Genomic DNA, 55,234 nt, shown 5'->3' with positions numbered 1-55,234 from the left:
TACCTGTAGCGACGGCAATTAAACGCTTGGTCCGCTTAGCAGCTTGTATTTTCTCATCTGCTTCACCAGGCATTGCGCCAGCGGCGGCCTGATCAATTGCGCCGCTCCATGTCGAAGGACGGTTGGGTGGAAAATCCCTTGTGGATGCCGCGATACAAAAGCTACGAAGCACGGCGGGACGCTCGATCTCAACCATGCTGACAGCACCTTGTGTGACGACGCCATAGCTAGGTGGCTTGGTTGGTGGAAAGCCGAGTGGAGGTAAAAGTTTCATGGATTCGACGCCATGCGTCAGCATAACCGGGCGTTTATCATTCATCAGTGATTCGAGATCGCCGTAAAGGACCAAGCCAGCCAATGGCGTACCGTGTCCGCCATTGGCTGCGTGATCGTCGGTACCCCAGGCGGCATCGTATGCCCATGTACCACGCAGACCTGGAGCAATCAGCGGATGAGCGCTGGCGACACCTGTGTCAAGTGTGCAGACGACAGGAGTATCCTGGGCTGGAGCTGAGACACGCATAGCTAAATCCGCTATCCATTCGTGTTGACCAATTCCAGCCTCTCCACGATCAAGGAAAGGCTCGATAGTTCCTGTCGCGCGTCGAATTTCGGCGATTGCACCGGGTACTTGTGATGCAAATTTCGCTATTGTTGCAGCGGCTGCATGGAAGAAGAGTACAGTCGTGTCAGGGAAAATCAGACGGTCATTGTGGACATCGATGTTTGCTTTGTGGGCTGCGGCTGTTAAGTGATCTGCCAAAGCAATAGGTTGACGAATCCAAAACTCCCACCACACGATTTCCGGTGAGGTTAAGTCCACTTCTCCAGTAAATAATGATCTTGCGTCAATTGTCTGGATTGTTTCAACGATTTCGAATCGTTCAATATCGGGGCGTCGTCTATTGCCGGGGTCGCGCCCATAGTCGCTAATCCTGCTTTCCAGGAAAATTCGTGCCTCATCAGGTACGAAGAGTAATGCACTCTCAGTCCTGTCATCATTCCGCTCTGAACGAAGTACCACCACGCCCTGTGATGGAAATTCCAGTGTTGTTGGAATTTTAGCCGCTTTGGTGCGAGAGTCCTCGCTTGGTGGTACTGTCGTAATCTCAACAATCGTACCGGATCTTAGGTCTTGAATGGCGAGGCGTGTATCGTTCGCTGGCTGTGGAACATCGCCGAGGGCTACGGCGAGTTGGTTAAGAAGATGAGCGGCGTGCGCGGCGTAATCGTCGCGAAGCGGTTTGCGATTCTGATTGCGTGGTGGGAAGGTATAATCTGTAGTCTCACGAAAAGCGTCAATGGAAATATGCGGTCGATCTCTAGTATCAAAATTATTTGGTTCCGCCATATTTTTTTTGCTCGTTTCTCGAATTTTAGATTATCCGTTTATAATATCTGCCGACCGTTTGGATTGACGACGAAATTTATCCTTCAGTGTTTGCCGGTTTTCCAAAGCGGCTCGCAGTGTCTCCGGTGAAACCTTTGCCGAGCCTTCTAGGATAGCATCCTTCACCACGGCATCTGCAGCCCGAACCAATTCGCCTTGACTGAGGCCGTCAATTGCAGGCTCAAGTGCAGACCATGCCTTGGTGTTGAATTTGAACTTGCCAAGGCGGTGTTCAATGATGGATCGCGCAGATGTGGTGTCTGGTAGTGTATATTCGATCACCTCATCGAAGCGTCGCGCCAAAGCTTCGTCCAGAATCTCAACATGATTAGTCGCCGCCAAAACAAGGCTGTCAGTCGAATTTGGCTCTTCCATAAAAGCTAAAACAGAATTCAGCACGCGACGAATCTCGCCAACATCGTTTGGATCGCCGCGGCGCGCACCGATCGCGTCGAATTCATCGAGAAGGTAAACACCGCGCGTTTGCGCAATCTGGTCGAACAGAAGGCGCATTTTGCTTGCGGTTTCGCCGAGGAACCGGCTGAATAAAGCTTCGAGCCGCACCGTGAAGAGCGGTAGGTGTAATTCCCCAGCAAGCGCCGAAGCAGTCATCGTTTTGCCTGTCCCGGGCGGTCCGACAAGCAGCATATGAGTTGCTGGGGTTTGGCCGTGTTCGCGTAGAGTTGCGCGCTCCTCTTGCTGACGAATGATCCGCCCGAGCCGCTTGGCGATGTCATCTGACAGCACCATGCTTGAAAGTGTAACTTTCGGATAAGCGCTTTCAACAAGACCTTGTAATTCGCCTCGCGGTCGAGCCAGCGGGATGGGTGTTTGGCCTCCGGCAGGCTTTCCAATACGGCGTTGATCGCGGGCCTTTTGAACAAGGCGTTTGAGCTTTTCGGCTTCATCGGCCCGGCCTTGGCGAGCTTCCTGCGCCGCAATTTGTAAAGCAATCGACAAAAGTTGATCTTCATCCCCGTCGATATGCGAGTTAAGGAGGGCGAGAATTTGCTTGGTAGACACGTTCGCCTCCTTTCTTTGATTTAGCCACGCTATAGTTAGTTGCGCAGCACAATACACGCAAACTACCATTAATCCATTTAATCATATCTTAATGGGCGAAGAACGCCACCGCTTTCCGCCATCAAATAAAACGCTACATCCCCAACACCGTCTCCACCAGCAGATCGATATCCTGCGGGCGGGACAGGCGGTGGTCGCCGTCTTTCAGCAGCGTGAGCCGCGTATCCGGCTGCGTGATGCTTTCCGCGATGCGCAGCGCATGCTGCCAGGGCACATCGGGATCCTGCATGCCTTGCAGGATGCGCACTGGGCAGGGCAGATCCAAAGGCTTGTCCAGCAGCAGATGCTTGCGGCCCTCCGCGATCAAGTGCCAGTGGAATTCGTAAGGCTGCTCGGAATAGTGCGAGGGCTCACGATACACGCCATCGCGTTCCAGCGCCGCGCGCTGTTCTGGGGTGAGTGTTGCCAGCAGCAGGTCTTCGGTGAAATCCAGCGCCGGCGCGATCAGCACCAGGCCGGCCACGCGCTCGGGCCGTTTGAGCGCCGCAAGCGTCGCCAGCCAGCCGCCCATGCTGGAACCGACCAGGATCTGCGCGCCCTGGTTCGCGCCCTGGGTCACGCGGTCGAGAATGGCGAGCGTATCCTCCAGCCAGCGGCCGATGCTGCCTTGGGCGAAATCCCCGGGCGAAGCGCCATGGGCGAAATAATCGAAGCGGGTGAAGCCGCGCCCGGTCGCCAGGGCCGCCTGTTCCAGCGCGATGGCCTTGGTGCCGGTCATATCCGAGCGGAACCCGCCGCAGAAGACGATGCCGGGCAACGGCGTTGGGCCGTTGGCCGGCGTGTGGCAATAGGCGATGGTATAGCCGGCAGGTTGCGGCAGATGCGCTATTTCGGTCATGGCGGCGAAAGTCTTAACAGCCTGGGTATCTTGCAACAATGGGGGGTTTGCTATAGTGGGGGCGGCTTCCCCTGTTTTTCGCTTGAACGTTACTCCGGCTTATATGTCCGACAGCCAAGCCCATATCTTTGAATCCGCCGCCGCGCCCATCCCGGCGCAGGTCGGCCGGCCGCCCGCCGTGCTGCAAGTGCTGCCGGCCCTGGCGACCGGCGGGGTGGAGCGCGGCACGGTGGATATGGCGCGCGCCCTGGTGCAGGCGGGCTGGAAATCCTATGTGGCCTCCGAGGGCGGGGCGATGGTGCGCGAGCTGGAACGGGCCGGCGCGCAGCATTTCACCCTGCCGCTGGCCACCAAGAATCCCTTCAAGATGCGCAGCAATATCGATCGGCTGGAAGCCCTGATCCGGGAATTGCCGGTGGACCTGGTGCATGTCCGCAGCCGCGCCCCGGCCTGGTCGGCCCGCGCCGCCGCCCGGCGCTGCAGCCTGCCCTTCGTCACCACGTTTCATAATGCCTACAAGGCCGATGGCTGGTTCAAGAAACTCTGGGCCAGCCAGATGGCGCGCGGCGACCGGGTGATCGCGATTTCGCAATTCGTGGCCGAACATGCTCATGCCCGTTTCGGCGTGCCCTGGGCGCGGCTGACCGTGATTCCGCGCGGCGTGGACCTTACCAAGTTCGATCCGGCGCGGGTCAGTCCGGAGCGCATAACACTGTTATCGAATGCCTGGCGCCTGGTCGATGGCCTGCCGGTGATCCTGCTGCCGGGCCGGTTGGCGCGCTGGAAGGGCCATACGGTTTTCCTGCGTGCCCTGGCCGAGCTGGCCCGGCTGCGCGGCGCCAAGGATTTCATCGGCGTGGTGGTGGGCAGCCACCAGGGCCGCGAAAATTATCGCGACGAACTCTACAAGCTGGCCGCCAATCTGGGCCTGGAAGGCAGCCTGCGGCTGCCCGGCGATTGCCGCGACATGGCCGCCGCCATGATGCTGGCCGATACCGTGGTGTCTGCCTCCACCGAGCCGGAAGGCTTCGGCCGGGTGGCGGCGGAAGCCCAGGCGATGGGCCGCCCGGTGGTGGCCACCGATCATGGCGGTGCGCGGGAAACCGTGCTGCCGGGCCAGACCGGCTGGCTGGTGCCGCCCAACAACGCCGCTGCCCTGGCCCAGGCGTTGAACGAGGCGATCGGCCTGTCGCCGGAACGGCGCGCGGCCATGGACGCGGCGGCGCGGGCCAATGTGCTGGCGCATTTCACCGTGGATGCGATGACCGACGCCACGCTGAAAGTATACACCGATCTGCTGTTTCCCCCGGACAGCGCCAAGATTGAAAATCCTGGCCAGGGAGCGGCGCCATAATGCCGGCGCATGGCGAGCCTGAACGCCTGCTGGTGATCAAGCATGGGGCTTTGGGCGATTTCGTGCAGGCTTTGGGCCCGATGCAGGCGATCCGCGAGGCGCATCCGCGTGCCCATATCACCCTGCTCACCACCGCACCCTATGCCGAGCTGGGCCGCAGATCCGGCTATGTGGACGATGTGTGGATCGACAGCCGGCCGAAATGGAATCCCTCTTCCTGGCTGGCCCTGCGCGCCAAGCTGAAATCCGGGCGGTTCACCCGGGTTTACGATTTGCAGACCTCCGGCCGGTCCAGCCGCTATTTCCATCTGCTGCCGGCGCCGAAGCCGGAATGGTCGGGTATCGCCTCGGGGCTGGGCGGGAAAATCTCGCACCCCCATGGCAATGTGCGGCGCAATTTCATGCACACGCTGGATCGCCAGGCCGAGCAACTGCGCATGGCCGGAATCAGCCGGGTGCCGCCGCCCGACCTGAGCTGGGCGGATGCCGATATCGGCCGTTTCAAGCTGGAACCGCGCTTCGCCCTGCTGGTGCCGGGCGGCTCGGCGCATCGGCCGGAAAAGCGCTGGCCGGCGGACCGCTATGCCACCCTGGCCCGCGCCCTGGCCGCCGATGGCATCCAGCCGGTGCTGATCGGCGCCAATGCCGAAACCGAATTGCTCGCCAGCATCCAGGCCCAGGCCCCCAAGGCGATGAATCTGGGCGGCCGCACCGGGTTTTTCGACCTGGCCGCGCTGGCCCGCCATGCCCGGGTGGCGGTGGGCAACGATACCGGGCCGATGCATCTGTTCGCGGTGGCCGGTGCGCCCTGCCTGGTGCTGTTCTCGGCCGCCTCCGACCCCGTGCTGTGCGCCCCGCGCGGCGAGCAGGTGCGGGTGATCCGCTCCTCCCATCTGGCCGATGTGAGCGTGGAGGAAGTGCTCTCGGGCCTGGCCCTGCTGCGGGATTTGTAACCGCTTTAAGTGAAGAACAATACACTCGCACCAATTTAAAGCGTATTTTTATTGATATTTGATTCGGAAAGAACGATAATAAATACAAATATTTACTCATAAGAATCGCCCAGAGGACTCCAAATGGGGCAAGAGTCAAGCCAAATAATTGACAAATCAAGCGAACCCTATAATATGACGACATACCCGCTGGCAGCGTGCTGCCGGCTCAAAGGCTGCGAATGTTTCGGCATTCGTGGCCTTTGTCGTTTTTAGGCCCACCATGGGCAGGGTTTGCGTCTATATCGATGGCTTCAATCTTTACTACCGTGCCTTGAAGGGTACGCCGTATCGTTGGCTCAACCCGTTGCATTTGGCGCAGCGGCTTTTGCGCCCGGAAGATACCGTTGAGGGATTGCGGTATTTTTCCGCCCGGGTGAGTTCGCGGGCCGGCGATCAGGATGCGCCGCGCAATCAGCAGGTTTATTTCAGCGCCCTGCGTACCCTGCCCAACCTGGATATTCATCTCGGCCGGTTTCTGACCAAGACCAAGAAACGCCCCCTGGCGGCTGATCCAAGGAGCTTCGTGGAAATCCTTGATACCGAGGAAAAAGGGTCGGACGTGAATTTGGCGGTTCACCTGCTGCATGATGCTTGGCGCGGGCGTTTCGATGTGGCTCTGGTCTTGTCGCAGGATACTGACCTGATCGAGCCGATCCGCCTGGTGTGCAAGGAACTGACGAAGCCTGTTGGCCTGATCTGGCTGGATGGCAGGCAGGCCAATCGTGATATGGCTGCAGCGGCGGGTTTTGTGCGCCATATCTCTCAAGCCGACCTGGCGGCAGCGCAATTTCCGGCCCGTTTGCAGGGAGTCCAAGGCAAATTGATAGAAAAGCCGCAAGGCTGGTAGGCCATGATGCTGCGTATAGATCGTGAAAGCTTTGCCGAAGACGCCGAGGAATGGGTGGAGTATGTATCGCGCAGCGGCGACGTGGTGCTGATATTGCGGGACGGGTCTCCCTGTGCGGCGCTGCTACAACCGGAAGCGCCCGTCATTGGCCGGAGCGGTCTTTCTGATCGGCAATAGCCGCCGTTTCCCCGCCCGCTGCCTTGACAGGGGCCGGTCTAGGGCTAGTCTCTGCCCCCTGTTTGCCGCCGCCTGTCCCCTATCCGATTTGAAATCCAAAAGGTTATGCCGATGTCTGCCGCCGCCCCCGCCGAGATTCGCCTGACGCTGCCCGATGGCAGCCAGCGCACTTGCCCGGCTGGCAGCACCGGCGCCGATGTGGCGGCCGCGATCGGCCCCGGCCTGGCCAAGGCCGCGCTGGCGATCCGGCTGGATGGCAAGCTGCGCGATCTCTCGACCAAGCTGACCGGCGATGCGCGGTTCGAGATCGTCACGCTGAAGGACAAGAACGAAGCCGAGCTGCTGGAGCTGATCCGCCATGATGGCGCCCATGTGATGGCGCAGGCGGTGCAGGAGCTGTTCCCCGGCACGCAGATCACCTTCGGCCCCGCCACCGACGACGGCTTCTATTACGATTTCGTGCGCGACCAGCCGTTCACGCCGGAAGATTTCGCCGCCATCGAACAGCGCATGGCCGAGATCGTGAAGCGCGACCTGCCGATCAAGCGCGAGGAATGGCCGGCCGACAAGGCGGTGGATTACTTCAAATCCATCGGCGAGACCTACAAGGCCGAATGGGTGGCGGAAATCGCCAAGCGCGGCGAGGCGATTTCGGTCTATCGCCAGGGCGATGGCTGGCTGGATCTCTGCATGGGTCCGCATATGCCGTCCACCGGCAAGCTGCCGGTGGCCTTCAAGATCATGAAAGTATCGGGCGCCTATTGGCGCGGCGATGCCAAGAACCGCCAATTGCAGCGCGTTTACGCCACCGCCTGGCGCGACCCGAAGGAACTGGCGGCGCATCTGCAGCGGCTGGAAGAAGCCGAAAAGCGCGATCACCGTCGGCTGGGCCGCGAGATGGGCCTGTTCCATCAGCAGGAAGAAGCCGCCGGCATGGTGTTCTGGCATCCGCTGGGCTGGACGCTGTATCGCAGCCTCGAACGCTTCATGCGCGAGCGCCTGGAAGCTGCGCGCTATGTGGAAGTGAAAACCCCGCAATTGGTGGACCGCAAGCTGTGGGAGGCGTCTGGCCATTGGGAGAAATTCCGCCAGAACATGTATATCGCGGAAAACGAAGAGGGCATCCGCGATTACGCCGCCGATGACAGCGAACGCATCTTCGCGCTGAAGCCGATGAACTGCCCCTGCCATGTGCAGATTTTCAACCAGGGCCTCAAGAGCTACCGCGACCTGCCGCTGCGTATGGCGGAATTCGGCTCCTGCCACCGCTTCGAGCCGGGCGGCGCGCTGCATGGCATCATGCGGGTGCGCAATTTCACCCAGGACGATGCGCATATCTTCTGCACCGAAGATCAGATCATTTCGGAAAGCCAGGCCTTCTGCTCGCTGCTGCAAAGCATCTACAAGGATCTGGGTTTCACCGATGTGCGGGTGAAATTCTCCGACCGCCCGGCCACCCGCGCCGGGTCTGACGAGATCTGGGACAAGGCGGAAGGCGCGTTGAAGGAAGCCTGCGATGCCGTGGGCCTGGAATACACCCTCAATCCCGGCGAAGGCGCCTTCTACGGCCCGAAACTGGAATTCGTGCTGCGCGACACGATCGGCCGCGATTGGCAATGCGGCACCCTGCAGGTGGATTTCGTGCTGCCCGAGCGGCTGGGCGCGGAATATGTGGGAGCCGATGGCGCCCGCCACCGCCCTGTGATGCTGCACCGCGCCATCCTGGGCAGTTTCGAGCGCTTTATCGGCATCCTGCTGGAACATTATGCCGGCAAGCTGCCGCTCTGGCTGGCGCCGTTGCAGGTGGTGGTGGCGCCCATCGTGTCGGATGCCGATGGCTATGCCCAATCGGTGGCCGACCAGCTGGAAGCCGCCGGCCTGCGCGTGACCACCGATCTGCGCAACGAAAAGATCAACTACAAGATCCGCGAACACAGCCTGGCCAAGGTGCCGGTTCTGGCCATCGTGGGCAAAAAAGAGGCTGAACAAGGTAGCATCACTTTGCGCCGCCTGGGTGTGGAAGCCCAGGAGACGCTTGCGCTGGCCGATGCACTCGCTAGATTGGCCGCTGAGGCAAAAATGCCCAGCCGGGCCTGACCTCGCCATTGCATTTTATATCGTCAACATCGACTTATATCGTCAACATCGACAGGAGTCCGCCATAGCCCGCCCACCTTTCCAGCCCGCACCGCCGCCCAAGACCGACGGCCCCCGGGTGAATTTCGAGATCGACGTTCCCAATGTCCGTCTGATCGACGCCGCCGGCGAGAACCGTGGCGTTGTTTCCATCCGCGAAGCCCTGCGCCTGGCCGAAGAAGCCGGCCTCGATCTGTGCGAGATATCGCCCAACGCGGATCCCCCGGTCGCCAAAATCCTCGATTACGGCAAGTATAAATACGAAGCCCAGAAGAAGGCCGCCGAAGCGCGCAAGAAGCAGAAGGTCATCGAGATCAAGGAGATCAAGATGCGCCCCGGCATCGACACGCATGATTATGACGTGAAGATGAAGGCGATGCTGCGCTTCCTCGAAGAAGGCGACAAGGTGAAGGTTACCCTGCGCTTCCGTGGCCGCGAGATGGCGCACCAGGAACTCGGCATGAAGGTGCTGGACCGCGTGCGCGACGATCTGGTGGAAAAGGCCAAGGTGGAGCAGACGCCGAAGATGGAAGGCCGCCAGATGACGATGGTTATCTCGCCGAAATAAATTTCGGCGGGCTGGTCATCTCGCCGAAATACGTTTTCGGCGGGCGGTGATCTCGCCAGCATAAACAAACAACGACATGGCCGGCCCGGTTTATAGCGCGCCGGCCATGTTTTTAAGAAACAGGGAGACAGCGGATGACCGACAGTGTGAAGGCGATGGTGGCCAAGGCCTGGGGCGGACCGGACAGCCTGGTGCTGGAAGATCTGGCCCTGCCGGCGCTGGGCGAGCGCGATGTGCGTATCCGCGTGCATGCCGCCGGGCTGAATTTTCCCGATACATTGATCATCGCCGGCAAATATCAGGTGAAGCCGGCCTTCCCCTTCGCGCCCGGCATGGAATGCGGCGGCGTAGTGGAAGCCGTGGGTGCGAAGGTGCGCGACTTCAAGCCCGGCGACCGCGTGCTGGCCACGCTGGTGAATGGCGCCTTCGCCCAGGCGGTGGTGACCAATGCGGCCAATGTGTTCAAGATTCCCGACAGCATGAGCTTCGAGATCGCGGCCGGCTTTCCGATCACCTATGGCACCACGATCCATGCCTTGCAGGATCGTGGCCGGCTGAAGCCCGGCGAAGTGCTGCTGGTGCATGGCGCCGCCGGCGGCGTGGGCCTTAATGCCGTGGAACTCGGCGTGGCGATGGGCGCCACCGTGATCGGCACCGTGGGGTCCGACGACAAGGCCGCCATCGTGAAGCAATACGGCGCCAAGCATGTGATCAATTACAGCACCGAAAGCATCAAGGACCGGGTGAAGGAACTCACCGGCGGCAATGGCGCCGATGTGATTTACGATCCGGTGGGCGGCGATGCCTTCGATCAATCCTTGCGCTGCATCAATTGGGATGGCCGCCTGCTGGTGGTCGGTTTCGCCTCTGGCCGCATTCCCGAAGCGCCGGCCAATATGGCGCTGATCAAGGGCTGCTCCATCGTGGGTGTGTTCTGGGGCGCTTTCGCCGCGCGCGAACCGCAGAAGAACCGCGCCAATTTCGCTGCATTGTTCAGCCTGTTCGAGCAGGGCAAGCTGAAGCCGCATGTGTCGGCCATGTTCCCGCTGGCTCAGGTGCCGCAGGCCATGCAGGCTTTGCTCAGCCGCAAGACCACTGGCAAGGTGGTCATTCAGGTGGCCTGATTGAGCAGCGATGCGCAGGTCACGGCGCAGGTCATTGGGCAATACGAGGCATTGCCCTATCCGCCGCGCGATCCGGCGGATGAAGCCAAGCGCCTGATCACCGGCAGCCCGAGTTTCCTGCCCGAACTCAATCATTACGTTTTCGGCGGACGGCGGGATTTTTCCAAACCTTTCCGCGCCCTGGTGGCCGGCGGCGGCACCGGCGATGGCACGATCCAGTTGGCCGCGTTGCTGGCGCAGACACCCGGCGCGCATGAGGTGGTGTATCTCGATCTTTCGGCGGCGGCGCGCGGGATAGCGGAAAGCCGCGCCAAGGCGCGCGGCCTGACGAATATCCGTTTCCTCACCGGCTCGCTGCTGGATATCGCAACGCTGGCGCTGGGGCCTTACGATTACATCGAGGCCTGCGGCGTGCTGCATCATCTGGATGATCCCGCCGCCGGTTTGCAGGCGCTCAGCGCGCAACTGGCGGAAGGCGGCGGTTTGGGCCTGATGCTGTATGGCATCCATGGCCGCGTCGGCGTCTATCCCATGCAGGCCGCCTTGCGGCAATTGATCCCGCACGACATTCCGATCCCCGAACAGGTAATGCTGGCGAAAAAGCTGCTGGCGGATCTGCCGGCTAGCAATGCCTTGCTGCGCAATCCCGTGGTGGGCGACCACAAGGCATCCGATGCCGGGCTGTTCGATCTGCTGCTGCATGCCCGTGATCGCGCCTATAGCGTGATGCAGATCGGCTTTCTGCTGGAACGCGCCGGCCTTGCCGCCAGCGCCTGGATCGAGCCCTGCCGCTACGATCCCGACAGCTATATCAAGGATGAAGAACTGCGTGCTCGCGCCGCACAGCTTTCGCCGTTGGAGCGCGCCGCCCTGGCCGAGCGGATTTCATCGACGTTGAAGGTGCATGCCTTCTATGCCGTGCCGAAGGCGCGGCTGAGCGAGGCCGTGGCCCGGCCCGCACCCGACCTGATCCCGTATCTGCATGAATTGCCGCCGGCCGCCTTGGCAACCACGCTGGATAAGCGCGGCGAATTGGCGATCAATTTTCCTGCTGAACGGCTGGTGTTCAAAACCCCGCCCCGTGTGAACGGCGTGGGCGCGCCCGAAATCGTCGCCCGCATGGATGGCCGGCGCAGCCTGGGCCAGATCGCAGCCGAGATGCAGATCGGCTGGGATGATTTCCTGCCCCTGTATTTGCCGGTACATAAGCTGCTCACCGGCATCAACAAGCTGTTCCTGCGCGGGTGAATGCTGCAAAGAATCAAACTTGCCATGGGCGCCATTGACGCCTAATATGGGCCATGCCAAACCGGCCTGTAACCGTCGCTGAGCTGCCGCCTTTCACAGCGCGTGCACAAAAGCTATGGAGTGAAACGGCCAAATTGGCCTTTATCGATTTCATTGCCCGCAATCCGATGAGCGGCGATGAAATCCCTGGCACTGGCGGATTGCGCAAGCTGCGCTGGGGCGTTGATGGCAAGGGCAAGCGTGGCGGTGCCCGGGTGATCTATTACTATTATGATAGTGCTGCGCCGATTTATCTGCTCACCGTTTATGGCAAATCGGAGAAGGCAGACATGACTCCCGATGAGCGGAAGGCGATGAGTGCTTTGGTGACTGTGTTGAAACAACACATACGTAAGAAGCGGAGCAAGCCATGAGCAAGGTTGGGCGCGAGGTGATCTCGGCTTTGAAACAAGCCATCCGCCATGCGGAAGGCAAGAATGCCAAGGTTGTTGAGCATGAAGTGGAAGTGCCGGATGTGAAGGCGATACGGCGGCGGCTGAAAATGTCGCAACAGGCTTTCGCGACAACCTTTCGCATTCCTTTGGCGACACTGAAGAACTGGGAGCAAGGCCGCCGATTGCCCGATGCGCCGACGGCGGCTTATTTGCGTGTAATAGAACGGCGCCCGAAGGCGGCAATCGAAGCCTTGGCTGGCTGAGCTGCCCGGATCAGCGTGGCACTCAGCGGGTTGAGCTTGGATTGCAGGCGCAGCAAGGCTGGTGCTGCGCGATCCGGCAGGGCGGCGGCGTCGCTCATCGCCAGGCGATGCGGCTGCAAGGCATGGGCAGCAAGGCTTGCGGCGGCTTTGCCGGTATAGCCCGGGCGGTCGAGCACGCAGAGCGGCATGGCGGCCGCGAAACCGCGCCAATCCTTCCAATAGCGCAACTGCGCCAGATTGTCTGCGCCGAGCAGCCAGACGAACCGCATGCGCGGATACAGCTTGCGCAAGGCGCGCGCGGTGTCGGCGCTATAGCGCGTACCGATGGCGGATTCAAACGTGCAAGGCATGATGCGCGGATGCGCGGAGATGTCGCGGGCGCTTTGCAGGCGCGCCGATAACGCCGCCATGCCCGTAACGCTCTTGAGCGGATTCTGCGGGCTGACCAGCCACCATACGGCATCCAGCTTTAAGCGATGCAATGCGATCAGGCTGATTTCACGATGTGCCGCATGGGCTGGATTGAACGAACCGCCCAGCAGGCCGATCCGCAGCCGGCCATGAAAGCCGGGCGGCAGCGGAAAAGCCTGCGCGTCATATTTCAAGGGCGTGTCTGGCCGTTGCCGAAGACCAGGTATTTGAAGGTGGTGAGCTGTTCCACCCCAACCGGGCCGCGGGCATGCATCTTGCCGGTGGCGATGCCGATCTCGGCGCCCATGCCGAATTCGCCGCCATCGGCGAATTGCGTGGAGGCGTTATGCAACAGGATGGCGCTGTCCAGGCGGCGCATGAATGCGGCGGCATGGGCCTCGTCATTGGTGACGATGCAATCGGTGTGATGCGAACCATACATGGCGATATGCTGGATGGCGGCTTCCAGCCCATCCACCACGCGCACGGCGATGATGGCATCGAGATATTCGGTCTGCCAATCGGCCTCGCTGGCGGGTTTTGCTTCGGGTAGCAGTTTCTGCACATCGGCATCGCCGCGAATCTCGCAGCCGGCCTCATGCAGGGCGCGCAGCAGGCGCGGCAGATGGCTGTTGATTGCCGCGCGCTCCACCAGCAGGGTTTCGGCCGCACCGCATACGCCGGTGCGGCGCAGCTTGGCATTCAGCACAATGGCTTCCGCCATGGCAGGATCGGAAGAGGCTTCCACATAAACGTGGTTGTTGCCTTCCAGATGCGCAAAAACCGGCACGCGGCTTTCCGCCTGCACACGCGCCACCAGGCTCTTGCCGCCGCGCGGTACGATCACATCCAGCCATTGCGCCGCAGCCAGCATGGCGCCCACCACGGCGCGGTCGGCCGTGGGCACAAGCTGGATCGCGGTGTCCGGCAGGCCGGCTTCGCGCAAACCATCCACCAGGCAGGCATGGATGGCGCGGCTTGATTGCAGGCTTTCCGAACCGCCGCGCAATATGCAGGCATTGCCGGCCTTCAAACACAGTGCGCCGGCATCGGCGGTTACGTTCGGGCGGCTTTCATAGATCACGCCGATGCTGCCCAAGGGCGTGCGCACACGGCGGATGCGCAGGCCATTGGGCCGCGTCCATTCCGCCATGGTCTCGCCCACCGGATCGGGCAGGCCGGCCACCTCTTCCAACCCTTTGGCAATGGCTTCGATGCGCGCATCGTTGAGCAGCAGGCGGTCCAGCAGCGCGCCGGTCACGCCTTTATCCTTGGCGGCCTGCATATCCTGCGCATTGGCGGCGAGAATTGCCGCCTTCTGCCCGCGGATTTCACGCGCGGCAATCAGCAATGCGGCATTCTTCGCCTGGCTGGAGGCCGTGGCGAGCAGGCTCGCGGCCTGGCGCGCCTTGGCGCCCATTTCATTCATCAAGGCCTGTTCGTCCGTCAAAGCCTGTGCGGTGATTTGCAACGGTGCGTTCATTCCTGCATCTCCTCCTGCCGGTGCAGCACGAGATCGTCGCGATGGATCATTTCCTCGCGCCCAGCGTAGCCCAGGATGGCGGTAATTTCATTGGATTTATGGCCGATGATGCGGCGGGCATCCTCATCGGAATAAGCCGACAGGCCCTGAGCGATTTCATCGCCTGCCTCATTCAGCACGCGTACCACATCGCCGCGCTGGAAACTGCCCTGCACCTCGCGCACGCCGGCCGGCAACAGCGAACGGCCGCGCAGCAGGGCGGCGGCGGCGCCGGTATCGATGCGGATGCTGCCATGGGCATTCAGGTGGCCTGCGATCCATTGCTTGCGCGCGGTGGCCGGCGAGGCCTTGGCGGTAAACCATGTCCCCGCCTTGGGTCCGCCTTTAGCAAGCGCATCGATGGGATGCAGTTTCTTGCCATTGGCAATCGCCATGGCGCAGCCGGCATTCACCGCGATCTTGGCGGCCAGCAGCTTGGTGATCATGCCGCCGCGCCCGAAGCCGGAGCGCGACACGCCTGCCATCGCCTCGATCTCGGGCGTAATGCTTTTCACCACGGGAATGAATTTCGCAGCCGCGTCCACGCCGGGATCGGCGGTGTAAAGCCCGTCGATATCAGACAGCAGGATCAGGCAATCGCCGGAAATCATCTGCGCCACGCGGGCGGCCAGGCGATCATTGTCGCCGAAGCGGATTTCCTGGGTGGCCACGGTGTCGTTTTCATTCACCACCGGCACCACGCCGAGTTTCAATAGCGTGTTCACCGTCGCGCGTGCATTCAGATATTGCCGGCGCTCCTCGGTGTCGCCCAGAGTGAGCAGGATCTGCGCGGTCTTTATATCGTGTTTCGCCAAGGCCTCGGCCCAGGCGGAAGACAGCTTGATCTGCCCGGCGGCTGCGGCAGCCTGGCTTTCCTCCAGCCGCAAAGCCTTGCCCGGCAGGCCCAGCACGCGGCGGCCCAGCGCGATGGCGCCGGACGACACCACCAGCACATCCTTGCCCTGCTCGCGCAACGCCGCGATATCTTCCACCAAAGCCTGCAGCCATTGCGCCCGCAGCGTGCCTTTCTCGCCATCCACCAGCAGGCTGGAGCCCACCTTCACCACCACGCGGCGGGATTTCTTCAGGATGTCGGTCATGACGCGGAATCTTCGCCCTGCTGTAAACGCGCCGCCTGAATCTGCTCCAGCAGCGCGCGTTTCACATCCTCGATGCCTTCGCCGCTCACGCCCGATAGCACATGGATCGGCCGCTTGGCGGCGCGTTTCAGCTTTTGCAGCTTGGCCTTCAATTCATCGGGCGGGATCGCATCGGCTTTGTTCAAGCCGATGATCTCGGGCTTGTCTTCCAGGCCGGCGCCATAGGCTTTCAGTTCCTTGCGGATCATGCGCCAGTTCTTCACCGGATCGGCCTCGGTGCCATCCAGCAGATGCAGGATCACCGCGCAGCGTTCCACATGGCCCAAAAAGCGCGTGCCGAGGCCGGCGCCTTCCGAGGCGCCCTCGATCAGGCCGGGCAGATCGGCCAGCACGAATTCGCGCTCATCCACATATACCACGCCAAGCTGCGGTTTCAGCGTGGTGAAGGGGTAATCGGCGATCTTCGGCCGGGCGCGGCTGACGCGGCTCAGGAACGTGCTCTTGCCGGCATTGGGCAGGCCCACCAGCCCGGCATCGGCGATCAGCTTCAGCCGCAGCCAGATCCATTTATTCTCGCCGGGCCAGCCCGGATCGGCGCGGCGCGGCGCGCGGTTGGTGGCGCTTTTGTAATGCTCGTTGCCGAAACCGCCATCGCCGCCCTTGGCCAGCAGCACGCGCTGGCCCAGCTCGGTCATGTCGGCGATTACGGTTTCGTTGTCTTCTTCCAGAATCTCGGTGCCGCGCGGCACTTTCAGCACGATATCGGGGCTATCGGCGCCGGTGCGCGAGCGGCCCATGCCATGGCCGCCGCGCTGGGCGCGGAAATGCTGCTGATAGCGATAGTCGATCAGCGTGTTGAGGCCATCCACGCATTCAACCCACACATTGCCGCCGCGGCCGCCATTGCCGCCATCGGGGCCGCCATATTCGATGAATTTCTCACGGCGGAAGCTCATGGAGCCGGGGCCGCCCTGGCCGCTCTCGATATAGACTTTGGCTTGATCCAGGAATTTCATCGGGTGTCACACGGAGGCTGACAGGCAAACAGAAAACAAAAAGGGGAATGGCCTGCGCCATTCCCCTGAATTCGTCTTGGATGTTCGGGAAGGCGCGCCGAGGTCACGCCTCCGGCGGCAGCACCGAAACGTAATTGCGGCTGCGCTTGCCGTCGTGGAACTTCACCACGCCGTCGGTCAGCGCAAACAGGGTATGGTCGCGGCCGATACCCACATTCTTGCCGGGATGCACGCGGGTGCCGCGCTGGCGCACGATGATGTTGCCAGCCAGCACCTGCTCGCTGCCATACTTCTTCACGCCGAGGCGCTTGCTTTCAGAGTCGCGGCCGTTGCGGGAGGAACCGCCAGCTTTCTTGTGAGCCATAGTCTTCTCCTAATCCTAATGCGCGGCGATCAGGCCGCGATCTCGACGATCTTGATCGCCGTGTAATCCTGGCGATGGCCATTCTTGCGGCGCGAATTCTGCCGGCGGCGCTTCTTGAACACGATCAGCTTTTCGCCACGGGTGCGGCCCACCACTTCGGCCTTCACCTTGGCGCCCGTCAGATAGGGCTTGCCGATCTGGGTGCCCTTGTCGCCGCTTACGGCCAGCACCTTGTCGAATTCCACCACCGAGCCGGCTTCGCCGGGGATCAGCTCGACCTCGAGCACGTCGCCCGCTGCCACTTTGTATTGCTTACCGCCGGTCTTGATCACTGCGAACATCGCTGTATTCCATATGAAAAGGCGGCGCCGACCCAAGATTACCGGGGCAGGCGGCCACCTGAATTCCGAGGAGGCGCACTATAGTCGGGGCGGGGGGCCTGTCAACCCCGGATTCGGGGGTGTTAAGCCTCGTAAGGCTCGGTCCCGCGATTCAGCAGCCCCACATATGCCTCTCATAAGGATAGAGGTTATGAAAGGATAACCGAATAACCTTTCATGGTGAGGGGTGTTGTGAAAGGTTAATGCCTGATGGTTTCATAAGGCAGCGGCTCCCTGTCATAGAAGTTTCGCTCACATGGGGGCTGGAAATCTGCTAATCCCGCCGCCATGGACTGGATTTCGAGGCGCCGCCGGCTGCTGGTGATCTATAATCCCACGGCCGGCCTCAATATGAGCGGCTTTCATATGGGTGGCCGGGGCAAACGGGCCCGGCTGGAGGCTTATCTCGACCTGCTGGAAGAGGCCGGCTGCGCGGTGGAATTCCGCCCCACGGCCAAGCGTGGCGATGCCCAAGCCTTTGCCGCGGAAGGACTTTCCGAGCGTTACGATGCCGTGGTGGCGGCTGGCGGCGATGGCACGATCGGCGAAGTGGCCAATGGCCTGCCAGCCGAAAATGCCGCGCCTTTGGGGATTTTTCCGCTCGGCACCGCCAATGTGCTGGCCGCCGAAATCGGTCTGCCGTTGCAGCCCAGTGCGGTTCTACGAGCAGTCTTGCAGGGGCCTGCAAGGGAAATTTATCCCGGTTATTTGGGAAATAATCTCCAGCCAGAACGGCTTTTCACCATCATGGCCGGGGTCGGTTTCGATGCTCATGTTGTGGCCGATCTGCCGCTGCGGCTGAAACGCCTGCTGGGCAAGGGGGCCTATGTCTGGCAGAGCCTGGCGTTGCTAGCGCGCTGGCAGGGAAACGAATACCGCCTGCGGCTGGATGGCGGCGAGGCTGTATCCTGCGCCTCCGCCGTGATCGCCAAGGGGCATTTCTATGGCGGGCGCTTTGTCTGTTGCCCCGATGCCCGGCTGGACGCGCCGGATTTTCAGATCTGTCTGTTCGGCAAGCCGGGGCGCTGGGGTGCTGCCCGGGCGATGGCCATGCTGCCGCTGGGCCAATTGCAGCGGTTGCCGGAAATCCGGCTGCTGCGCGCCCGGCAGGTGGAAATCGAAGGCCCGGCGGATGACCCGGTGCAGGCTGATGGCGATATCGCCGGGCGGCTGCCTTTGTCTGCCTGGGTGGCGGAAAAACCGCTCAGGCTGATTTATCCGGCTTGATTCCTGTCAGCAGATCTTTCGGCCAGCGGCGATAGCGGGCGCGGGCGCCGCGTTCGATGGCGGCGGCATGCAGGCGTTCCACATTCAATTCATGGCGCAGCATTTCCAGCCAGCGCAATTCCGATTGCTCGGCATTGCCATCCACCGCCACGATATCGCAGGCCAGCGCATAGGCGGTTTCGGTGAGTTCCGGCGGCAAGGCTTCCTTCACCAAACCAAGCGCGGCCTCGATGCCGTCTTCATCATCCAGCAAGGCCACGCAATCGCCGGTGGCGGTGCGCATGGCATCCAGCGTGTAGCCGCGAAAGGCCGGCAGGCTGCGCACCGCGAACGAGATCGCTTCGATCTCGGAATCCTTCAGCTTCTCATCGGCCACGGCGGCAATCACCATGGCGTAGATCAGGGCGGTCTGGGGCGAAATGGTGGACATGCTACAATTTCCTGCAAAGGGCACTTTTGCCGAAAGTATGCGCGGCTGGCTGGGTGGCGGCAAGGGGCGGCGGCATGAAATGGAGTGGCGAGAGGATGGCGGCTGCGCTATATATGAAGCATGAACATGTATGCCGTAAGATTGCCTTCCGATATGCAGCGCCGTCTGGAAGCGCAGAAGCGTCGCACCGGTCAGCCGAAGAGCCGTATCGTGCGTGAAGCCGTGCAGCGCTATCTGGAAGATCTGGAGGATGCCGATTCAGCGGCACGCCGGCTGAAGCATCCGGCGCGGCGTGTTTCAATGGCGGAAGCAAAGAAAGCCTTGGGCCTGGACGGCTGATGGGCCTGAGTAACGGAATGACCTGAGCAACGGAATGACCTGAGTAACGGAACAGTTTGACAGATCGCGTGGCTTGGCACATCGAATGGGACGAGCGGGCGCTGAAAGAAGCCCGCAAATTGGGCCGCCCTGCTGCTCGAGCCATTGTGGATTATTTCGAGAGCCGCATCGCATCAGCCGATAATCCCAGGCAATACGGCAAGGCTCTGGCCGGGCCGCTGCAAGGTTTGTGGCGCTATCGTATCGGCGATTATCGCGCGGTATGTAAAATCGAAGATGAGCGCATCACGATATTGATTCTGCGGGTTGCCCATCGCCGCGAAGTTTACCGCTGACATTCGCTCCCCGCATGCCCTGCAGAAACGCGCGGGTTTCGCTCACGGCTTCCTTGATGCCGATGCGGCGCACATCCACTTGCGCCGGAAAGGCCGAGAGCAGGCGCGAAGGCAATTGCGCATCCAGCACCACGAACACGCCGTAATCATCGGCGCGGCGCAGCAGCCGGCCGAAAGCCTGCTTCAGCTTCAGGCGGGTGAGCAGATCGTCGTAAGCCTGGCCACCGAAGGCGTTGCGGCGCGCCTTGTGCAACAGATCCGGGCGCGGCCAGGGCACGCGGTCGAACACCGCCAGCCGCAGCGCGCTGCCCGGCACATCCACGCCATCGCGCATGGCATCGGTGCCCAGCAGGCAGGAATGCTCCTCGGCGCGGAAGATATCCACCAGGGTGGCGTTATCCAGCGGATCGACATGTTGGGCATAAAGCGCGATGCCCTGGTCGGCCAGCGGCTTGACGATGCGTTTCTGTACCGCGCGCAACCGGAAGATCGCGGTGAACAATCCCAATCCGCCGCCACCGGCAGCCATGAATAATTCACGATAGGCGGCAGCGACCTGGTTCATGTCGTCGCGCCGCACATCGGTGACCACGAAGATGCGCGTGCGACCGGCATAATCGAACGGCGAGGGAAAACTCGCGCGCCGCGCCGGCAGCGGCAGATGGCGCGCACCGGAGCGGATCTCGGCGCTGTGCCAGCTTTGCTCGGGCGCGGCTTCGCTCTGCTTCGCATCGAGATCGCGTAAGGTGGCAGACGTGATCGCCAGACCATGGGCCGGCTTCATCACCGCATCGGCAAACGGCAACATGGGATCGAGATAATGGCGATACAGGCCGAGATCGGCATCATGGCCGGCCTCGCGTTCCAGCGCGAACCAATCGACGAAATCAGCAGGCGTTTCGGTCTGCAAGGCCAGCAGCATGCTGCGCCAGGCTTCCAACGTTTGTTTGCGGCGCGCCAGGCCGCGCAGCGCGCCTTCCAGCCGGCCGCGCTGGGCGGAATCCAGTTCGGCGGTATCGTCGTCCAGCTTGGCGGCCAGCGCCTTGGCAAGCTGGGCCGCGGGCGACAGCATGCGGCTGATCGCATTGGCGAAGGCCAGCGCCGCATCCAGCAGCGCGGTGGGTGCTTCGCGCGTCGGACATTCCAGGCCATAGGGGCTGTCGGGTTGCGGGCTGCGGGCCAGGATCATCAGCCGCGCCTGCGCCAGAAAGGCTTCGCCTTCGCAGGCTTTCTCTTCCCTGGATGCATTGCCTTCCGCCAGCCGGGTCAGCCAGCCTTCGCCGGGCAGCGCGCGGCCGGCTTCCACCAACGCATCCAGCGCGCGGCGCCCGGCTTCGTCATGCATCACCAGATCGCCGATGCGGGCGGCCAGGCCCCGGGCGCGACTACGGCGCGGGCCTTCCGGGCCACGCAGCCAGCGCCGCAATTCCATGCCCTCGCGGCCGGTGAGATGGGCGGCGAAAGCGCCATCGGCGGCATCGAACAGGTGATGGCCTTCGTCGAACACATAGCGCAGCGGACGGTTGCCGTCGTCGTCGTCCTGCGCACCTTGCGCGGCATTGATCATCACCAGGGCATGGTTGGCGATCACCATCTCGGCGCGCCGCGCCCGGCGCAGGCCGCGCTCGATGAAGCATTTGCGATAATGCGGGCAGGCGGCATGGATGCATTCGCCGCGCTGATCGGTGAGGCCCAGCGTGCGGCCACGGCCATGCAGATCGGCGATCCAGGCCGGGAAATCGCCGCCGGCAATATCGCCGTCGCGCGTTGCCTGCACCCAGCGCGCCACCAGGCCCAGCGCGATGCTGTCGGCCGGCCGCGCGGCGGCGTTGCTGGCGGCATAGCCTGCGGCATCTTCCAGATTGAGCAGGCAGATGTAATTTTCGCGGCCCTTGCGCACCACCACCTTGGTGGCCTTGTCGGTTGGATTGGGATACAGCCTGTCGAGTTCGCGATCCAATTGCCGCTGCAGATTCTTGGTATAGGTAGACAGCCACACGCTGCCGCCATTCTTTTCCGCCCATACGCTGGCCGGCGCGATATAGCCCAGGGTCTTGCCGATGCCGGTGCCGGCTTCGCTCAACACCAGTTCGGGCATGCCGATTTCGGCGCGCGGTGCAAAGGCCTGGGCGGTGATGGCGGCATAATCGGCCTGGGCATCGCGGTCTTCGGCTTGCGGCCCAAGCAGGCGCTGCAAACGTTCGCGCGCCTCGGCGGGGCTGACCGATTGCGTGTCGGGCGGCGGCGGCGGCGCGAAATCCGCCCATTCCGGCAATTCGTTCCACACATCCAGGCCGATGCGCGCCGGCATCGCCTCGCCGCCATCCCGTGACGCCATGGCCTCGATGCAATACAGCGCCCAGGGCCAGCCGGCATTCTGCATCACGCCGGCAATGCGCAAGGCGCGGCGTTTCTCGCGGCCATCCAGGCGGCCGAGGTCGTCGAGCAGCCGGCGCGCTGCGCGCGGCAGGCTGGCGGCAAGCGCGAGCGCATCCTGCGGCAGCGGCATCTGCAATGCTTCCAGCAGGCCGCGCGCGGTGGGCAGGCAGAAGCGCGCCGGCCGGCAGAAGGCGAACAGGTCCAGCAGGTCGAAGGCCGGAAACGGATTCAGCCCCAGCCGCGCGGCGGTGGCACGGCCATGCACCAGCATCGGCGGCGTGGCCCGGGCGCGGCGGCCGGCGGCTTCCGCCTCCAGCCGTTCGGGCACCAGCGCGCCATCCGGGCCTGGATCGCACCAGATGGCGGCGACGCCGTCATTCACCAACACGGGCAGACGCGCCAATGCGCTATCGAGCATGGGGCGGTCTGCCATGGCGGTTATTGCGTGGCCCAGACGATGCGGTGCAGCCAGGCGATTTCCGATGTATCGAAGCTGCGCTCCTGGTCGGGCTTGTTCAGATCCGACACTTCAACCCGGGTAAGGGTTTTGCGCACCAGGGCGCAGAGCAGGAATTCGCCGGCCACGGTGGCGGCCAGCAGGCGGTCGCCGCGCCGGATTTCGGCGCGCGGCGACAATATCAGCACCGCGTTCAGGCGATAGAGCGGCTCGAAGGCATGGGTATTCAGCTCCAGGGCATAGCTCCGGTCGTCATGCAGCCCGGGAAACGGCCGCAGATCCCAGGCGATGGATTCCGCACTGCGTGCTGTTTCAAGCTTGGCTGTATCAAGTTTGGCCGCATCAAGTTTGGCTGGATCGATCTGGCGGATCGGCAGGCCGGCGGGATCGAACAATGCCCGCAGCCGCTCCGGGTCGCCCGGCAATGCCGGCTGGCCGGGTTGCTGTTCCGGCCCATTGAGCGAGAGGAAATCCACGGTGGGGATGCGGAAGGCGGAGCCACGGCCGCCGGCGCTGCTATCCAGCAGCACTTCCAGGAATTCGGCCATGGTGGTGCCGGTGGCTTCCACCACCTTGGCAATGCTCTCGGTGGATGGCCAGCGCTGTTTGCCATCCCGCGCCGCGCGTTTGCTGCGGTTGAAGGTGGTGGGATCGAGGCCCGCCTTGCGGGCCAGGCCGGAGGCAGTCAGACCATGCTTTTCGGCCAGGGCATCGATCGCGGTCCAAATCGCTTTATGGGTTAACATGGGAACATCGTCCCACAGAGTAGCCGTTTTGGCTACAGGAATATGCACCAAAATAGTGTTTGACATGAGAACAATACAGGTTAATATTACAACATATAAAAAAAGTAGCAGACTGATCGCAATTCCCCGTTAAACGCAAACCTCCCCACTGCACCGAAAATGCCACATCCATGTCAAATGATACCCTTATTAGGTGATTCAATACCATCTAAATATCCCATTAAGATGAAATGGGCCGATCTGCCTTATGCAAACCAGGGCATTGGGCGGGTTGTGGTGGTGTTTTCAGAACAAAATAGGATCAAATACTTACGTCTGTTGAAGCCGGGATTCCGCCATTGTTTTGCTTACGGTTTGAGCCGGGCCGGCTGGATCGCGCTGGACCCGTTGTCGCAACGGCTGGTTCTCGACCTGGTCGATTTTCCCAGCCAAGCCGATCTGGCCGCTGCGTTTCGCCGCGCCGGATGGATGGCGCTGACAGTGGAGGCGCGCATGCCGCCGGAACGCCCGGCGCCGCCCGTGGCTTTCACCTGCGTGGAGGTGGTGAAGCGTCTTATAGGATTACAGGATTATACAATTAGAACACCATGGAAACTTTTTTGCTATCTAAGAGAGTTTTCCCTTGACGAAGGAATTCGATCCAATTATAAAAGTACATATCAGGAACAAAATCTGTCTTCCCGGTTGCAAGCCGGTGGAAGGCAGCCCTGGCGGATCAATAACAGCCGGCTGCGTGCCTGGCATGAAAGATGGAGGCAGATCATGGGCGGAATTTTCAGCAGCCCCTCGCCGCCGGCACCCATTCCGGCAGCCCCGGTGGTGCAGCCCGAGGATCCCAACGAAGAGGCGCAGCGTATCGCGCGGGAACGCCGCCGCCGCGCCCAGGGCGAAACCATCGCCACCTCCTATCGCGGCGTCTCCGGCGGCAACGACGGTGGCAGCGCCGAAGCCCGTAAGACGCTGCTGGGCGAATGAGGCCGATCATGCAAACCCTTCCCCCGATGTCCGATGCCAACATTGCCGATCCGCAGGCGACCGACCTGCGCGAGCGGTTCCGCAAGGCCAAGGCGGCGCGTTCGGCCTGGGAAACCCGCTGGCGCGATTGCTTCGACTACACCTTGCCGCTGTCTTCCGAACAGCATGGCGTGGGATCGTCCGGTCGCCAGGGCAGCCATAACCAGCCGGGCCGCCGCGCCGACACGCTGTTCGATGGCACGGCCGCCGATGCGGTGGATCAACTGGCTGCCAGCTTGCTGGCGCAGCTGACGCCGCCCTGGTCGCGCTGGTTCGCTTTTCAGCCGGGCGAGGAGATTGCGCCGGATATGCAGGGCGAGGTCGCCAGCCTGCTGGATCGCGCTTCGGCCCGGGCGCAGAATCATATCGACCGCTCCGATTTCGCTGTGGCGGCGCATCAATGCTATCTCGATCTGGTAACCGCCGGCACCGCCTGCCTGGCGGTGGAAGAAGCCGAACTCGGTGCGCCCTCGGTGCTGCGTTTCACGGCGGTGCCGATCCAGGATGTGGTGTTGGAAGAAGGCCCCAGCGGCCGGCTGGATGTGGCTTTCCGGCAGCGCCGGCTCAGCCCGCAGCAATTGCTGGCGCGTTATCCCAGAGCGGCCGCCGTGGTGGCCAGGCTGGGCAAGCAGAGCGACGGCGAAACCCGCATCGGCGTGCTGGAATGCGTGTTGCCGCGCGAAGGCGGCGGCAGGTCCGCCGCCGGCTATGATTTCATCGCGCTGCTGGAAGACGACATGGATGGCGCCGAAGCCGATAGTCTGATGCAAGGCGGCCTGCTGCAAGGCGGGCTTTTGGAACGCGGCCGTTTCCAACGCTCGCCGTTCATCGCCTTCCGCTGGATCAAGGCCGCCGGCGATGTGTATGGCCGTTCGCCGGTGATGAAGGCATTGCCCGATATCAAGACCGCCAACAAGGTGGTGGAACTGGTGTTGAAGAATGCCTCCATCGCCGTCACCGGGATCTGGCAGGCCGATGACGATGGCGTGCTCAATCCCGCCAATGTGAAGCTGGTGCCGGGCGCCATCATTCCCAAGGCGGTGGGTTCGTCGGGCCTTACGCCGCTGGCCGCGCCGGGCCGTTTCGATATCTCGCAACTGGTGCTCGACGATCTGCGCGGCCGCATCCGCCATGCGCTGCTGGTGGATCGGTTGGGCCAGGTGGCGGCACCGAAGATGAGCGCCACCGAAGTGCTGGAACGCGCCGCCGAAATGGCCCGGTTGCTGGGTGCGGTGTTCGGCCGGCTGCAAGGCGAATTCCTCACCCCGCTGATCGACCGCGTGGTGGAGATTCTGCAGCGGCGCGGCGAGATCCCGGATTTCGCCCTGGATGGCCGCGAGGTGAAGCTGGCGTATCAATCGCCGCTGGCGCGCGTGCAAAGCCAGGCCGACATCCAGGGCATCCTGATGTGGCTGGAGCAGATCAAGGCGCTGGGCCCCGCCGCCGATGCGGTGGTGGACAAGACCGCCGTGGCGCGCTGGCTCGGCCGCACGCTCGGCGTGCCCGGCGAATTCCTGCTCGAAGCCGGCGAACAACCCGCCGATCCTCAGCCGCCACAACAACAGCAGCAGCAGCAGCAGATCGGGGCCGATCCGATGGCGGCGCTGGCGCCGATGCTGCAGCAGGCTGCGCCGGCCTTGCAGCAAATGATGGAAGGTGCGGCATGACCGCGCGGCCGGTGGATACCGATCAACTGGCGCTGGATGCCGCGCGCTGTCTCGGCACGCCGCAGGGCGAAAGGCTGCTCGGGCATTTACGGCGCATCACCGTGGAACGCCGGCTGGCGCCGGATTGCCCGGAAGCCGAGTTGCGGCATCTCGAAGGCCAGCGCCATCTGCTGGCCCATATCGAGGCGCTGATGCAACGCGGCCGCGATGGCACGCAACTCGCCCGGATCGCGGAAGACTGAAAGAACATAACATGATCACGCAACCGAAAGGACCGACCTCGATGACCCAGAACCTGCTTACCGATGAAGCGCAGCCGGCGGCCATTCCGCCGGTTGCCGATGGCCTCGCCGCCGAAGGCATTGATGCCGTGCCGGCGAAATTCCGCGACCCGCAGACCGGCGCGATCCAGGTGGACAAGCTGCTGAAATCCTACCTGTCGCTGGAGCGCCGCATGGCCGGCATGGTGCGGCTGCCCGCCGAGGGCGACGCCGATGGCCTGCGCGGTTTCCATCGTGCGCTGGGCGTGCCCGATGCGCCCGATGGCTACAGCATCCAGCTGCGCCATCCGCAACTGCATGTGGATCCCGAGGTGAATGCCAAGCTGCATGCGGCCGGCTTCACGCCCGCCCAGGCCCAGCTGGTCTACGACCTGGCCTGCGATCATGTGATGCCGCAGATCGACGATCTGGTATCGGGCTTCAGCGCGCGCAGCGAACGCGAAAAGCTGGAACAGCATTTCGGCGGCCCGGCGCGCTACCGGGAAGTCGCCCGCAGCCTGGAAATCTGGGGCCGCGCCAATCTGCCGGAAAGCACCTTCGCGGCGCTGGCCAGCAATGCCCAGGGCGTGATCGCGCTGGAAGCCATGATGAAATCCGGCGAGCCGACGCTGCGGCGTGCCGAAGGCAGCGGCTCGGACGAGGCGCTGACCGAGGAACAGCTGGTCAAGCTGATGCAAGACCCGCGCTACTGGAAGCGTCGCGACCCCGAAATCCTCGACAAGGTTACCCAGGGTTTCCGGAGGCTGTATCCGGGCTGATCGCGCGCCCCAGGCCCGATATCCGGCCGGCGCATGAACCGGCCGGATATCGGGCAGCCTCTCCCGCTTTTGCATTTCCGTTCCGATAACCCGGCGCCAGGCCACCGCGCGCCTCTCCGGGCCGGGCGGCTCCCCGAACCGAATGCCTCTCCAGACGCGCCCGCTATTGCGGAGAACGCGATGGGCGAAGTGCACCCAACGCATTCCCGCAACTCGAAAAGGACACCCCAACATGACTCCCAATATCGAAACCGGCTTTGTGCGGCAGTTCGAAAAGGACGTGCACAATGCCTATCAGCGGCTCGGCTCCAAGCTGCGCCCCACGGTGCGCTCGAAGGGCGACATCAAGGGCGCTTCCACCACCTTCCAGAAGGTCGGCAAGGGCAGCGCCTCCACCAAGGCACGGCACGGCAAGGTGCCGGTGATGAATGTGGATCACGGCTCGGTGGAATGCGCCCTGCAGGATTATTATGCCGGCGAATGGCTCGATGCGCTCGACGAGATCAAGGTCGGCCATAGCGAGCGCGACGTGATCGTGAATGCCGGCGCCTATGCGCTGGGCCGCAAGACCGACGAGCTGATCATCAAGGCGCTGGACAGTTCCACCAACTATGCCGGCGGCAATGCCGATGGTCTCACCAAGGCGAAGATCCTCACCGCGTTCGAACTGCTCGGCGGCGCCGATGTGCCCGACGATGGCCAGCGCACCGCGGTGATCGGCTGGCGCCAGTGGAGCCAGTTGCTCGACATCCCGGAATTCGCCGATGCGGATTACGTGGGCGACGACAACCTGCCCTGGAAGGGCGCCCAGGCCAAGCAATGGCTGGGCACGCTGTGGATCGCCCATAGCGGCCTCACGCTCAGCGGCAATGTGCGGTTCTGCCATTGGTATCACAAGACCGCGCTCGGTCATGCCTCGGGCAAGGATGTGGAATCCGACATCTCCTGGCATGGCGACCGCGCCGCCCTGTTCATCAACAACATGATGAGTCAGGGCGCCGCGCTGATCGACGGCACCGGCGTGGTGACGCTCCGCTGCCTCGAAAGCTGATCCCGCCACCCCTCCCCAACATCCGCAAGAAGGAGACATCGTCATGGCTTACCAGGCCAAGAATCTGAGCGTGCTCGGCTACGCCAACGGCTTCACGCTCTGGCATTACACCACCACCGACACGGCGGCCACCGTGGATACCAGCGGCTATTTCAACGCGGCCGTGGAGATGCTGCGGGTCGGCGACTTCATCCTCGCCAACTGCGCCACCGGCGGCTCGCCGGCGCATGGCATCTTCGTGGTCGCCTCCAATAGCGGCGGCGTGGTGGATCTCGCCGATCTCACCGCGTTCGGCGGCACGGATACCGATTGATCCGGTTGCCTTCGCCCGCCTGACCGCTGCGCGCGTTTTGGGCCGCGCGCAGCCATCACCGAAACCCGGGATGCGTGTCATGGCGGCCCGGCCGGCGCGTGCTCCCCCGCGCCGGCCTGGGTGTCCCGGCGGTTTTCCCCGCCGCCGGGGCACCCCACCCGGGGAGCTTGCCCGCACGACAATGAAAGGATTCCAGCCATGGCGCTCAACGCCGTTCAGCTTTGCAGCCGGGCCCTGGTGGCGCTGGCCGCCCGCCCGATCAGCGCTTTCGATGATGGCAGCGTGGAAGCCGAAGTGGCGCGCCATGTCTATCCGGCCACCCGCGATGCGCTGCTGTCTGCCTATCCCTGGCGTTTCGCCACCGCGCAGACCGACCTGGCGCGCCTGGTCGCGCCGCCGCGCGCCGATTTCTCCCATGCCTTCCAGCTGCCGCCGGATTTCTTGCGCGCATTGTCGGCCGGTATCGCCGAACGCGGCCGCGGCATCGGCTATCGCATCGTGGCCGGCAACCTGCATGCCAATGCCGAGCAGATCACGCTGACCTATATCCTGCGGCCCGACGAAGCCTCGTTTCCGGCTTTCTTCGACCAGGCGCTGTGCGCGCGCCTGGCGGCGGAATTCTGCCTGCCGCTGACCGAGAGCACCAGCCGCGCGGAATTGCTGTTCAAGCTGTCGGAGGATGAATTCCGCCGCGCCAAGGCAGTGGACGCGCAGCAGGGCGAGCCCGGCCGCATCGAGGATTTCACTCTGGTGGAGGCGCGTTTGTGATGGCCAGGCTGCGCGCGTTCAAGAACAATTTCACTGCCGGCGAAATCGCCGCCGAATTGCTCGGCCGGCCCGATCTGTCGGCTTATGCCAACGGCGCCGCCAAGCTGCGCAACGTGCTGATCCGGCCCACCGGAGGCGTCACCCGACGGCCCGGCCTGCGCCATGTGGCCATGCTGCCCGATTCCGAGGATGAGGGCGCGCGGCTGGTCACCTTCCGCTTCAACACCGAGCAGACCTATCTGCTGCTGTTCATCGAAGGCGAGATCCGGGTGTTCCACCAGGAAACCCTGGCCGCCATCGTGGCCGCGCCCTGGTCCGCCGATCAGGTGCGCCAGCTCAGCTGGGTGCAGAGCGCCGATACGCTGTTCATCTGCCATCCGGATATTCCGCCGCAGCGCCTCACCCGCACCGCGCATGACAATTGGGATATCGCCGGCTTCGCTTTCAAGATCGAGGATGGCAGCGGCATCAAGCGCGTGCCGAGTTTCAAATTCGCCAAGGAAGACGTGACCCTGACGCCGTCTTCCACCAGCGGCACGATCACGCTCACCGCATCCGAGGATCTGTTCACCGACGCGCATATCGGCACCCGCTTCCGCATCAAGAAGAAGGAAGTGGAAATCACCGGCATCAGCTCGGCCACCCAGGCCACCGCCACCACCAAGGAATCCCTGGTGGATGCCGCGTCCACCCGCGATTGGGAGGAGCAGGCGTTTTCCGATCATCGCGGCTGGCCGGTGGCGGTGACGCTGTTCCAGGAGCGGCTGATCTTCGCCGGCTCGCGCGATTTGCCCAACCGGGTCTGGATGTCGAAAACCTCCGATATCACCAATTTCAATCTCGGCACCGCGCTGGACGACGAGTCGATCGAATTCTCCCTGCTCACCGATCAGGTGGAAGCGATCCGCGCCGTGGTGGCCGGGCGGCATCTGCAATTGTTCACCGCCGGCGCCGAATGGATGATCACCGGCGAGCCGCTCACGCCGGCCAAGCTGCGTGTCGATCGCCAGACCCGCATCGGCTCGCAGATCGAACGCAGCATTCCGCCCTGCCATGTGGATGGCGCCACCATGTTCATCGCCCGCGATGGGCGCGGTTTGCGGCAGTTCCTTTATACCGATCTCGACCAGGCCTATTCCGCCGAGGATATGGCTTTGCTGGTGCCGCATCTGTTCAACGATCCGCGCGGCATGGATTACGATGCCACGCGCAAGCTGATCCTGCTGCCGATGGGCGATGGCAGCCTGGCGGTGCAGACCAATTTCCGCAGCCAGCAGATCCTGGCCTGGACCAGATTGCAGACCGACGGCGCCTTCCGTGCCGTGGCGGTGCTGAACGACAGCATCTATGTGCTGGTGCAGCGCCAGAACGGTCTGTATCTCGAATGCCTGGATGAAGCCTGTTTCTGCGATGCCGCCTGGCGCGGCAGCAGCAATGATCCGAAAACCGTCTGGGGCGGGCTGGAGCATCTGGAAGGCCGCAGCGTGCGGGTGCGCGCCGATGGCATCGATCGCGGCAGCTACGGCATCGTCGATGGCATGCTCAGCCTGGCCAGCGCGGCCAGCAGCATCGAAGTGGGCCTGCCGTTCAAGCATGAGATCGAGCCGCTGCCGGCCGAGATCGGCGGCGATGCCATCGCGCAATCCGGCCCGGTGCGGCTGATCCGCGCGGTGTTCCGCCTGCAGGATACGGCGGCTTTGCTGGTGGATATGGGCAATGGCCCGCGTGCCCTGGCCTTCACCCGCTTCGGCGAAACCGGCGCGCTGGATGCAGCCCCGGTGCCGTTCACCGGCGACCGCGAAATGCGCGGCCTGGGCTGGGTGCGCGGTGTCGATAAACCGCTCTGGCGCATCGACCAGGCGGCGCCGCAACCCTTCACCCTGCTTTCCGTCTACACCGAACTGAAAGGAACCGAATAATGGCCGCAATTTCAGCAGCACCGTTGTTATGGGCTACGCTGGCAAGCAGTGCCGTCAGCACCGTTGCAGGCATGGCGAATTCCAGCGCTCAGGCCAAGGCCCAGGCTTCCGCCCAGGCGCAGCAGAAGCAGGCTTTGGATCGCCAATATGCCGATGCCGAGAAAGAGCGTCAGGATCGTCTGGCACGCAGCCAGGCGGCGCAGCGCGCGGCTTTCGCGGCATCGGGGGTTTCCGGCGATGGCTCGGCCGGTGCGCTGATGAACAACCTGCTGGCGGAAAGCGAGCAGGAACGCAGCCGGCTGGCCAGCAGCTATAACGACCAGCTTGCCAATTTCGATGCCGCCGGCCGCATCAACCTGCTGCGCCAGCGCGAAGCCACCACCAATGGCCTGCTCTCTTTGGTCCGCACCGGGCTGAATGCCTATGAGCGCAGCCAAACGAATCCGACACGGACATCGTAAGCGAAAGGATCCCCCATGACCGACCTGATCGTTTCCGCCGCGCCGCCGCGTGCGCAATTCATCGCCAACGGCTTGCAGACCGAATTCAGCCTGCCGTTTCCCGTATTGGCCGCCGCCGACCTGCTGGTCTGGATCGACGCCCTGCCCAGCGGCATCGGTTTCAGCGTGGGCAATCTCAACCAGAGCGCCGGGGCGGTGCTGCAATTCGCCACCGCGCCGGCCTCCGGCAGCCGCATCACGGCGGCGCGCCGCATGGCGATCAAGCGCGAAACCGATTTCGTGGAGGGCGGCGAATTCCGCGCTCGCGCGCTGAACGAGGAACTCGACCGCATCGCGTTGCTGTTGCAGCAGGTGGATGATTCGGCCAGCCGCGCCCTGCGCCTGCATGAAGCGGGATTGACGGTGCCGGCGGCGGATCTGGCGCTGCCCTATGGCGACCGTGCCGGCAAGCTGCTGGGCTTCGATGCCGATGGCCGGCCGGCTTTCTATGGCGAGGGCGATGTGCCCCAGGGCCCGCCGGGGCCGCAGGGTGCCCAGGGGCCTGCCGGTCCCACCGGCCCGCAAGGCGCGCAGGGTCCGCAAGGATCGCAGGGCGCCACCGGGCCTACCGGCGCGCAAGGTCCGCAAGGCGTGCAAGGTGCCACCGGCGCCACCGGTCCGCAGGGCGCGCAGGGCGCGGCGGGGCCGCAAGGCGTGCCGGGTCCGGCCGGGGCCACGGGGCCGCAGGGATCGCAAGGCATTCAGGGTCCGGGCGGGGCCCAGGGCATCCAGGGCATTCAGGGGCCGCAGGGCATTGCCGGCCAGAGCTTCACCCCCGATGAAGTGGGTCTGTATGCCGGCCGTGCCAGCCACGACGCGGAAGCCGATGGCTTCAGCTATCTGGCCACCGATACCGGCTATCTGTATTTCAAGCTCTCCGGCACGGCAGGCGATTGGTCCGATGGCGTGCCGTTCGGGCGCGGCGAACAGGGGCCCACCGGTCCGCAGGGCGGCATCGGCCCCCAGGGCGAACAGGGCGAGCAGGGCCCGCAAGGTGTGCAGGGCATTCAAGGCGTGCAGGGCGACAAGGGCCTGCAATGGCAGGGCGCCTGGTCGTCGGCCACGGCCTATGCGGTGGATGATGCGGTGGGCCGCAATGGCGCGGCCTATATCGCCTTGCAGGCCGGCACGGATCATGCGCCGGAAAGCTCGCCCACCTATTGGGCGCTGCTGGCCGCCAAGGGCGATACCGGCGCCACCGGCGCCACCGGGTCCGCAGGTGCCACGGGTGCCACGGGAGCCACCGGCGCCACCGGCCCGCAAGGCCCGGCCGGCGTGCAGGGCCCCACCGGGGCTACCGGTCCGCAAGGCCCCACCGGCGCTACCGGGCCCACGGGTGCCGCCGGCGCCATGGGTGCAACGGGTGCCACCGGCCCGCAAGGTCCGGCCGGCGCGGGCGTGCCCAGCGGCGGCGCTAGCGGCTATTTCCTCGCCAAGGCCTCGGGCAGCGATTACGACAGCGAATGGGTGGCGGTGCCGGCGGTGTTCGAAGCGCGGCTGCAATTCCTCGAACGCAATCTCGCCATCAATACGTTGCGCGACCAGATCGATGCCGGCTGGTCTTTGCTCAACATGGTGGATGGCATCGCCGATGAATTCGAAGACAGCACCGGCATCGGCTCGGCCGGCGGCGCCACCTACGATGCCGCCGGGGATTATTATCACAATCCCCTGGAAGGCGTGATTTCCGGCGGCAGCAGTATCGGCAATGCCACCTCGGGCGGCGGCCTGGCGGCAGCTTTCGATGCCAACGAAACGCAAACCTATTCCGCCGGTGCCTATTACAGTTCGGCCTCGCCATCCGATCCGTTGCTGCTGGGCAAGGATTGGGGCAGTGGCAACAGCCATACGGTCACCCGCTTCCGCGTGGTATCGGCCAGCGATGTGGGCTTCCAGGGTTACGGCGTGGATGGCGGCACCATCACCATCAAGCTGCAGGGCTCCAATAACGGCTCCAGCTGGACCGATCTGCATACCGGCAGCCTCACCGACAGTGCCACCAAGCTGGTGCATGATGTCACGTCGGGCATCAATACCAGCGCGGCCTATCGCTATCACCGCATCCACCTGACCTCCAATATCGGCAGCGGCGATCAGCGCTTCTGCGTGGCCGAGCTGCAATTCCATGCCATCACCAGCGGCGCCGATGTGGTTATGGTGAGCACGGCCTTCGCGGCCGAGATGGTGCCCGCCGAAGCCCGCGTGGTGCTGCTGCATCAGCCGGTGGACGGCGTGACGCTGAACACCGATGCCATCATCAAGGTGAGCCGCGACAACGGCACCACCTGGAGTAGCGGCACGCTTAGCGACGAGGGCAGCTTCGATGCCGCAACCAACATCCTCGCCGCCACCGTGGATCTGTCGGGCCAGCCATCCGGCAGTAGCATGAAATGGCGCTTCGAAACCCACAACGGCAAATCCCAGCGCCTGCATGGCGTGTGGCTGCAATGGAGGAATTGATCATGGCCGCATTTCCGATCAAGCCCGGCGACAAGCCGGTGAAGAATCCCAAGCCGCAGACCGCCGGGGAATGATCGCCATGTATGCCGATCATCTCGAGGCCGTGCGGTTCGGCCGGCGCTTTCAGGCGGTTACGCTGCGCAAGGCCAACGATGTGCTGCGCGTGTATGAGGATCTGCCGGCCAGCGCCAATGACGGCGACAAGGCGGAAGTGGCCCGCCAGGGCGCCTTCCGTGCCTTGCTGGCGCATATCGTGGCGGTGAAGCGGCTGCTGCCGCAACCCAGCGGCCCCGATGCGGAAGAAGCGGCGGCGCCTGAAATCGACGAGGCGGCGTTGCACGATATCCTCGGCCAGGCCCGCAAGCATGCGCTCGGCAGCGAAGAAAGCGGCCCCGATGACCTCTGATGCAGCAAGGCCATCGCAGCGCAATCTGCCGCCGAAGCTGGCCCGGGCGGTATCGCTGCCGGATTTCGTGCATGTGTGGAACCAGCGCCAGGGCCTCACCACGCCGGTACTGCATCTCAGCATCCTCGACTGGCTGGAGCAATGTTGGCGCAATGGCGACCGCGAATTGCTGCTGCTGGTGTTTCGCGATGCCGGCAAGAGCAGCCTGGTGGGTCTGTTCGCCGCCTGGCTTTTGCTGCGCGATCCCAATCTGCGCATCCTGGTGCTGGCCGCCGAACAGGCCCTGGCACGCAAGATGGTGCGCAATGTGAAACGCATCCTCGAACGCCATCCGCTCACGGCGGGCCTCAAGCCGTCCAGGCGCGAGCAATGGGCGGCGGATCAGTTCACCGTCAACCGCGTGCTGGAACTGCGCGATCCCTCCATGCTGGCGCGCGGCCTGGGCGGCAATATCACCGGCTGCCGCGCCGATGTGGTTTTGTGCGACGACGTGGAAGTGCCGGGTACGGCGGCCTCGCAGGCCAAGCGCGAGGAATTGCGCCAGCGCCTGGGCGAGATCGATTATGTGCTGGTGCCCACCGGCATGCAGCTCTATATCGGCACGCCGCATACCTATTACAGCATCTATGCCACCACGCCGCGCCGCGAGATCGGCGAGGATGCGCCTTTCCTCGATGGCTTCAAGCGGCTGGAATTGCCGATCGTGGATGAACAGGGGCGGTCGCGCTGGCCCGAGCGGTTTTCGCTCAAGCGGATCGAAACCATCCGCAAACGCTCCGGCCCGGCGAAATTCGCCAGCCAGATGCTGTTGCAGCCCACGGCCGCCGAAGATGGCCGGCTGAATCCCGATCTGCTGCGGCCCTATGGCGACGAGATTGCGCTGCATCAGGCCGGCGGGCATTGGCAGCTCAGCATCGGCGCACGCCGCATGCATTCGGCCTCGTGTTGGTGGGATCCGGCCTATGGCACGCCGCGCAAGGGCGATGGCAGCGTGATCGCGGCGATGTTCAGCGATGGCGAGGGTGGGTATTTCCTGCATCGCGTGGCCTATCTGCAGCATGATCCGCGCCGGTTGGAGGAAACCGATGCGGCCACCCAGCTTTGCCGCCAGGTGGTGGGTTTTCTGCGCGACCTGCATCTGCCCGCCGTGCGGATCGAGAGCAACGGCTTGGGCAAATTCCTGCCCGGGCTGCTGCGGCGCGAATTGGCGCTGGCAGCGGATGAGGATTGGCCGGGTGCCGCGGTGATCGAATGCAACAGCCGCCAGGCCAAGGCAGCCCGCATTCTTGCCGCCTTCGATGCGCCGCTGGCGGCCGGCGCCATCCATGCCCATGACAGCGTGCTGGCTTCGCCCTTCCTGGTGGAGATGCGCGAATGGCGGCCGGGCATTTCCCAGGGCCGCGACGATGGCCTGGATGCGGTGGCCGGCTGTCTGCTCAGCGAACCGGTGCGGCTGAGCGCACAGGCGAAAACCAGGGCACGGCGCCGCGATTGGCGGCCGGGCGGCGGCGGTTTCAATGCCGATAGCGATTTCACCCCCTAGACAGAGAAGGATATTCCCATGCCTGCCACGCTTTTCACCATCGACCTCGCCTGGTGGCTCACGGCGGTGGAACTGCCGGCGCTGGCCGGGCTGTTCTGGCTGCAACAGCGCCAGCGCGACGATTGCAGCCGCGCGCTGGAGAATGCCAACCGCGACAGCCGCACGGCGATCCATGCCCTGCGTGCCGCGCTGGCCGATTACAAGCTGGAAGTGGCGCAGACCTATGCCTCCATCGGCCTGCTGAAGGATGTGGAAACCCGGTTGACCGAACATCTGCTGCGCATCGAAACCAAGCTGGATCAGGCCAGCCTGCAGCAATATGGCATGCGGTCATGACCCCGGCGCGGCAACGCGAACAGGCCGGCCATGCCGCCCGCGAGCGCGAGATCGACGTGCTGGCGCGCACGCTGTGGGGCGAAGCGCGCGGCGAGGGCGAGGCCGGCATGGCGGCGGTGGCCGCCGTGATCGTCAACCGCGCGCGGCGGCCGGGCTGGTGGGGCCGCGATATCGTCGAGGTCTGCCTCCGGCCCTGGCAATTCTCCTGCTGGAATGCCGGGGATCCGAACCGCGACAAGCTGTTGCGCGTGGGCGCCATCGATAACAGCTTCGCCGCCGCCTTGCGCATCGCGCGTCTGGCGCTGGCCGGCGCGCTGCCCGATCCCACCCATGGAGCCACGCATTACCACGCGGCGGATATCCTGCCCGGCTGGGCGCGCGGGCACGAGCCCTGCGCGCGGATCGGCCGGCATGTGTTTTACGATCATATCGCATAGGAGGCGGCCATGCTCGGCAGATTGATCGGTGCCCTGGGTGGTACCTTGGCTGGCGGCGGCGTTGCCAGCCCCATCGAGGCGATTGGCAACGTGTTCGATAAATTATTCACCTCCGATGCCGAACGTGCCCAGGCCGAGGCGGTGCTGGAAAAGCTGCGCCAGCATCCGGGTGAATTGCAGGTGGAACTGAACAAGATCGAGGCGGCGCATCGCTCGATTTTCGTCGCCGGCTGGCGGCCCGCTGTGGGCTGGGTCTGCGCCGCCGGCGTGGCCTGGGCCTATATCGGGCATCCGATATTCCAATGGGCCGCAGCGCTCTGGGCGCCGGGCCTGCAACCGCCGGGTATCCTGACCGATAACCTGATCGAACTTGTGCTTGCCATGCTCGGCATGGCCGGTTTGCGCACCCTGGAAAAGGCGACAGGCCGGGTGAAATAAGCTACAAGTCCGGCCCATGACCATGATCTATCACATGGCCGCCCTGGCCGATTGGCAGGCGGCGTTGCAAAGCGGCTCTTACGCCGGCTCGCCCGACGATCTGCGCGACGGCTTCATGCATTTTTCCACTGCCGCGCAGGTGGCGGCCTCGGCGGCCAAACATCGCGCCGGGCGCGCCGATCTGCTGCTGCTCAGCATAAAGGCCGAAAGCCTGGGCGATGCCTTGAAATGGGAACCGGCGCGCGGCGGCGATCTGTTTCCGCATCTCTATGCCAGCCTGCGGCCCGATCAGGTGCACAGCATCCGCCCATTGCCGCTGGGCCAGGATGGCGTGCATATGTTTCCGCCGCTGGATTGAGCGATGCAGCCTGCGGTTTTCCGTCGCGATCCCTTCTGGAATACCCGGGTGGAATCGTTTTTCGTGCAGGCGCTGATGCCGCCGGAAAGCGCCGCCGCACTGGATGCGGTGCGCGACGAGATTGAGGCCATCGCGCCCGGCGCCTTCCTGCGCGCGCCGACGCATCGCCTGCATGTTTCGGTGCATGTGTTTGCCAGCCCGCGCGAGGATTTCGACAAGCAGGCTTTCTGGGCCGCGGCGGAAGCTCCGGCGCTGGCGGCGCTGGATGAATATTGCGCCGGCGCGAAGGCCTTCGCATGGCATTTCCAGCGATTGCAGGCGGCCGAACTGGCCGTGATCGCCCTGGCCGCACCCGATGAGCATGCGTTGGGTCTGCGCCGGCTGCTGAGCGAACGGGTGAAGCGCCCGGCCGGTCTGCGGCCGCCCTATGCGGAGATTCATTGCACGTTGTTGCGGTATGCCGCACCGGAAAAGCTGCCCGCCGATTTCGCCGCCCGCATCGCCGCCCTGCCCTGTTCGGTGCACGCGCATATCGCGGCACTGGAATTGCTCGGCGGCGAAGTGTATCCCTCGCTGCAAACCAGAACCCTGAAAAGCTATCGCCTGGATCAAGCATGAGCCTCTACAGCACATTGGCCTGGCCGCTGCTGCGCCATATCGAAGCCGAAACCGCCCATGGCCTCACGCTCATGGCGCTCAAAACCGGCCTGCTGCCCGATCTGCGGCGTGCACCCGACGATCGCCTGCGCTGCAAGCTGGCCGGCATGCAGATGGATAATCCGGTAGGCCTGGCCGCCGGTTTCGACAAGCATGGCGAAGTGCCCGATGCCATGCTGCGCATGGGTTTCGGTTTCGCGGAGATCGGCTGCGTCACGCCGCTGCCGCAGCCGGGCAATCCGCGTCCGCGTGTATTCCGCCTGGAGGAAGACCGCGCGGTGATCAACCGCTTCGGCTTCAACAGCGAAGGATTGGAGGCCGTTGCAGCACGGCTGGCTTCGCGCAATTACAAGGCGCGCGGCCCGGTGGGCGCCAATCTGGGGGCCAACAAGGAAAGCCAGGATCGTGCCGGCGATTTCAGCATCGGCTATGCCAAGCTGGCGCCGCTGCTGGATTTCCTGGTGGTGAATGTGTCGTCGCCCAACACGCCGGGGCTGCGCAACCTGCAGGGCCGCGCCGAACTGGCCGGTCTGCTGGAGCGCATGGCGCCGCATCGCCAGGCCTGCCCGCGGCCGCTTTTCGTGAAGATCGCCCCCGATCTGACCGATGAGGATTTGCAGGATATCGCCGCGCTGGCGCTGGACCACAAGCTGGATGGCATCATCGCCACCAACACCACGATCCTGCGGCCCGAAAGCCTGCGCAGCGCCAACAAGGCGGAAGCCGGCGGATTGTCGGGTGCGCCGCTGCGCGAGCAGAGCACCGATGTGCTGCGCAAATTGTATCCGCTGGTGCGGGGCAAGCTGCACCTGGTCGGCGTGGGCGGCATCGCCTCGGGTGCCGATGCCTATGCCAAGATCCGCGCCGGCGCCGCGGCCGTGCAGGTTTATTCCGCGTTGATCTATGAAGGCCCTGGCCTGGTCGGCCGCATCAATGCCGAATTGTCAGAGCTGTTGCGCCGCGACGGCTTCGCCACTGTGGCCGATGCGGTGGGCGCGGATTTCAGTTAGCGCCGGCCGGTTTTTGCTGAAGCAAATGAGGCGGCGCGGGCACGGCGCTCGCCGATGCCTTCCGCCAGCAAGGTGGCGGTGAAGGTGTTGAGGCTGACGCCTTCCTGGGCAGCGCGTTCCGCCAGTTTGCGATGCAGAGAGCGCGGCACCCGCACCCGCCATTGGCCGGAAAAGGCATCGTCGCGGCGTGGCGCGGGAATCCGGTCGCCGAATTCCTGCGCGGTGGCAATCCAGGCGGCGATGGCGGCACGGGCATCGCGCAAGGCGGCTTCCGGTGTGGCCCCATCGCCATGGCAGCCGGGCAAATCCGGCACGCTGGCCAGCCAGCCGCCGCCCTCGGCGGATGTCAGCCGCCGCACGGTGATGGGATAATCCTTGTCCACCGCTGCGGTTTTACGTTTCAGTGCCATCGTTACCCAGTCCCTCAAGCATGCGGATGAAAAGCTTGATGTAAATCGGTTTGATCGGTCGCTTCGCCGGTACGGTCAGGATGGCGCCGGAGGCATGCCGGAACGTGACATGGCTGCTGCCCGGTTGCCGCCAGTCCAAACCATGGGCTTCAGCCACGGTCTTCAATTGCTCGATTCGCCAGTCCAGCGGGTTGCGCCGCATGGCGGCAAGCAATTTATCGGCTTTGCCCATGGCTTATTATGGTACCGGCAGTGGTACCACGCAAGCGATAAAAAAACGCCGCCCCGGGGTTGCGGGGCGGCGCTGTCGCGATCCCTGCGGATCAGGCGTTCTTGATCGGATTGCGCAATACGCCCACGCCGCTGATATCCACTTCCACCACGTCGCCATCCTTCATCCAGAGCGGCGGGTTGCGCTTGGCGCCGACGCCGCCGGGCGTGCCCGACGCGATCACGTCGCCGGGCTTCAGCGGCAGCCAGGTGGTGACATAGGCGATGATCTTGCGGATGTTGAAGGTCATCAGATCGGTGCCGGATTTCTGCACGGTCTGGCCGTTCAGGCGGGTTTCCAGCATCAGCGCCTGCGGATCGGGAATCTCGTCGGCGGTCACCATCCAGGGGCCGAAGCCGCCGGTGGCGGGGAAATTCTTGCCCGGGGTGAACTGGCTGGTATGGTTCTGCCAATCGCGGATCGAGCCGTCGTTGTAGCAGCTATAGCCGGCGATGATGGACAGCGCATCGGCTTCCTTCACCTTGAAGCCTTCCTTGCCGATCACCACGGCAAGCTCGCCTTCGTAATCGAACTTTTCGGATTCCGCCGGGCGCAGCATGGGCTTGCCATGGCCGATCTGGCTTTCCGGAAAGCGCACGAAGCAGGTGGGGTGGCCCGGCGGTTCGCGGCCCATTTCGCGGCGATGCTCGTCGTAATTCACGCCGATGCAAACGATCTTGCCCGGATTGGGGATCACCGGCAGCAGGTCCAGGCTTTCCACCGGGCCCACGGATGCACCATCGGCCTTGGCCAGTTCGCCCAGCGCGCCGGCCTTCAGCACGGCCACCAGATCGGGATATTTCGCGCCCAGCGTGCCGGTCAGGTCGATCACATTGCCATCGGCGCCAACACGGCCATAGGAGGGCTTGCCTTTGGCGTTGAAAGTCACCACCTTCATCTGCGTCTCTTTCTCTTGTCGTATGGTTTCTTAGGTTTTCCGCAAGCGGATGATACCGCAAACGGGTTTGGGGAGCCGGGATTGTGATATCGCCGTACCGTGATGTGCACGGCGCCTGGATTTACAGGGCGCCAGGATTTGCACGGGCCAGACGATACGCGCCGCATCCAGCCGAGGCAAGAGGCCGCCTGATCCACGCGGTGGGCTTTTCGATGCCGTAATGCTATTGAAGCCCGCTATTCCATCCGCCCTTCGCTGCTGCAAAAAAATCCCCCATGTCCAATAGCCCCGCTCCTAACGCCACCGGCGCCGCGCCGCGCCGCTCGCTGGCTGCCACCCTGCTGCCCTGGCTCTGGCCCAGCGACCGGCCCGATCTGCGCCGTCGCGTGCTGGTGGCGCTGGTGTTTCTGCTCGCCGCCAAGCTGATCACCGTGGCGGTGCCCTATATGTTCAAGCGCGCCGTCGATCTGCTGGATGGCCTGCGCGACAACCCGAACATCGCGGTGGGCGCGGTGCTGGGCGTGGTGCTGGCCTATGGCCTGGCGCGGGTGGCCTCGCAGGTTTTCGGCGAGGCGCGGGATGCGGTTTTCGCCAAGGTGGCGCAGGCGGCGATACGCGGCCTGGGCCTAGCGGTGTTCAACCATCTGCACGCCTTGTCGCTGCGCTTCCATCTCGAACGCCAGACCGGCGGCTTGAGCCGGGTGATCGAACGCGGCACCAAGGGCATCCAGTTCGTGCTGCAATTCATGACCTTCAACATCTTCCCCACCATCGTGGAGATACTGCTGGTCGGCGGCATCCTGTGGGTGATGTATGGCTGGCAGTTCATGATCATCACCGTGGGCTCGATCATCGGCTATATCGCCTTCACGCTGCTATTCACCGAATGGCGCACCAAGTATCGCCGCCAGATGAACGACGAAGATCAGCGTGCCAATACCCGCGCTGTAGACAGCCTGCTGAATTACGAGACGGTGAAATACTTCACCAACGAGGCGCATGAGGCGCGGCGGTTCGACGAAGCGCTTGGCCGCTACGAACGCGCGGCGGTGAAAAGCCAGGTCACGCTGTCCATGCTGAATATCGGCCAGGGCGCCATCATCGCGGTGGGTTTGATCGCGGTGATGAGCCTGGCCGCCATCGGCGTGCGCGACGGCAGTATGACCTTGGGCGATTTCGTGCTGGTGAACACCTATCTGATCCAGCTTTACATGCCGCTCAATTTCCTGGGCTTCGCCTATCGCGAGATCAAGCAGGGCCTGGTGGACATGGAAGCCATGTTCAAGCTGCTGGATGTGCCCGCCGAGGTGAGCGACAAGCCCGATGCGCCGGCCTTGGCCGCCGGGCCCGGCCAGGTGACATTCGATGCGGTGGGCTTTGCCTATGAGCCGCGCCGGCAGATTCTCAACGATGTGAGTTTCACCATCCAGCCCGGCCGCAAGCTGGCCGTGGTGGGTGCCTCTGGCGCCGGCAAGAGCACCTTGTCGCGCCTGCTGTTCCGGTTCTACGACGTGACGGCGGGCCGCATCCTGGTGGATGGCCAGGATATCCGCGATGTGGCGCAGAATAGTTTGCGCGCCGCCATCGGCATCGTGCCGCAGGATACGGTGCTGTTCAACGACACGATCTATTACAACATCGCCTATGGTCGGCCCGGCGCCAGCATCGAGGATGTGCGGCAGGCCGCCGAGATGGCGCAGCTGGTGCCGCTGATCGCCCGCCTGCCCGATGGCTACGAAACCATGGTGGGCGAACGCGGCTTGAAATTGTCGGGCGGCGAAAAGCAGCGCGTGGCGATTGCGCGTGCCCTGCTCAAGCGGCCGCGCGTGATGGTGTTCGATGAAGCCACTTCGGCGCTGGATACCCATACCGAACGCGAAATTCAGCAGGCGCTGCTGCGCGCCGCCGAAGGCCTCACCACGCTGGTGATCGCGCATCGGCTGTCCACCGTGGTGGATGCCGACGAAATTATCGTGCTGGAGGGCGGCCGGGTGGCCGAACGCGGCCGGCACGAGGCCTTGCTGGCTGCCGACGGGCTCTATGCCCGGCTCTGGCGCCGCCAGCAGGAAGCCCAGCAGGCGCCGGAATTGGCCGGCTCGCCGTTGCAAAGCCCGGCAAAATCCTTATCTGCATAGAAACCGCCGGCCATGGGAGGCCTTACCCTGCCCCACCAGACAAGCTAGAATGGTGGAATACAGGTGGAAAGCCGCCGTTTATGAGCCGGCCCCATTCTCTAATCGGGTCCGTTCGTAAACAGGCCCGTTATTCTATGCAGGAAGGTTTTCGATGGACACGATCCGTTCAGTACTGGTGCCGATCCACCGCGAGGGCTGGAAGTTCATTGCCCTGTTCGCGCTGGCGACGCTGATCCTGTTCTGGATCGCCACGCCGCTGGGTTGGGTTGGCGTGGTGCTCACCGCCTGGTGCGCCTATTTCTTCCGCGATCCGCCGCGTGTCACGCCCGTGCGCAAGCTGCCGGACGGCACCGATCCGTCGCGCGGCGCCATCATCATCGCGCCGGCCGATGGCGTGGTGCAGATGATCGAACGCGCCGTGCCGCCGGAAGAACTCGGCATGGGCATGGATGCGCGGCTGCGCATCTCGATCTTCATGAATGTGTTCAACGTGCATGTGAATCGCTCGCCGGTCGATGCCGAAGTGGTGGGCCTGGCTTATCGCCCGGGCAAGTTCCTCAATGCCTCGCTGGATAAGGCATCCTCGGATAACGAGCGGCAATCCATGCGGCTGAAGCTGGCCGATGGCAAGGAGCTGGCGGTGGTGCAGATTGCCGGCCTGGTGGCGCGGCGCATCCTGTGCGAAGCGCGCGAAGGCCAAAAGCTGCTGGCCGGCGAACGCTTCGGCCTGATCCGTTTCGGCAGCCGCGTGGATGTGTATCTGGATGATGGCATGGTGCCGCTGGTGGTGACCGGCCAGAGCACGGTGGGCGGCGAAACCGTCATCGCCGTGCAGGATGATGAAGAGGTGCAGCGCGAAGGCGCTGTGCGCTGAGGCCAGGAGGCGGGAGCCTGCCATGCTGATCAAGCCGCCGCATAAGCTGGGACGCCTGCCGCTCAACATGCTGGCGCCGAATATCATCACGGTATTCGCGCTCTGCTCGGGCCTTACGGCGCTCCGCTTCGCAATCCAGGAGCAATGGAAATTCGCCATCCTGGCGATAGCGCTGGCGGCGGTGCTGGATTCGCTGGATGGCCGCGTGGCGCGGCTGCTCAAGGGGTCCAGCCGCTTCGGCGCCGAACTGGATTCGCTGTCGGATTTCCTCTGCTTCGGCGTGGCGCCGGGCATGGTGCTGTATTTCTGGAGCCTGCATACCCTGGGCAACGGCAATACCGGCTGGCTGGTGGTGCTGGCTTTTTCAACCTGCACGGCCTTGCGCCTGGCGCGCTTCAACACCGCGCTGGACGATCCCAACAAGCCGGTCTGGACCGGCAGCTTCTTCACCGGCATCCCCTCGCCGGCCGGCGCCGGCCTGGCGCTGATGTTCATGATCCTCAGCCTGGAAGTGGATAGCGCCTTCCTGCATTCGCCCTGGCTGAACGGCCTGTGGGCGCTGCTGATCGGCGGCCTGATGGTCAGCCGGGTGCCGACCTATTCCTTCAAGCGCGTGAAGGTGAAGCGCGAGGCGGTGCCGCTGGTGCTGCTGGGCGTGGGCGTGCTGGCGGCGCTGTTGCTCAACGAACCCTGGTATACGCTGTTCGCCCTGGGCAGCGCCTATCTGGCAACGATGGTGTTCAGCTTCCGCGCCCATGAAAGACTGCGCCGCACCGATGCCGCCACGGCGGCGGCGGCCCCGGTTACGGCCCCGGCGGAATCCGCGGCGGAAACCCAGGCCGAGCCTGCGAACCCGGCAAATCAATCAGACGACCAGCCGCGTCTGCATTGACGCGGCCTCATCTACGCGCCGGCTGTCCCTTAATGCCGGGTGCCCTTCTCGCGTTGCAGCCTTTCGCGCAGCTTTTCGGCGAAGCGGCCGCCATCCTGGCGCTGGGCCAGGAAGAGTTCCACGCTCAGCATGGCGCGTTCATGGTCGGTGGTGGGCGGCCCCTTGCGGGCCAGCTTTTCGGCGATGCGCAGCAGGTTGGGATCCAGCTTGGCGCGAATGCTCTTGATCAGCCGGGCCAGCTCGATCCGGGGATCACGCCGGCTTTCCGTAGTTGCAGCCTTCTTGGCGCCAGCCTTCTTGTCGGCAGGCGGCTTGTCGGCAATGAACAGCGCACCCGCCAGGCGTTTAAGTATCCCGGGTGATTTCGCGGCAGGCTTGGGTGCGGAGGGTTTGCTCATGCGGACCGGATCGAAGCTTGGCCGGCATTTTGGGCTAAAAGCCTCCGGCTGCAACCTTTTTCTTGTAATTCCGCGAATCGCGATTACCTTTGCGGTATGGCGATCATCGCACCTGTTCCTCCCGGCCTGCTGCCCACGGTTGCCACCGCACCGGGCCAGCCGCAATCCAGCCAGGGCCCCTCCGCCTTGCAGGCAGTGACCCAGGCGGCCGCTATCGGTGTGCGCACGGATACCCGCATGGCTGCCAATGCCTCGGGCAATTCCGGCGGTTCGGCCAATACGCGCGGCGACAAAGGCAAGAATGCCGATAACGGCGCCAATGCCACCGAAGCCCGCACCAATACCGCCCGCCCCGGTCCGCGCCAGCGCGGCATGGGCGGCAAGGCCGATATCAGCGTCTGATCCGCCCCCCCCCCGAATGATAATAGGCCCCGGGTCTGAATGAATAGGCCCCAGGTCTGAACGATAGGCCGTATACCGGCGGCTGATTTTTCAGCAGCGATTTTCGCCTGTGGATAAACTTTATTAACCAAGACAGGCCAATCTTCCGCCCATGATCGAGGATGTGGGGGAGATTGATATGTCGGTGCGTATCAGGCACTTGCGGGCTATTCTTGCGTCGATTAACGAGCAGTTGCTGCAAAGCGACCTGCGGCCCGAGGCGCGGGATTATCTGGAGCGCACCGCTCATTCCTGCCGCGAGACCATCCGCGAATTGGCCACCCGGCTTTAAGGCCTGCCAGCCAAGGCCACAGCCATGCCAACAGCCAGGCCCGGATCGCATCCCAAACTGCTTTCGGGGCAGCGGGCGCTGTTCGATATTCCCGACGATGTGGCCTATCTGAACTGCGCCTATATCGGGCCGCTGCCCAAGCCGGCATTGGCGGCGGGCGAAATGGGCATGGCGCGCAAGGCCACGCCCTGGATCGTGGCGCAGAGCGATTTCTTCACCGAATCCGATGCGATCCGCGCTCTGCTGGGCCGCATGATCAATGCGCCGGGCGATACGCCTGGGCAGGATGTGGCTTTGGTGCCCAGCGTATCCTACGGCATGGCGCAGGCGGCTTCGGCTTTGGGGCCGGGTCTCAAGCCGGGGCAGGAAATCCTGGTGCTGGCCGATCAGTTCCCGTCCAACCTTTATCCGTGGATGCAGTTGGCCGAACAGAAAGCCGCGCGGATCAAGACCGTGCCGCGCCCGGCCGACGACGATTGGACGGCAGCGGTGCTGGAGCAGCTTACGCCTGCGGTGGCGATAGCCGCGCTGCCGCATAATCATTGGACCGATGGCGGCCTGCTGGATCTGGAAGCCATCGGCCGCGCCTGCCGCGCACAGGGCACAGCTTTATGCGTGGATGCCACGCAATCCCTGGGCGCGCTGCCATTCGATGTGGCGAAGATCGATCCCGATTTTCTGGCCATCGGCGGCTATAAATGGCTGCTTGGGCCTTATAGCTACGGTTATCTCTACGTGGCGCCGCGCTGGCAGCAGGCAATGCCGATCGAGCAGAACTGGATCACCCGCAAGGGGTCTGAGGATTTCTCCCGCCTGGTGGATTACCAGGCCGAATACCAGCCCGGTGCCTGCCGCTTCGATGTGGGCGAACGCAGCAATTTCGCCTTGGCGCCGGCCGCCAAGGCATCGTTGGAATTGCTGCTGGATTGGGGCGTGGAAAATATCCAGGCGAGCTTGCGCGTCCGTACCGAACAGATCGCTGCCCGTGCCCGCGATGAACTCGGCCTCACCAGTGTGGCGCCGAATCGGCGCGCCGGGCATTTCCTCGGCCTGCGTTTCAAAGGCGCGCCGCCGGCCGACCTGCCGGCCCGGCTGGCTGCCGCCAAGGTCTATGTCAGCATCCGCGGCCCGGCCATGCGGGTGACGCCGCATCTGTATAACACCGATTCGGATGTGGATCGGCTATTCGCTGTTTTGCGCGACGTGCTTTAGTTGATTGAATTTGCAAACGAATTCAATCTGCCGCGATAAACGGCAAGACGCTTTTTCAGGCAGTTTTGGGCTTGCGCAGAGGGTGGGAAGCGCACCAGGCTGGTCTGGTGTATGGGCAAAAAAAAGGGGCCGCACGATGTGCGGCCCAAGTCTAGGGAGGAAACGCCCGAGAAGGGCATGCAGCAAGCCGGGAAGCGTTGCTGCGATGCAATATATATGGGATTTCATGGTGCGCTGCAAGAGGAAAAAGCAGCGATTCAATAGTGAAATAAATTGCTGTTTTCATTGAGGTATTTTTGCAACACTCGAGAACATAGCTCGAAAATAAGGCCGAGTCGCTGGATTAAAGTCGGATTTTCAGTGTGCGACTGCGAAGTAATTGGTGTGACTTCGGGCTATTATCCCACTTCAAGGCGAGCATACCTGGCTCAGGCCTCGGTGGAATTCCTGCCTGAATTCCAGGCTGCCACCCAGTTGGGCAGTTGCTCCGGCGGCATCGGTTCGGCCAGCAGATAGCCCTGGGCCAGGTCGCAGCCCAGCAATTGGGCGCAATCCCAATCCTCCTGGCGCTCCACGCCCTCGGCCACGGTGCTCATGCCGAGCTGGCGGGCAAGCCGGATCGACGAGGCCATGATTGCCCGGGCAGCTTGGTCATCGGCGGCCGCCACCACGAATTGCCGGTCGATCTTCAGCTCCTCGAAGGGGATGCGCTGCAATTGCTCCAGCGAGGAATAACCGGTGCCGAAATCGTCGATCGACAGGCCGAACCCTTTCAGCCGCAGCCGGGTGAGCACTTCCAGCGCGGCGGCGAGATCTTCGATCAGCCGGCTTTCGGTGACTTCCAGGATCAGGCTGTCGGGCGGCAGGCCGGCCTCGCGGGTGGCTAGAGACAGGCGGTCGGGCAGGTTCAGGCTGCCCAGATTGGCGGTGGACATATTCACCGCCACCTTGAGATTGAACCCCAGGGCGCGCCAGCGCGCGGCTGCCCGCAGGCTCTGGCTCAGCACGGTATGGAACAGCGGATCGGCCGCCGCGCCGCTTTCCGCCACCGGCACGAACCGCCCGGGCATGATGGTGCCGCGCAATGGATGGCGCCAGCGCGCCAGCGCCTCCACCCCCAGCACGGTGCGGCTGCGCATATCCACTTTCGGCTGCACGGCGATCTGAATCTGGCCATCGCGAATGGCATCCAGCAATTCGGCTTCCGTCGGCGCTTCGTCCACCGACGCTTCGGCGCGCTGGCGCTTCTGCCCGGTCTTGCCCAGGATGGCGTTCAGGCCTTCCGCCGTCAGCGGTTTCTCGACATAGCCGACGATATCCAGGTTATGGGCACGGGCCAGGGTTTCGGCGGTGCGCAGCACGCGGATGTTTTCCGCGCTCACCAAAGCCACCTGGCCGGCAAAGCGCCGCGCGCCGAGATGGCGCAGCACCTCGATGCCATCCATCACCGGCATGTTGAGATCCAGCAGGATCAGATCCACCGGATTATTCTCGGTTGCAAGATTATCCAGCGCCGCCAGGGCCAACTCGCCATCGGCATGACTGGTGATGCGGTGCACGCCGCAACGCTGTAGCAGCGCGGTGGCCACATCGCGCATCAGCTTGATGTCGTCCACCACCATCACATGCAGCTTGGCGATATGATCGGCTGCCGGTTCCAGCGCGATATTCCCTGTCGAGAAACGGTGTTGCGAAAGCCCCCTAACGGCTTTGCCCATGGTATTCCGCATTGGGCGCCATCTCAATGGCGGCGGCCATGCGGTTCGACATGTTGAAAAAGCTGGCGGTGGCGGCGATATCCCAGATGTCCTTGTCGGTCCAGCCGGCATCGCGCAAAGCCTGGCGGTCGGCTTCCACGATCTTGTCCGGGCTCTCGGTCAGCTTGGCGGCGAAATCCAGCGCGGCGCGCATCTTGGGCGTCAAATCGGCCACGCGATAATTCATCACCATCTGCTCGCCCAGTTTCGGATCGCCCGATAGCTGGCGCACCGCCGCGCCATGGGCGGTGAGGCAGTAATAGCAATGATTGATGCTGCTCACCGCCACCGCGATCATCTCGCGTTCCAGCTTGCTCAGGCCAGACGGCGCCAGCATCAATTCGTTATACATCTCGGTGAAGCCGCGCAGCTTCTTCTCATCGAAGCTGTAGCTCAGCAGCACATTGGGCACGAAGCCCAGCTTCTCGTCGCATTTGGCGAAATAGGCTTGCGTCGCCGGATCGAGGCTGGCGCGATCCGGGATCGGGATATTCAGCGCATGCGGCTTAATCTTGTCGTTGGCCATGGTTTCCTCCTGGCCCATGGTTTCCTCCTGGGCGGAAACCAAGCCTAGCGCGGATCGAAGCCTTCGCGGAAGCCCCCGACCTGGCCGCGATGGCGCAGCAGGTGGTCGGCCAGCAGGCAGGCCAGCATCGCCTCGCCCACCGGCACGGCGCGCAGGCCGACGCAGGGATCGTGCCGGCCCTTGGTGACGATCTCGGTCTGGTTGCCGAAGCGGTCGATGGTGGCGCGCGGATTGAGAATCGAAGAGGTTGGCTTCACGGCGAAACGCGCGACGATTTCCTGCCCCGTGGAAATGCCGCCCAATATGCCGCCGGCCTGATTGGAGGTGAAACCCGGCAAGCCATCTTCGCCGATGCGCATTTCATCGGCATTGCTTTCGCCGGTGAGCGAAGCAGAGGCGAAGCCGGCGCCGATCTCCACGCCCTTCACGGCATTGATGCTCATCAGCGAGGCGGCGAGTTCGGCATCCAGCTTGCCATAGATCGGTTCGCCCAGGCCGGCGGGAATGCCGGATGCGCGCAATTCGATCACCGCGCCCACGCTGGAGCCGGCCTTGCGGATGGCATCGAGATACTCTTCCCATTCCATCGCGGCTTTGGGATCGGGGCACCAGAACGGATTCTGTTCCACGCTGTCCCAGCGCCAATTGGCCGGATCGATATGTTTCTCGCCCACCTGCACCAGTGCGCCACGGATTTGCACGCCATCGCCCAGCAGGCTGCGCAGCACTTGCCGCGCCACCGCGCCGGCCGCCACGCGCGCGGCGGTTTCGCGCGCCGACGACCGCCCGCCGCCGCGATAATCGCGGATGCCGTATTTGCGCCAATAGGCGTAATCGGCATGGCCCGGGCGGAACTTGTCCTGGATCTCGGAATAATCCTTGCTGCGCTGGTCGGTATTCTCGATCAACAGCGAGACCGGCGTGCCGGTGGTTTTGCCTTCGAACACGCCCGACAGAATCTTCACCTGGTCGGGTTCTCGGCGTTGCGTCACGAAGCGCGAGGTGCCGGGCTTGCGCTTGTCCAGCCAATGCTGAATATCGGCCTCGCTCAGCGGCACCAGCGGCGGCACGCCGTCGATCACGCAGCCCAGCGCGGGACCGTGGCTCTCGCCCCAGGTGGTGACGCGGAAGAGCCGGCCGAAGCTGTTGTCGGACATCGCGCTCAGTCGGCCTTCTTGCCGCCCAGGCTTTGCAGCAATTCAGCCACCGCCGGCGCCTGATCCACCGCCACCATGCCCACGCTGTGATAGCCGCTATCCACGTGATGGGTCTCGCCGGTCACGCCGCCGCCCAGATCGCTGAGCAGGTACAAGCCGGCGCCGCCCACTTCGTCGATGGTGACATTGCGGCGCAGCGGCGCGTTCAGCTCGTTCCATTTCAGGATATAGCGGAAATCGCCGATGCCGCTGGCGGCCAGGGTCTTGATCGGGCCGGCGGAGATCGCATTCACGCGGATGCCGCGCGGGCCGAGATCGGCGGCGAGATAACGCACGCTGGCTTCCAGCGCGGCTTTCGCCACGCCCATCACATTGTAATGCGGCATCACGCGCTCGGCACCGAAATAGGTCAGCGTCACGGCGGAACCGCCTTCGCTCATCAGCTTTTCGGCGCGGTTCATCAGCGCGGTGAAGGAATAGCAGCTCACATTCAGCGACAGCGCGAAATTTTCCGGCGAGGTGTCGACATAGCGGCCCTTCAGCTCTTCCTTGTCGGCATAGGCGATGGCATGCACCAGGAAATCCAGCTTGCCCCATTCCTTGGCAAGCGTGGCGAATACCGCATCCATCGAGGCGGCGTTGGTCACGTCGCATTCCATGGTCAGCTTGGCGCCGATCTGCGCGGCCAGCGGTTCCACGCGCTTTTTCAATGCGTCGCCTTGATAGGTGAAGGCCAGTTCGGCGCCCTGCGCCGCCACCGCCTTGGCGATGCCCCAGGCCAGCGAGCGGTCGTTGGCCACGCCCATGATCAAGCCGCGGCGGCCCTGCATGAGATTGCCGGCCGGAAGGGCAGTGGAAGGCGACATGGAAATCCTCGGAAAAGTCGGATGAATGACAAAACGATGCGTCACGTTACGAAGCGGCGGCAGAGTAACCGAAAAGCCCGGGCGGCGCCAAGCTTCCCCGCCGATTGTCGGCCGCGCCCGGCAAAGCCCGGTTTTGCCCGGGCAGGCCCGCGACCAAACCCCGGAATCGCGGCTGAGCCATGTTGAAAAACCAAGAAAAACAAAAATGCCAGGCTTGAGCGGACCGGGGCTTGCCTGCTGCCCGCCATTGGCCGGCTATGCGCCCGGCATGCGCCCGGCATGCGCCCGGCATGGGCCCAGCATGGGCCGGCCATGATCCAGGCTGGCCATGCGGGTTGCAACCTGGGGGATAGGTTCAGGCCAGGTCCGGTGCCGGCTGACTCTTGCAAGGGGGCGCCGGCTTGTTTCTATTCCTAATCAGGGGTGCAGACTGGTCATCGGCCGTTCGGCTATGGGAAACAAAAAATGCAGGGCGGCAAAAAAATGCAGGGCGGATTGAGCGTATCGGTGCTGACACGGATCATGGCGATCATCGGCGTGGCGGTGATCAGCCTGTTGGCGCAGATGCTGTTGGATGAATTCGATCAGCGCGACGCGCAGGTTGAACAGCGTCGCATCGAATTGCGCAATCTGGTGAATGTGGCCCATGGCGTGATCGACAGCTATGCCACCCAGGCGCGGTCCGGTGCGCTGCCCGAGGCCGAGGCCAAGCAGCGGGCCTTGGCGCAATTGCAGACCCTGCGCTACAGCGGCAACGAATATTTCTGGGTGAACGATCAGGCCCCGGTGCTGCTGATGCATCCCTTCGCGCCGCAACTGGTGGGTAAGAACCTGAGCGATTATGCCGATCCCAACGGCAAGAAGCTGTTCGTGGAATTCGCCAATATCGTGAAGCGCAGCGGCGAAGGCTATGTGGATTATTTCTGGCCCAAGGCCGGGCATGACAAGCCGGTGCCGAAAATCTCCTTCGTGAAAGGCCATGCCGGCTGGGGCTGGATCGTCGGCACCGGGCTTTATCTGGACGATCTGCAGGCCGAGTTCACCCAATCGCTGAAGCAATCGGCCATCGTGGTGGGGTTGAACGGCCTGCTGCTGGTGCTGTTCGGCTATCTGCTGGCGCGTTCGGTGGCCAATCCGTTGCGGCAGATATCGCAGGCGGTGCTGAAACTGGCCGAGCGCGACTGGAGCATCGAGGTGCCGCATACCGGGAAGCGCGACGAGATCGGCGCCATCGCCCGTTCGGTGGAAGTGCTGCGCGGCGCCGGGCGCGAAGCCGATCGCCTGCAGGCGGAAGCCGATGCCATGCGCAGCGAAGCCGACAGGCTGCGTGCGGAACGCGAGGCGCGCGAGGCCGTTGCCGCCGCGCAGATCGCCGAATTGGCGCAATCGGTATCGCGCGGCGAACTCAATCGCCGTATCGACGAGGCCGGCAAGGAAGGCTTCCTGCTCACCGTGTCGCAGCAACTGAATGCGTTGATCAGCCGCCTGCAAAGCGTGACCGGCGAATTGTCCAGCGTGATGCAGGCTTTGGCCGAGGGCGGCGTAAGCCATCGGGTGCGTGGCGATTATGCCGGCGTTTACGGCGACCTGAAGGATGCCGCCAATGGCATGGCCGAACGGCTGGGCGGCTTTGCGCTGCGCCTGGCCGATAGCGCCAACCAGCTGCGCGATGCCGCCGCCGATATTTCCGATGGCAGCCAGGATCTGGCCGCGCGCACCGAAAGCCAGGCCGCCACGCTGGAGCAAACCGCCGCCGCCATGCATGAAGTGACCGCCACGGTGCGGCAGAATGCCGATAATGCCGCTGCCGCCAACCGCTTGTCGGCGGAAGCGCGGCAGACCGCCGAGCAGGGCGGCAATGTGGTGTCGAGCGTGGTGCAGGCGATGGGCGCCATCGAGGAAAGCGCGCGCCGGATCAGCGATATCGTCGGCCTGATCGACGAGATCGCGTTCCAGACCAATCTGCTGGCCTTGAATGCCAGCGTGGAAGCCGCGCGCGCGGGCGAAGCCGGCAAGGGCTTTGCCGTGGTGGCGCAGGAAGTGCGTGCGCTGGCCCAGCGTTCGGCCAATGCCTCGAAGGATATCAAGGCGCTGATCCAGGCCTCCAACAGCCAGGTGAAAAGCGGTGCCGAACTGGCCGGGCGGGCCGGCGGCGCGTTGGACGATATCGTTACCGCGGTGCGCAAGGTCACCGATATCGTGGCCGAGATTGCCTCTGCCAGCGGCGAACAATCCCGTGGCCTGGATGAAGTGAACAAGGCCGTCACCAACATGGACGAGATGACCCAGCGCAATGCCGCGCTGGTGGAAGAAACCCATGCTTCGGCGCAGGCGCTGGCCAGCCAGGCGCAGGAACTGGCCGAGCTGGTCGGTTTCTTCAAGCTGGAATCCGATGGCCGCGAATCACGCCGGGCGCGGCGCATCGAATCCAGCCCGTCGGATCATGTGGTGGCGCAGGGCGTGCGTCTTGCGTTGCGCAACTGGAGCCGTATCGGGCTGTTCATCGGCCCGTTCGACAGCCAGCCGCAAATGGGCGAAACCATGCGTCTGGATGTTACCGTGCAATTGCCCGACCAGGTGCTGCGCTTCACCGCCGATGCCGAAGTGGTGCGCCTGGATGGCCGCTATGCCGGTCTGCGCTATAGCTGCCTGGAAGATTCCGCCAAGCAGCGCATCGCGGCGTATTTCGCGGAGTAACGGCGCGGCGTCTGCCGTCGGGTGGGCCAAGTATTCGGCGGGCCAGGATGCATCACGGTAACGAAACCGGGGATGGCGGGAGTGGAATCGTGCAGCAGCCGCGCGGTTATTCCGATACCGGCGGCGGCTTGGGCGGGCCGTCGATCACGCGGTCTGGCGGGAAATGCACGGTGACGCGGGTGCCCTGGCCGAGATCGCTGCGCAGCGACACGGCGCCGCCATGGGCTTCCATATAGGCACGCACCAGCGCCAGCCCGAGGCCGACGCCGCCGAATTGCCGGCTGCGTGCGGCTTCCACCTGCTCGAAGGGTGCGAAGACCCGTTCGCTATCGGCCGGCGCAATGCCGATGCCGCCATCCTGCACCCAGATATCCAGCCCGCCGCCCACCACCGGCGCAGCGCCGATGGAAACCACGCCGCCGGGCGCGGAGAATTTCAGTGCATTGCCGATCAGGTTCAGCAGGGTCTGGCGCAGCAGCCGCGCATCGGCGCGCAGGCCGGGCAGATCGGCCGGTACTTCGGCATGCACCAGCTTGCCTTCGCCGCTGGGCGCGGCCGAGGCTAGCCGGATGCAGGTGGCGGCCAGATCGGCCACCTTGATGGTGTCGTCGCGCACCGGAATGCGGTTGGCCTCCACGCGGGCGAGATCGAGGATATCGTCGATGATGCCCAGCAGATGCGTGGCGCTGGCATGGATGTCGCGCACATATTCCTGGTATTTCGGCGAGTCCGGGCCATAGAGCTGCTGGCGCACGATATCGGCGAAACCGATCACCGCATTCAGCGGCGTGCGCAATTCGTGGCTCATATTGGCCAGGAAGCTGCTCTTGGCGCGGCTGGCGCGTTCGGCGGCATCGCGGGCGGTGCGCAATTCCACCACCAGGCGTTCCAGCTCGGCATTCTGCCGCGCCAGCAATTCATTGGCCTTATGCTGTTCGGTGATATCCAGCAGGATCAAGGCGCGGTCGCCCTGCTTGGTCTGGCGCAGCAGGCCGCGCACCCAGCGATTGGATGGCAGCAGCAGCGGCGCCTCGCGTTCCAGCGCCGCCAGCGGCAGGCCGCCGGCTTCCAGCAAGGCCTCCAGGCTGGCGCCGGCATGCAGCTTTTCCTGGCCCAGGCCGAGCAATTCGGCCAGCTTGCGGTTCCACAAGGTCAGCCTGCCGGCAGCATCGCAGAGCGCGAAGGCCTCCACGCTTTCGGTTACATCCAGCAGGTTGGCCTGTGCGGCGCGGATGCGATCGTAGAAGCGCAGATTCTGCACCCGCAGCGCCCGGTTCTGTTCGATCACGCTGTAAACCACCCGGCTGGCCGCCACCATGGCGCCGGCAA

Annotated in this window: 59 protein-coding genes (1 of these 59 cut by a window edge); 38 read left to right on the top strand and 21 right to left on the bottom strand. The window is 63.8% G+C overall.

Annotation, left to right across the window (positions count from 1 at the left end; all coding sequences use genetic code 11):
• The 3 genes from KF827_RS10045 to KF827_RS10035 form a co-directional block, all read right to left on the bottom strand.
• On the bottom strand, positions 1–1,351 hold the 5' portion of the coding sequence (locus KF827_RS10045) for a S8 family peptidase (RefSeq protein WP_291004350.1). 1,193 nt of this gene lie to the left of the window's left edge; only the first 1,351 of its 2,544 coding nucleotides appear in the window; its start codon is at positions 1,349–1,351; its stop codon lies off the left edge, out of view.
• 30 nt (positions 1,352–1,381) lie between these two features.
• Positions 1,382–2,413, bottom strand: a complete 1,032-nt coding sequence (locus KF827_RS10040; protein ID WP_291004347.1) for an ATP-binding protein — start codon at positions 2,411–2,413, stop codon at positions 1,382–1,384.
• A 133-nt stretch (positions 2,414–2,546) separates the two neighbouring features.
• Positions 2,547–3,311 carry an alpha/beta hydrolase gene (locus tag KF827_RS10035; protein ID WP_291004344.1) on the bottom strand — a complete coding sequence of 255 codons (765 nt, stop codon included), beginning with the start codon at positions 3,309–3,311 and terminating at the stop codon, positions 2,547–2,549.
• Positions 3,312–3,414: 103 nt separating this feature from the next.
• Here KF827_RS10035 and KF827_RS10030 point away from each other — a divergent pair, with 103 nt between their 5' ends.
• From KF827_RS10030 to KF827_RS09985, 10 genes are all read left to right on the top strand, one after another.
• The gene (locus KF827_RS10030; RefSeq protein ID WP_291004341.1) at positions 3,415–4,665 is read left to right on the top strand and encodes a glycosyltransferase family 4 protein; all 1,251 of its coding nucleotides are present in this window, start codon (positions 3,415–3,417) and stop codon (positions 4,663–4,665) included.
• Positions 4,665–5,618, top strand: coding sequence for a glycosyltransferase family 9 protein (locus KF827_RS10025; protein ID WP_291004338.1), 954 nt, complete (start codon positions 4,665–4,667; stop codon positions 5,616–5,618). The genes KF827_RS10030 and KF827_RS10025 overlap by 1 nt, the downstream gene beginning before the upstream one ends.
• 262 nt (positions 5,619–5,880) lie before the next feature.
• Positions 5,881–6,507, top strand: coding sequence for an NYN domain-containing protein (locus KF827_RS10020; protein ID WP_291004335.1), 627 nt, complete (start codon positions 5,881–5,883; stop codon positions 6,505–6,507).
• 3 nt (positions 6,508–6,510) lie between these two features.
• Entirely contained in the window at positions 6,511–6,684 is a 174-nt protein-coding gene (locus KF827_RS10015) for a hypothetical protein (RefSeq protein ID WP_291004331.1), read from the top strand.
• Positions 6,685–6,795: 111 nt separating this feature from the next.
• The gene (gene thrS / locus KF827_RS10010) at positions 6,796–8,781 is read left to right on the top strand and encodes a threonine--tRNA ligase (RefSeq protein ID WP_291004328.1); all 1,986 of its coding nucleotides are present in this window, start codon (positions 6,796–6,798) and stop codon (positions 8,779–8,781) included.
• Positions 8,782–8,845: 64 nt separating this feature from the next.
• Complete coding sequence (gene infC / locus KF827_RS10005; protein ID WP_291004385.1) at positions 8,846–9,388, top strand: translation initiation factor IF-3; 543 nt, start codon at positions 8,846–8,848, stop codon at positions 9,386–9,388.
• Between the two features lie 146 nt (positions 9,389–9,534).
• The gene (locus tag KF827_RS10000) at positions 9,535–10,512 is read left to right on the top strand and encodes an NADPH:quinone oxidoreductase family protein (protein WP_367273134.1); all 978 of its coding nucleotides are present in this window, start codon (positions 9,535–9,537) and stop codon (positions 10,510–10,512) included.
• Entirely contained in the window at positions 10,513–11,760 is a 1,248-nt protein-coding gene (locus tag KF827_RS09995) for a class I SAM-dependent methyltransferase (RefSeq protein ID WP_291004322.1), read from the top strand.
• A 134-nt stretch (positions 11,761–11,894) separates the two neighbouring features.
• Positions 11,895–12,173 (top strand): type II toxin-antitoxin system RelE/ParE family toxin, encoded by a 279-nt coding sequence (locus KF827_RS09990; RefSeq protein WP_291004319.1) that lies wholly within the window; start codon positions 11,895–11,897, stop codon positions 12,171–12,173.
• Positions 12,170–12,457, top strand: a complete 288-nt coding sequence (locus KF827_RS09985; RefSeq protein ID WP_291004316.1) for a helix-turn-helix domain-containing protein — start codon at positions 12,170–12,172, stop codon at positions 12,455–12,457. The genes KF827_RS09990 and KF827_RS09985 overlap by 4 nt, the downstream gene beginning before the upstream one ends.
• Here the strand turns inward: KF827_RS09985 and KF827_RS09980 are convergent.
• From KF827_RS09980 to rplU, 6 genes are all read right to left on the bottom strand, one after another.
• Positions 12,400–13,062, bottom strand: a complete 663-nt coding sequence (locus KF827_RS09980; protein ID WP_291004313.1) for a nicotinate-nucleotide adenylyltransferase — start codon at positions 13,060–13,062, stop codon at positions 12,400–12,402. The genes KF827_RS09985 and KF827_RS09980 overlap by 58 nt on opposite strands.
• Complete coding sequence (locus KF827_RS09975) at positions 13,059–14,351, bottom strand: glutamate-5-semialdehyde dehydrogenase (RefSeq protein ID WP_291004311.1); 1,293 nt, start codon at positions 14,349–14,351, stop codon at positions 13,059–13,061. The genes KF827_RS09980 and KF827_RS09975 overlap by 4 nt, the downstream gene beginning before the upstream one ends.
• Complete coding sequence (proB, locus tag KF827_RS09970) at positions 14,348–15,490, bottom strand: glutamate 5-kinase (RefSeq protein ID WP_291004309.1); 1,143 nt, start codon at positions 15,488–15,490, stop codon at positions 14,348–14,350. The genes KF827_RS09975 and proB overlap by 4 nt, the downstream gene beginning before the upstream one ends.
• A complete protein-coding gene (gene obgE, locus KF827_RS09965; RefSeq protein WP_291004307.1) occupies positions 15,487–16,506 on the bottom strand; it encodes a GTPase ObgE in 1,020 nt (339 codons plus the stop codon). The genes proB and obgE overlap by 4 nt, the downstream gene beginning before the upstream one ends.
• Before the next feature lie 103 nt (positions 16,507–16,609).
• Positions 16,610–16,870 carry a 50S ribosomal protein L27 gene (gene rpmA, locus KF827_RS09960; RefSeq protein ID WP_291004304.1) on the bottom strand — a complete coding sequence of 87 codons (261 nt, stop codon included), beginning with the start codon at positions 16,868–16,870 and terminating at the stop codon, positions 16,610–16,612.
• Between the two features lie 29 nt (positions 16,871–16,899).
• Positions 16,900–17,211 (bottom strand): 50S ribosomal protein L21, encoded by a 312-nt coding sequence (gene rplU, locus KF827_RS09955; RefSeq protein ID WP_291004301.1) that lies wholly within the window; start codon positions 17,209–17,211, stop codon positions 16,900–16,902.
• 327 nt (positions 17,212–17,538) lie between these two features.
• Between rplU and KF827_RS09950 the strand changes: the two genes are divergently transcribed.
• Positions 17,539–18,477, top strand: coding sequence for a diacylglycerol kinase family lipid kinase (locus KF827_RS09950; protein ID WP_291004298.1), 939 nt, complete (start codon positions 17,539–17,541; stop codon positions 18,475–18,477).
• Here KF827_RS09950 and KF827_RS09945 read toward each other — a convergent pair.
• Positions 18,455–18,907 (bottom strand): tellurite resistance TerB family protein, encoded by a 453-nt coding sequence (locus tag KF827_RS09945; protein ID WP_291004295.1) that lies wholly within the window; start codon positions 18,905–18,907, stop codon positions 18,455–18,457. The genes KF827_RS09950 and KF827_RS09945 overlap by 23 nt on opposite strands.
• Positions 18,908–19,027: 120 nt before the next feature.
• Between KF827_RS09945 and KF827_RS09940 the strand changes: the two genes are divergently transcribed.
• Together KF827_RS09940 and KF827_RS09935 are read left to right on the top strand one after the other, a co-directional pair.
• Positions 19,028–19,246: a ribbon-helix-helix protein, CopG family gene (locus KF827_RS09940; protein ID WP_367273133.1), complete on the top strand. Its 219-nt coding sequence runs from the start codon at positions 19,028–19,030 to the stop codon at positions 19,244–19,246.
• Between the two features lie 68 nt (positions 19,247–19,314).
• Positions 19,315–19,581 carry a type II toxin-antitoxin system RelE/ParE family toxin gene (locus KF827_RS09935; protein WP_291004288.1) on the top strand — a complete coding sequence of 89 codons (267 nt, stop codon included), beginning with the start codon at positions 19,315–19,317 and terminating at the stop codon, positions 19,579–19,581.
• Here the strand turns inward: KF827_RS09935 and KF827_RS09930 are convergent.
• Both KF827_RS09930 and KF827_RS09925 read right to left on the bottom strand, forming a co-directional pair.
• Positions 19,532–22,393, bottom strand: coding sequence for an ATP-dependent DNA helicase (locus KF827_RS09930; RefSeq protein WP_291004286.1), 2,862 nt, complete (start codon positions 22,391–22,393; stop codon positions 19,532–19,534). The genes KF827_RS09935 and KF827_RS09930 overlap by 50 nt on opposite strands.
• A 5-nt stretch (positions 22,394–22,398) precedes the next feature.
• Complete coding sequence (locus tag KF827_RS09925) at positions 22,399–23,163, bottom strand: helix-turn-helix transcriptional regulator (RefSeq protein WP_291004284.1); 765 nt, start codon at positions 23,161–23,163, stop codon at positions 22,399–22,401.
• A 225-nt stretch (positions 23,164–23,388) separates the two neighbouring features.
• Here KF827_RS09925 and KF827_RS09920 point away from each other — a divergent pair, with 225 nt between their 5' ends.
• From KF827_RS09920 to KF827_RS09835, 18 genes are all read left to right on the top strand, one after another.
• On the top strand, positions 23,389–24,138 hold the full coding sequence (locus KF827_RS09920) for a hypothetical protein (protein ID WP_291004281.1): 750 nt from the start codon (positions 23,389–23,391) through the stop codon (positions 24,136–24,138).
• 8 nt (positions 24,139–24,146) lie between these two features.
• Positions 24,147–25,844, top strand: coding sequence for a portal protein (locus KF827_RS09915; RefSeq protein ID WP_291004279.1), 1,698 nt, complete (start codon positions 24,147–24,149; stop codon positions 25,842–25,844).
• A complete protein-coding gene (locus KF827_RS09910) occupies positions 25,841–26,086 on the top strand; it encodes a hypothetical protein (protein WP_291004276.1) in 246 nt (81 codons plus the stop codon). The genes KF827_RS09915 and KF827_RS09910 overlap by 4 nt, the downstream gene beginning before the upstream one ends.
• 11 nt (positions 26,087–26,097) lie before the next feature.
• On the top strand, positions 26,098–26,883 hold the full coding sequence (locus tag KF827_RS09905; RefSeq protein WP_291004273.1) for a hypothetical protein: 786 nt from the start codon (positions 26,098–26,100) through the stop codon (positions 26,881–26,883).
• A 232-nt stretch (positions 26,884–27,115) separates the two neighbouring features.
• Positions 27,116–27,934, top strand: a complete 819-nt coding sequence (locus KF827_RS09900) for a phage capsid protein (protein WP_291004271.1) — start codon at positions 27,116–27,118, stop codon at positions 27,932–27,934.
• A 43-nt stretch (positions 27,935–27,977) separates the two neighbouring features.
• On the top strand, positions 27,978–28,247 hold the full coding sequence (locus tag KF827_RS09895) for a hypothetical protein (protein WP_291004268.1): 270 nt from the start codon (positions 27,978–27,980) through the stop codon (positions 28,245–28,247).
• A gap of 198 nt (positions 28,248–28,445) precedes the next feature.
• Positions 28,446–29,015 (top strand): hypothetical protein, encoded by a 570-nt coding sequence (locus KF827_RS09890; RefSeq protein ID WP_291004265.1) that lies wholly within the window; start codon positions 28,446–28,448, stop codon positions 29,013–29,015.
• Positions 29,015–30,934, top strand: a complete 1,920-nt coding sequence (locus tag KF827_RS09885; protein WP_291004262.1) for a hypothetical protein — start codon at positions 29,015–29,017, stop codon at positions 30,932–30,934. The genes KF827_RS09890 and KF827_RS09885 overlap by 1 nt, the downstream gene beginning before the upstream one ends.
• The gene (locus KF827_RS09880) at positions 30,934–31,395 is read left to right on the top strand and encodes a hypothetical protein (protein ID WP_291004258.1); all 462 of its coding nucleotides are present in this window, start codon (positions 30,934–30,936) and stop codon (positions 31,393–31,395) included. The genes KF827_RS09885 and KF827_RS09880 overlap by 1 nt, the downstream gene beginning before the upstream one ends.
• Before the next feature lie 15 nt (positions 31,396–31,410).
• Complete coding sequence (locus KF827_RS09875; protein WP_291004255.1) at positions 31,411–33,894, top strand: hypothetical protein; 2,484 nt, start codon at positions 31,411–31,413, stop codon at positions 33,892–33,894.
• 79 nt (positions 33,895–33,973) lie between these two features.
• Positions 33,974–34,300, top strand: coding sequence for a hypothetical protein (locus KF827_RS09870; protein WP_291004252.1), 327 nt, complete (start codon positions 33,974–33,976; stop codon positions 34,298–34,300).
• Complete coding sequence (terL, locus tag KF827_RS09865; RefSeq protein ID WP_291004249.1) at positions 34,290–35,843, top strand: phage terminase large subunit; 1,554 nt, start codon at positions 34,290–34,292, stop codon at positions 35,841–35,843. The genes KF827_RS09870 and terL overlap by 11 nt, the downstream gene beginning before the upstream one ends.
• An 18-nt stretch (positions 35,844–35,861) precedes the next feature.
• Positions 35,862–36,179 (top strand): hypothetical protein, encoded by a 318-nt coding sequence (locus tag KF827_RS09860; protein ID WP_291004246.1) that lies wholly within the window; start codon positions 35,862–35,864, stop codon positions 36,177–36,179.
• The gene (locus KF827_RS09855; RefSeq protein WP_291004243.1) at positions 36,176–36,616 is read left to right on the top strand and encodes a cell wall hydrolase; all 441 of its coding nucleotides are present in this window, start codon (positions 36,176–36,178) and stop codon (positions 36,614–36,616) included. The genes KF827_RS09860 and KF827_RS09855 overlap by 4 nt, the downstream gene beginning before the upstream one ends.
• A gap of 9 nt (positions 36,617–36,625) precedes the next feature.
• Complete coding sequence (locus KF827_RS09850; RefSeq protein WP_291004240.1) at positions 36,626–37,054, top strand: 3TM-type holin; 429 nt, start codon at positions 36,626–36,628, stop codon at positions 37,052–37,054.
• A gap of 16 nt (positions 37,055–37,070) precedes the next feature.
• Positions 37,071–37,412 carry a DUF952 domain-containing protein gene (locus KF827_RS09845; RefSeq protein ID WP_291004237.1) on the top strand — a complete coding sequence of 114 codons (342 nt, stop codon included), beginning with the start codon at positions 37,071–37,073 and terminating at the stop codon, positions 37,410–37,412.
• 3 nt (positions 37,413–37,415) lie between these two features.
• Positions 37,416–38,030, top strand: a complete 615-nt coding sequence (locus tag KF827_RS09840) for a hypothetical protein (protein ID WP_291004235.1) — start codon at positions 37,416–37,418, stop codon at positions 38,028–38,030.
• Positions 38,027–39,079, top strand: coding sequence for a quinone-dependent dihydroorotate dehydrogenase (locus KF827_RS09835; RefSeq protein WP_291004232.1), 1,053 nt, complete (start codon positions 38,027–38,029; stop codon positions 39,077–39,079). The genes KF827_RS09840 and KF827_RS09835 overlap by 4 nt, the downstream gene beginning before the upstream one ends.
• Here KF827_RS09835 and KF827_RS09830 read toward each other — a convergent pair.
• The 3 genes from KF827_RS09830 to KF827_RS09820 form a co-directional block, all read right to left on the bottom strand.
• Complete coding sequence (locus KF827_RS09830; protein ID WP_291004229.1) at positions 39,076–39,489, bottom strand: type II toxin-antitoxin system HicB family antitoxin; 414 nt, start codon at positions 39,487–39,489, stop codon at positions 39,076–39,078. The genes KF827_RS09835 and KF827_RS09830 overlap by 4 nt on opposite strands.
• On the bottom strand, positions 39,473–39,721 hold the full coding sequence (locus KF827_RS09825) for a hypothetical protein (RefSeq protein WP_291004226.1): 249 nt from the start codon (positions 39,719–39,721) through the stop codon (positions 39,473–39,475). The genes KF827_RS09830 and KF827_RS09825 overlap by 17 nt, the downstream gene beginning before the upstream one ends.
• Positions 39,722–39,812: 91 nt before the next feature.
• Positions 39,813–40,658: a fumarylacetoacetate hydrolase family protein gene (locus KF827_RS09820; protein ID WP_291004223.1), complete on the bottom strand. Its 846-nt coding sequence runs from the start codon at positions 40,656–40,658 to the stop codon at positions 39,813–39,815.
• Positions 40,659–40,933: 275 nt separating this feature from the next.
• Between KF827_RS09820 and KF827_RS09815 the strand changes: the two genes are divergently transcribed.
• The 3 genes from KF827_RS09815 (at position 40,934) to KF827_RS09805 (ending at position 44,559) form a co-directional block, all read left to right on the top strand.
• Complete coding sequence (locus KF827_RS09815; RefSeq protein ID WP_291004220.1) at positions 40,934–42,793, top strand: ABC transporter ATP-binding protein/permease; 1,860 nt, start codon at positions 40,934–40,936, stop codon at positions 42,791–42,793.
• 151 nt (positions 42,794–42,944) lie between these two features.
• Complete coding sequence (locus tag KF827_RS09810) at positions 42,945–43,667, top strand: phosphatidylserine decarboxylase (protein WP_291004218.1); 723 nt, start codon at positions 42,945–42,947, stop codon at positions 43,665–43,667.
• Positions 43,668–43,689: 22 nt separating this feature from the next.
• Positions 43,690–44,559 carry a phosphatidylcholine/phosphatidylserine synthase gene (locus tag KF827_RS09805; RefSeq protein WP_291004215.1) on the top strand — a complete coding sequence of 290 codons (870 nt, stop codon included), beginning with the start codon at positions 43,690–43,692 and terminating at the stop codon, positions 44,557–44,559.
• A gap of 29 nt (positions 44,560–44,588) precedes the next feature.
• Here KF827_RS09805 and KF827_RS09800 read toward each other — a convergent pair whose 3' ends face one another.
• A complete protein-coding gene (locus KF827_RS09800) occupies positions 44,589–44,957 on the bottom strand; it encodes a hypothetical protein (protein ID WP_291004212.1) in 369 nt (122 codons plus the stop codon).
• 96 nt (positions 44,958–45,053) lie between these two features.
• On the opposite strand from KF827_RS09800, the gene KF827_RS09795 reads away from it, so the two are divergent.
• From KF827_RS09795 to KF827_RS09785, 3 genes are all read left to right on the top strand, one after another.
• Positions 45,054–45,359 (top strand): hypothetical protein, encoded by a 306-nt coding sequence (locus KF827_RS09795; RefSeq protein WP_291004210.1) that lies wholly within the window; start codon positions 45,054–45,056, stop codon positions 45,357–45,359.
• A gap of 178 nt (positions 45,360–45,537) precedes the next feature.
• Complete coding sequence (locus KF827_RS09790) at positions 45,538–45,690, top strand: hypothetical protein (protein WP_291004207.1); 153 nt, start codon at positions 45,538–45,540, stop codon at positions 45,688–45,690.
• A 24-nt stretch (positions 45,691–45,714) separates the two neighbouring features.
• Positions 45,715–46,902, top strand: coding sequence for an aminotransferase class V-fold PLP-dependent enzyme (locus tag KF827_RS09785; protein WP_291004204.1), 1,188 nt, complete (start codon positions 45,715–45,717; stop codon positions 46,900–46,902).
• 428 nt (positions 46,903–47,330) lie between these two features.
• Here KF827_RS09785 and KF827_RS09780 read toward each other — a convergent pair whose 3' ends face one another.
• The 4 genes from KF827_RS09780 to fabI are packed head-to-tail and all read right to left on the bottom strand — an operon-like array spanning position 47,331 to position 51,208.
• Positions 47,331–48,620 carry an EAL domain-containing response regulator gene (locus tag KF827_RS09780; protein ID WP_291004201.1) on the bottom strand — a complete coding sequence of 430 codons (1,290 nt, stop codon included), beginning with the start codon at positions 48,618–48,620 and terminating at the stop codon, positions 47,331–47,333.
• Positions 48,604–49,203, bottom strand: a complete 600-nt coding sequence (locus KF827_RS09775; RefSeq protein WP_291004198.1) for a peroxidase-related enzyme — start codon at positions 49,201–49,203, stop codon at positions 48,604–48,606. Before KF827_RS09775 ends, KF827_RS09780 begins: the two co-directional genes overlap by 17 nt.
• 26 nt (positions 49,204–49,229) lie before the next feature.
• A complete protein-coding gene (gene aroC, locus KF827_RS09770) occupies positions 49,230–50,342 on the bottom strand; it encodes a chorismate synthase (RefSeq protein ID WP_291004195.1) in 1,113 nt (370 codons plus the stop codon).
• A 5-nt stretch (positions 50,343–50,347) separates the two neighbouring features.
• Entirely contained in the window at positions 50,348–51,208 is an 861-nt protein-coding gene (gene fabI / locus KF827_RS09765; RefSeq protein ID WP_291004193.1) for an enoyl-ACP reductase FabI, read from the bottom strand.
• A 465-nt stretch (positions 51,209–51,673) separates the two neighbouring features.
• Between fabI and KF827_RS09760 the strand changes: the two genes are divergently transcribed.
• On the top strand, positions 51,674–53,905 hold the full coding sequence (locus tag KF827_RS09760; protein WP_291004190.1) for a methyl-accepting chemotaxis protein: 2,232 nt from the start codon (positions 51,674–51,676) through the stop codon (positions 53,903–53,905).
• A 106-nt stretch (positions 53,906–54,011) separates the two neighbouring features.
• On the opposite strand, the gene KF827_RS09755 is transcribed toward KF827_RS09760, so the two are convergent.
• Positions 54,012–55,234 (bottom strand): HAMP domain-containing sensor histidine kinase (locus tag KF827_RS09755; protein WP_291004186.1); only part of this gene is annotated, 1,223 nt, incomplete at its 5' end.

Source organism: Ferrovibrio sp. (assembly GCF_019636075.1).
Lineage (GTDB): Bacteria > Pseudomonadota > Alphaproteobacteria > Ferrovibrionales > Ferrovibrionaceae > Ferrovibrio.
This window is presented reverse-complemented; position numbering and strand designations above follow the sequence as displayed.

Excerpts from the sequence above, each read along its gene's own strand:
- KF827_RS10035 (WP_291004344.1), bottom strand. The coding sequence starts at position 3,311 with ATGACCGAAATAGCGCATCTGCCGCAACCTGCCGGCTATACCATCGCC.
- KF827_RS10030 (WP_291004341.1), top strand. The coding sequence starts at position 3,415 with ATGTCCGACAGCCAAGCCCATATCTTTGAATCCGCCGCCGCGCCCATC.
- KF827_RS10025 (WP_291004338.1), top strand. The coding sequence starts at position 4,665 with ATGCCGGCGCATGGCGAGCCTGAACGCCTGCTGGTGATCAAGCATGGG.
- KF827_RS10020 (WP_291004335.1), top strand. The coding sequence starts at position 5,881 with ATGGGCAGGGTTTGCGTCTATATCGATGGCTTCAATCTTTACTACCGT.
- KF827_RS10015 (WP_291004331.1), top strand. The coding sequence starts at position 6,511 with ATGATGCTGCGTATAGATCGTGAAAGCTTTGCCGAAGACGCCGAGGAA.
- thrS (WP_291004328.1), top strand. The coding sequence starts at position 6,796 with ATGTCTGCCGCCGCCCCCGCCGAGATTCGCCTGACGCTGCCCGATGGC.
- KF827_RS09985 (WP_291004316.1), top strand. The coding sequence starts at position 12,170 with ATGAGCAAGGTTGGGCGCGAGGTGATCTCGGCTTTGAAACAAGCCATC.
- KF827_RS09975 (WP_291004311.1), bottom strand. The coding sequence starts at position 14,351 with ATGAACGCACCGTTGCAAATCACCGCACAGGCTTTGACGGACGAACAG.
- proB (WP_291004309.1), bottom strand. The coding sequence starts at position 15,490 with ATGACCGACATCCTGAAGAAATCCCGCCGCGTGGTGGTGAAGGTGGGC.
- obgE (WP_291004307.1), bottom strand. The coding sequence starts at position 16,506 with ATGAAATTCCTGGATCAAGCCAAAGTCTATATCGAGAGCGGCCAGGGC.
- rpmA (WP_291004304.1), bottom strand. The coding sequence starts at position 16,870 with ATGGCTCACAAGAAAGCTGGCGGTTCCTCCCGCAACGGCCGCGACTCT.
- rplU (WP_291004301.1), bottom strand. The coding sequence starts at position 17,211 with ATGTTCGCAGTGATCAAGACCGGCGGTAAGCAATACAAAGTGGCAGCG.
- KF827_RS09950 (WP_291004298.1), top strand. The coding sequence starts at position 17,539 with ATGGACTGGATTTCGAGGCGCCGCCGGCTGCTGGTGATCTATAATCCC.
- KF827_RS09945 (WP_291004295.1), bottom strand. The coding sequence starts at position 18,907 with ATGTCCACCATTTCGCCCCAGACCGCCCTGATCTACGCCATGGTGATT.
- KF827_RS09940 (WP_367273133.1), top strand. The coding sequence starts at position 19,028 with ATGAACATGTATGCCGTAAGATTGCCTTCCGATATGCAGCGCCGTCTG.
- KF827_RS09930 (WP_291004286.1), bottom strand. The coding sequence starts at position 22,393 with ATGGCAGACCGCCCCATGCTCGATAGCGCATTGGCGCGTCTGCCCGTG.
- KF827_RS09925 (WP_291004284.1), bottom strand. The coding sequence starts at position 23,163 with ATGTTAACCCATAAAGCGATTTGGACCGCGATCGATGCCCTGGCCGAA.
- KF827_RS09920 (WP_291004281.1), top strand. The coding sequence starts at position 23,389 with ATGAAATGGGCCGATCTGCCTTATGCAAACCAGGGCATTGGGCGGGTT.
- KF827_RS09915 (WP_291004279.1), top strand. The coding sequence starts at position 24,147 with ATGCAAACCCTTCCCCCGATGTCCGATGCCAACATTGCCGATCCGCAG.
- KF827_RS09910 (WP_291004276.1), top strand. The coding sequence starts at position 25,841 with ATGACCGCGCGGCCGGTGGATACCGATCAACTGGCGCTGGATGCCGCG.
- KF827_RS09905 (WP_291004273.1), top strand. The coding sequence starts at position 26,098 with ATGATCACGCAACCGAAAGGACCGACCTCGATGACCCAGAACCTGCTT.
- KF827_RS09900 (WP_291004271.1), top strand. The coding sequence starts at position 27,116 with ATGACTCCCAATATCGAAACCGGCTTTGTGCGGCAGTTCGAAAAGGAC.
- KF827_RS09895 (WP_291004268.1), top strand. The coding sequence starts at position 27,978 with ATGGCTTACCAGGCCAAGAATCTGAGCGTGCTCGGCTACGCCAACGGC.
- KF827_RS09890 (WP_291004265.1), top strand. The coding sequence starts at position 28,446 with ATGGCGCTCAACGCCGTTCAGCTTTGCAGCCGGGCCCTGGTGGCGCTG.
- KF827_RS09885 (WP_291004262.1), top strand. The coding sequence starts at position 29,015 with ATGGCCAGGCTGCGCGCGTTCAAGAACAATTTCACTGCCGGCGAAATC.
- KF827_RS09880 (WP_291004258.1), top strand. The coding sequence starts at position 30,934 with ATGGCCGCAATTTCAGCAGCACCGTTGTTATGGGCTACGCTGGCAAGC.
- KF827_RS09875 (WP_291004255.1), top strand. The coding sequence starts at position 31,411 with ATGACCGACCTGATCGTTTCCGCCGCGCCGCCGCGTGCGCAATTCATC.
- KF827_RS09870 (WP_291004252.1), top strand. The coding sequence starts at position 33,974 with ATGTATGCCGATCATCTCGAGGCCGTGCGGTTCGGCCGGCGCTTTCAG.
- terL (WP_291004249.1), top strand. The coding sequence starts at position 34,290 with ATGACCTCTGATGCAGCAAGGCCATCGCAGCGCAATCTGCCGCCGAAG.
- KF827_RS09860 (WP_291004246.1), top strand. The coding sequence starts at position 35,862 with ATGCCTGCCACGCTTTTCACCATCGACCTCGCCTGGTGGCTCACGGCG.
- KF827_RS09855 (WP_291004243.1), top strand. The coding sequence starts at position 36,176 with ATGACCCCGGCGCGGCAACGCGAACAGGCCGGCCATGCCGCCCGCGAG.
- KF827_RS09850 (WP_291004240.1), top strand. The coding sequence starts at position 36,626 with ATGCTCGGCAGATTGATCGGTGCCCTGGGTGGTACCTTGGCTGGCGGC.
- KF827_RS09845 (WP_291004237.1), top strand. The coding sequence starts at position 37,071 with ATGACCATGATCTATCACATGGCCGCCCTGGCCGATTGGCAGGCGGCG.
- KF827_RS09840 (WP_291004235.1), top strand. The coding sequence starts at position 37,416 with ATGCAGCCTGCGGTTTTCCGTCGCGATCCCTTCTGGAATACCCGGGTG.
- KF827_RS09835 (WP_291004232.1), top strand. The coding sequence starts at position 38,027 with ATGAGCCTCTACAGCACATTGGCCTGGCCGCTGCTGCGCCATATCGAA.
- KF827_RS09830 (WP_291004229.1), bottom strand. The coding sequence starts at position 39,489 with ATGGCACTGAAACGTAAAACCGCAGCGGTGGACAAGGATTATCCCATC.
- KF827_RS09825 (WP_291004226.1), bottom strand. The coding sequence starts at position 39,721 with ATGGGCAAAGCCGATAAATTGCTTGCCGCCATGCGGCGCAACCCGCTG.
- KF827_RS09820 (WP_291004223.1), bottom strand. The coding sequence starts at position 40,658 with ATGAAGGTGGTGACTTTCAACGCCAAAGGCAAGCCCTCCTATGGCCGT.
- KF827_RS09815 (WP_291004220.1), top strand. The coding sequence starts at position 40,934 with ATGTCCAATAGCCCCGCTCCTAACGCCACCGGCGCCGCGCCGCGCCGC.
- KF827_RS09810 (WP_291004218.1), top strand. The coding sequence starts at position 42,945 with ATGGACACGATCCGTTCAGTACTGGTGCCGATCCACCGCGAGGGCTGG.
- KF827_RS09805 (WP_291004215.1), top strand. The coding sequence starts at position 43,690 with ATGCTGATCAAGCCGCCGCATAAGCTGGGACGCCTGCCGCTCAACATG.
- KF827_RS09800 (WP_291004212.1), bottom strand. The coding sequence starts at position 44,957 with ATGAGCAAACCCTCCGCACCCAAGCCTGCCGCGAAATCACCCGGGATA.
- KF827_RS09795 (WP_291004210.1), top strand. The coding sequence starts at position 45,054 with ATGGCGATCATCGCACCTGTTCCTCCCGGCCTGCTGCCCACGGTTGCC.
- KF827_RS09790 (WP_291004207.1), top strand. The coding sequence starts at position 45,538 with ATGTCGGTGCGTATCAGGCACTTGCGGGCTATTCTTGCGTCGATTAAC.
- KF827_RS09785 (WP_291004204.1), top strand. The coding sequence starts at position 45,715 with ATGCCAACAGCCAGGCCCGGATCGCATCCCAAACTGCTTTCGGGGCAG.
- KF827_RS09780 (WP_291004201.1), bottom strand. The coding sequence starts at position 48,620 with ATGGGCAAAGCCGTTAGGGGGCTTTCGCAACACCGTTTCTCGACAGGG.
- KF827_RS09775 (WP_291004198.1), bottom strand. The coding sequence starts at position 49,203 with ATGGGCCAGGAGGAAACCATGGCCAACGACAAGATTAAGCCGCATGCG.
- aroC (WP_291004195.1), bottom strand. The coding sequence starts at position 50,342 with ATGTCCGACAACAGCTTCGGCCGGCTCTTCCGCGTCACCACCTGGGGC.
- fabI (WP_291004193.1), bottom strand. The coding sequence starts at position 51,208 with ATGTCGCCTTCCACTGCCCTTCCGGCCGGCAATCTCATGCAGGGCCGC.
- KF827_RS09760 (WP_291004190.1), top strand. The coding sequence starts at position 51,674 with ATGCAGGGCGGCAAAAAAATGCAGGGCGGATTGAGCGTATCGGTGCTG.